The sequence below is a fragment of the Leptospira barantonii genome (assembly GCF_002811925.1).
In the GTDB taxonomy this organism is placed as follows: domain Bacteria; phylum Spirochaetota; class Leptospiria; order Leptospirales; family Leptospiraceae; genus Leptospira; species Leptospira barantonii.
This window is the reverse complement of record NZ_NPDS01000004.1, coordinates 288,358-346,028: the sequence shown is the minus strand read 5'-3', so window position 1 is coordinate 346,028 and position 57,671 is coordinate 288,358. Positions and strand designations below refer to the sequence as shown.

The following is a 57,671-nucleotide window of genomic DNA, read 5'->3' as shown; positions in this document are numbered from 1 at the left end:
CAAAAGCTTTCTTTCGTCAGAAAGGCCGAACTTAAGGATTTGGAAGAACGTCTTCTGGAATGTTTGGACGAACTGGAAGAAGACGAGAAGTATGCTTTGATTCTTCGGTTTATGGAAGACTACAATCTGACGACGATTGCGGAAATTATGAGTATATCGGTTTCGACCGCTTCTCGTTTGATCGTAAAAGCGACCGCGAAAGTGACCGAAATTGCTGAAAAAAAGAATTTGAAACCCTGATTAAGAGTATAGATAAAAATGGAAGAATCGGGAATGGAAAGGGAAGAGAAGATTCAAGAAATTCTGCTGGAAGGGAAGCGGAACGATCTAAGTCCTTCTGTGGAATGGCTGGCCAAAGGCTTAGGCGATTCCTGGGTTGAATATTCGGCTAAGGCTTCAGACTTCGAGGCTCTTTATGCCCGCGCGCTTTCATCCGACGATCAAAACCAATTCTCCGGCAAAAAAGAATCCTCCAAAGTTTCCAAGGTCATTTCCTTTTCCGATTTTAGAAAGAATCGATTTGCAATCGGTCTTTCCGCCGCGGCGATCTTTCTACTCGCGGTAACATTAGGATATTATTCTATTCTTAAGAACCAATCTTCCATCGACGTCGAAAAGGGCGGAGTGGAGATTTCTCAAGTGGAAGGGGAAGCGTATCTTACGTCCTCCGATCCGAAGGACAAAATACTTTTAAAACCAGGGGTTCGCATCCAAGAAGGCCAAAGAGTAGTCACCGGTCCGAACGCGATTCTCAACTTGAAAGTTTCCGACGGGATCGCAGTACGAATTCTCTCCGATTCGGAAGTTTCTTTCCGATGGATCGATCTTTCCACACACTATAAAATCGGAATCGATCTTGAAAAAGGCGAACTGCTCGCGCACATTCATAAGAATCTTAAAAAAGAAGAATTTATCGTTCGCTCCGAAAACGTAAGCGCCGAAGTTCGAGGCACTAGTTTCAGTTTTCAAAACGTTCCGGGCGAGGGAACTCGGGTTCGAGTTTTGGAAGGTCGAGTGGCGATCAGCGCCCGAGAAGAATCCAAAAAAACCGCTCCCGAAGGAGAACAGATCCTCGAACCGAACCAGGGAATTTTCGTAAATCAAAAGGGTTTTGTTCGGAGTCGTTTGAACGATTCCGAGAAGGATCACCTCGGTCTTGAGTTCGAAAAACTCCCGATCGAAAGCATTCCTAGAGATAAAAACCGGGCTTATTCCAGCAAACAAGAACTCCTAACGGAGTTTCAACGAATGGAAAGAATTGTTCTGACGGACGGAAAGACGATCGAAGGTGTCATCGTGGATATGGACGAAAACGCGATGTATGTCCAAACCCTTGAAAAGGAAATCACCATTCAAAGGGGACTCGTCTCCGAAGTGATTCAACTCCACTGAGGGCAAATTCTCTTTGACAGTCGGCCGGTAAATCGGGAAATTATGCTCTCGAGGACCCTGCATGACACACGATGACCCCGGTAAAAAAAGAATCTTCAGCAACTACATCATCGACCGGGACTTTCAACTCAAGTTTTTATTGAATTATTCCTTGCTCATCGTTTTCGGCCTACTGCTCACGGTCGGATTTCTCTATTGGTTGAACTACACGAAGTTCGATAAGGGAGTCGTTTTCCGTTTGAGAAACGATCCGGTCAAAGTTTATCAAAAAGGATTTGAAGATCAGAACGGAGTCGAAAAGGAAAAGTTCGTGGAAAGGGAAATCTTTCTTCCGGATTACGATCATAGACTCGATATGTTCTCGATTCAGGTAAACGGAATTCTTCTTTTATCCGGTTTATTCTTAGGAATGACCGCGATCTTTACCGTGATCTATTCTCATAAGATGGCCGGTCCGGTTTATAACATCAAAAATCATCTTAGAAAATTGGCGAACGGCGACGAGCCCGTTAAAAAGATCAAAATTCGAAAGGGAGACGAGTTTCAAGAACTCGCGGATCTTTTGAATCAAGTCATCGAAAAAAGAATCAACAACCATAAGAGCTGAATTCTTTCAGTCTCGTTTTGGAAATTAATTGTGGATTTTTTTTCAAAGCGCGATAAGTTTCTTCGGTATGGTTCGTAAGGTTTTACTTTTTAGTTCTTTCATTTTGTTTTTTCCCCAATTCGTATTCGCGGACGAAGAAGTTGCGATCGCTCTTTTTGTTACGGGGAAGGTGCAATATTCTCAAGCCGGTAAAACGGAAACTCTCAAAAAGAATATAGTTCTTACGAAGTCCGCTAAGGTTGAAACCGCAGATGGAAAAGCGGATCTTCAGTTGGGTGCAAACGCTGTGATCCGACTCGCACCTTATACAAAGATTGAAATCGCCGAACTTTTCTCGGACGGATCCAAAAATACTACGAAGGTGACCTTGGTTTCCGGTAAACTTTTTGCCAACGTTCAAAAATCGAATAAGAAAGAAGATCTAGAAGTAAGTTCCATCTCTTATACCGCGGGTGTTCGAGGAACTCAGTTTGTTGTGAGCGAGGAAAAAACAAAAGCTCCGAGAAACGAGGATTCGGATGTTCCAGACGGAGTTTTTGTAAACGAGGGAGAGGTTGCAGTTCAATCTTCTTCCGGCGGAGAGTTGGACGTGAAGGCCGGCGAACAGGCTTCTTGGAACGGAAAAGAACTTCTGATGGAACCTCTGAAAGAATTCATGAAAGAAAAGATGAAGATCATCCAAAACTTCAAGACGATCAAAGCCGAAAACTATCAGATGCTCAAGGATCAGAAGTTGAAAAACAAGGAGCTTCTGGAGAACTTTCCGAAATCATAATATAGATTCGCAGGCCGACCAAGCCAAGCAGGCCGATCCGATCCGGGAGCCTGCGCTGGCGATATGCCGTTCCTTTTTACAACGGATTGGCCTTGATGAAATTTTTCACTACCTCGGCCAATTCTTCCCCTTTGTCCTCTTGCAAGAAATGACCGCCTTCGGCAATCGTTACGTGTTTTTGACCTTTTGCACCCGGGATCAATCTTCTAAAGAAAATATCTCCGCCTTTTGTGATCGGATCCTGATCGCTGAACGCGGTGAGAAACGGTTTTTTCCAGGTCTTTAAAATTTCCCAAGCCTTTCGATTCGGTTCCGAAGCGGGATCGTCCGGTGAAATCGGAACCAAGGCCGGAAATTTTTTCGCGGCGGCTTTGTATGTTTCATCGGGATACGGAGAATCATAGGCCGCGACGATTTCTTTGGAAAGCTCGGAGACACATCCGTTTTTAACGATGGTTCCGATCGCAAGACGTTTTACGTTCTGTGAGAAATGTCTCCACTTGAGAAAGTCTTCCTTGGGTGGAATATCTCCGGTCGGCAAAAACGTGTTGGCCGCTACGATTCTTGAAAAACGTTCCGGATGTTCCGCCGCAACTCGAAGACCTAAAAGTCCGCCCCAATCCTGACAGAAAAGGGTAACGTTTTTTAAATCTAAATTCTCCACAAAACCGGTTAACCAATCCACATGCGTTTGATAGGTAAAGAACGCGGGATCATTCGGTTTGTCGGACTTCCCAAAACCGATCAGATCGGGCGCGATCGTACGATAGCCCGCGTTCGCCAACGGTGGAATCATCTTTCGATACAAATAAGACCAGGAAGGTTCTCCATGCAACAGCAGAATGGTTTCCGAAGCGTCTTTCGGGCCTTCGTCTACGTAGTGCATTCTTAGGTTTTGGATCTGCAAATAGTTTGGTGTAAAACTATAGCCGGGTAGGTTTTCAAAGGAAGAATCCGGGGTTCTCAAGATTTCCATAGGGGCTATAGATTGCCCGGGTTTGCGATTCGGGAAAGCGTTTTTCGAGAATTTATTCCGGCCCCGATTGAACCGCATGGATTTTAGAATGTTCGAAAATGGGCATTTTCTATCGCTGATTCAAAAGGATTTACCAAATTATAGAAAAGAATGGGAAATATTTTCTGTTGCTTAATTCATAGAAGGTATTTTAACTTTCAAAATAAGCGGAAGTCCCGGCAACGAGGTGATTTTCGCGTTGAAAAAGAACTTGAAATTACTCGGATTCTCCCGAATCCAAAATCGAAAAGAACTGATCCTATAAAACTCGATTCTGTGGAATGGAACAATTCCTCGGATGTTCATCATTCATGGGGATATTCAATTCGCTTATGGCTTGGATCCGGAACTTCTTTCTTTTCAACGACAACGTTCAATTTCTACCGAGCACTTACGATCCGATTCTGATCGTCTTATCCATTCTCGTTTCCATTTTTTCCTCCTTTATCGCGTTGCAGATGGTAGGGCAGAGTTCCCCCGAATCTTCTCGTGCGGGAAGCAGATTTCTGATACTCTTTGCGGCCAGTCTCGCTTTGGGTTGCGGCGTTTGGGCCATGCACTTTATCGGGATGTTGTCGTTTCAGTTGTGTGTTTCCGTTTCCTACGACAAAACGTTGACGATCGTTTCCATGTTTCCGAGCTTTATCGCTTCGATGATCGCTCTTGCATACGTCGGACGACCTAAGATTCATTGGGTGGAATTGGTAGTCGGCGGAGTGTTGGTCGGTTCCGGAATCGGAGCCATGCACTATACGGGTATGGCCGCCATGAGAACGGACGTATTGCTTCGTTACGATCCGATCTTCTTCGCTCTTTCCATTTTGGTCGCGGTCGTTCTTTCCATTCTTTCTCTTTGGGTTCGATTCGGTTTGTCCGATTTGAAATTGAGTAAAAACGTTTCCACTCTCATCGCGGGATCCGTGATGGGAATCGCGATTTCCGGAATGCACTATACGGGTATGTTCGCCGCGAGATTCATCGGACTTCCCGAGACTTCGTACAACAGCGCTCCGTCCAATCCCACCTTTTTGGCGTTAGCCGTTTCGATCACTACGATCACATTCACGATATTTACGTTTGCGGTGAACGCGTTCATTCGTTATCGCAAACTTGTGAACAATCTTCGTGCGAGCGAAACTCGGATGAGAGCGATCGTCACAACCGCGGTAGACGGAGTTTTTACGTTGAACATGGGCGGTACAATTCTCGACTTCAACGATTCCGCCGAAAAGATTTTCGGTTATCAAAGCTCGGAAGTGATCGGTAAGCATATCGGTCTTCTTCTTCCCGAGGCAAACGTTAACCGAAACGGAAATGCTAATTCGACGGAATCCCGTCTTTTAGGAAAGTTTATCGGCACGGGACAAGAATCCTTCGGTCTGCGAAAAAACGCGGGTCGATTTCCGATTCGACTTGCGGTCGGTTACGCGCAACTTCCGAACGAAGGTATTCTTGTCGGTTTCGTAACCGATATCAGCGAAGAAAAGATGATCGAGAACGCTTTGAAACAAAGCGAACTTCAGAAACGTTCCCTAATCGAAAACATTCCCGGCGTTACGTATCGTTGTCTTTTCAACGATAAATGGACGATCGTGTTCTTGAGCGAAGCGATGGAGAAGTTAACCGGTTATCCCGTTTCCGATTTTATGGAACCGGATCCAAAACGATATTTCGTGGACTTGATCCTTCCCGAAGACAGGGAAAAAATCGGAAAGGTCGTTTCCGATGCGGTTCAGGTAAGAAAGGCCTTCGTTTTAGAATATAGGATTCTCGATAAACACGGCGAGATCAAATGGTGTTGGGGCCACGGAAGTGCGATTTTCGGCGGTAACGGAGAAGTTCTTTTTTTGGACGGTGTCATTCTAGACATCACCGAACGAAGAAACATGGAAGAAGAATTGAGAAGGTCGATGGAAAAAGCGGAGCTCGCTGCGTTGACCAAAACTTCCTTTCTTGCGAATATGAGTCACGAGATTCGAACTCCTATGAATTCTATCATCGGTTTTACCGAGGTTCTTCTTTCCGCCGAACCCAAAAAAGAACAGATCGGTCATTTGGAAATCATCAAGGGCTCCGCCAAATCTCTGTTAAGACTTTTGAACGATATTCTCAACACCGCTAAACTCGAAAAGGGCGCGGTGGAACTCGAAATCAACACGTTCTCTCTTTTTAAATTGATAAGCGAATTGAAATCCATCTTCGGTTTGAACGCGCGTAAGAAAAATCTGGAATTCGAGGTGATCCGAGATCCGAATCTGAACGAGTTTTTTATCGGAGATTCTTTAAGGGTGCGTCAGATTCTTACCAATCTGATCGGGAATGCGATTAAGTTCACGGATCGAGGAAAGGTCACGTTCGAAATCAAATTCGAAAATCCTTATATTCATTTTTCGATTCGGGATACCGGGATTGGAATCCGCGCGGACCGAATGGAGAAAATTTTCGAACCATTCACACAAGCAGACATTTCCACTACAAGACGTTACGGTGGAACCGGGCTTGGCACCACCATCTGTAAACAACTCACGGATTTGATGAAGGGCGAAATCTGGGCGGAAAGCGATCTCGGAAAAGGAAGCGTGTTTCACGTTAGACTTCCATTGAGTCCGAATACGAGTTTGGATTCTCATAAGGAAAGATCGATCGACTTTCAATATCCGAAACTGAAAATTCTGATCGTGGACGATATGGAAAAGAACACAGAACTTCTGAAACTTCTTCTTTCCAAAGAAGGCCATACGGTTACCTCGGTTTTGAGCGGAGAAGAAGCCGTTCAAATATACGGTGAAGAATCGTTCGATCTGATCTTTATGGACGTTCAAATGCCGGGAATCGACGGACATGAAACCGCGAGAATTATCCGTTTTCACGAAGTGCAGGAGAACGTAAAAAGAACTCCGATCATCGCTCTGACGGCGAGCGTTTTTCAAGAGGATCGAGACGCCGCGAAAGAATCGGGTATGGACGGATTCGTTGCGAAGCCGATTGATCTTCCGGAATTGTTAAGCGAAATGGCCGCGGTGTTACACTTGAACGGAATTTCTCCCGTTCCCAAATTGCAAAAGACTTCGGTGCTCGAGACTCCGAGCGATTCGGAGAGGGAACGTATGAAAATTCTTTTTGTCGAAATTCTCGACAACTTCCAAAGAGGAACCATCGAAGACGAACACCTCAACGAATTTCTACGTCTGATTTCCGGAAAAGTGGAAGAGGAACAGGTCGAAAGATTTCTTTCCAACGTGAATCAGTTCGAATTGGAAGAAGCACGTTCCAGATTGTATGAGTTTTCATCATTTTTGAATATTCCAGGAATTTAAAATAAATGAGTATAAATACGAAAGCACAAGCTAAGATTCTTATCGTAGACGACGAGGCCGCGAATCTTCAAGTTTTGAAGCAAATTTTGAGTTCCGATTATCAGCTATTCTTCGCCAAAGACGGTTACAAAGGAATCGAACTCGCGAAGTCAGAAAAACCGAATATCATTCTTTTGGATGTGATGATGCCCGGGATCACGGGCCATGAAACTTGTAAGATACTTCGAGCCGAACCTTCCACCTCGAGAATCCCGGTGATCTTCGTTACGGCGATGACCGAAGAAGAAGACGAGGCGGAAGGTTTCGACGCGGGCGCCGTGGATTACATCACCAAACCGATCAGTTCCGCGATTGTAAAGGCCAGAGTAAAAACTCATCTTTCCTTAGTCCGTAACGAGGAACTGAGAGAAACAAGACTTCAAATCATTCAGAGGCTCGGTCTTGCGGCAGAATATAAGGATAACGAAACCGGTCTTCACGTGATTCGAATGAGTCATTATTCTCGCATCATCGCTCTTGCTTCGGGTTTTTCTCCCGATTGTGCGGAGGATCTTCTGCACGCTTCGCCGATGCATGATATCGGTAAGATCGGTATTCCCGATCATATATTACAAAAACAAGGTAAACTGACTCCGGAAGAATGGGCCGTGATGCAAAAACATCCCGCGATCGGAGCGGAGATTATAGGCGATCACGATTCCAGGCTTTTGCAGTTGGCCAAGACGATCGCGCAGAGCCATCACGAAAAATGGAACGGTTCCGGTTATCCCAACGCGCTCCGAGAGGACGAGATTCCGGTCGAAGCCCGCATCGTTGCGTTAGCCGACGTCTTCGACGCGCTGACTACAAAACGTCCTTATAAAAAAGCTTGGGAAATTTCCGATGCGATCGAATACATTCGAAACGAATCTGGCAAACATTTCGACCCGAATCTGATTCCTGTTTTTCTCGACGTGATGCCGAAACTTCTCGAAGTGAAAGAACGTTGGGCGGAGAGCTGAAACGAATCCGTCCTTAATTTAAAAATGCGAAATAAATACTAAATACCGCATCTACAAGTAACTTTCTCAAAGACTCTCGTCAGAAATTTATTTCCTAATTGATCTTTTCGGATCTTAATTGGCAATCATTCTTGAATCGGACATGATATTGATCACAAAGAGACCGTACTTATAATAAAAGTCGATGGTATCTTTATTTTCAATATTTTATTATTCAGTGGTTAACCGTTATATAATCCAATATCCCTTTTCAATCGGCATCTGAGAAAAATAAAGACGCAACGGCTTATTGTATTTAGAGAAAAGTTCAATGATGTTTCCTATCGTTCGTGCGTTGAAAGCGCGTGCACGTGCGGTTCCGAAGTTGAGTTTATCTCAAAATCAATAAGGAAGATCAATATGATTAAAAGGATATTTTTTAAGATTACTACTATGAGTTTAGTATTCTTAGTTTCATTGAATTGCGCAAAAAAGGGCGACAACAACGAAGACTTACTTGATTTGATCGTTGCCACGAACTTAAAACTGACAAATGCAAACTCTTTTACATCTTGTCAGAACTCGACATTTTGTAGGACCTTTATCGCAAAAAATAACGGCGTCGGATTTTTAGGGGACCTTGGAGGGGTTGTAGGAGCGGATGCAAAATGTGCGTCGGAACGACCATCGGGATTTACCGGAGCATATAAAGCTCTTCTAGTCTCCAATGGAACAAGAACGATTTCACCGACAAAGGTAGATTGGGTTCTTTTTGCGAATAAGGAATATAGAAGACAGGATGGAACGACGGTAACGTTCACGACAAACGCTCAAGCAATTGTGACTGCTAACTTTACGAATGGAATCGACGGTGGCGCCCAAACTTTTTTCTGGGACGGACTTTCCGATGCGGCTTGGAATGTAGGAAGTACATGCCAAGGCTGGACATCCGTAAACGCTGGTGACATAGGAAATGCAGGAAACACGACGGACACTTCCGCATTTGGCGCGGGTACAGGTGGAGCATTTGCGATAGACAGCTGGAACTGCAACGCAAGACAAAATTTACTTTGTATAGAGCAGTAAATCGCTCTGCAAATCTAACTCGGCATCCTGAACTTTTGGGTTGCCGAGTTATTTCAATCGATGACCAATTATCGGCAGATCACTTTCCGGTAAAATTATCGAATTCATAGAACCCGATTCCGACAGGCCAACTTCATGGAGTACGAGTTACAGAGTTCGTTTCATTTTGTAAAGTTTGTATTGAGCATGAAGAGTGCTAAAGGATGTATGGAGATGAATGAAGACACTAAACGTACAGAATTAATATGCGACATAATCTACATTATCGGAAGTTCTCCCTTATGTCTAGAATATCGAAAATTCTCCCCTCGAAGCATTGTACGTAAGGATAAAATTCCCCCGAATTTTTAAACCCCTCTCGGAATCGGCTGATTTTCCGATTGCCTAGATTTAAGCAGTGGCTTTTGGAGAGAATGTTTTTCGACGTTTTGCGCTTTCACACATTCGTGTCCACATTCTCCGTAAATCAAAAAAAAGCGGTGAACGAACGGAACACAAAAAGGAAAAATCATTCGTTCACCGCCCAAGCGTTAAGAAGAAAAAAATGTTAGAATGTACCTCGGATCGCCAATCGAATCGACCGAGGCGCGGACGGTCTCGTATGAATGTCGTTGGTTCCGCCTTCGTCGGGACCTTCGGACTCGTGTTTCAGACGGGACGCGTAGTAATAATCGATATCGCTGACCTTTGCGTTTTGGATGTTGAACATTTCAAAAACGGCGCTCCAGGTCTCGTTGATCTTCCGACCGAACTGCAAGTTGAACAAAGTCGTCGGCGGAGAACGAACCGAATTGTCTTCGATCAAAGAACGCGGTCCGAAATAACGGGCGCGGATCGAACCGAAAAACCCTTCGGTTTCTTTGAGAGTGATCCCGCCCGTATAAACGCTTTCGATGGATCCGGGAATAAAATTTCCGGCTTCCTCCTCGCTGGAACGGAAGCGGGATCTGGATACGGAAACGTCTGCGTCGAAAACGAGATTTCGAATCGGCTCGAAAGAATTGGACCATTCCACACCCCGGCGCGTGCTGGAGCGACTCGGCTCCGTGGTAGCCGCGTCTCCGACGAAAATCAATTCGGAGTCAAGATCCAACTGCCAAAAACTCGCGGTTGTTTTCCATCGATCCATGACGACGCTTCTTACTCCGAATTCTCCTCCACGCGACATGACGATCGGAATGAACGGATGCGATTTGTCGGTCAGCCCCCGTGCGTCGTTCGTATGAAAACCATGCCCCCCGTTGAGATAGATCTCCGTGTGCATCCAAGGTCCGAATACGATTCCGGCTTTCGGGCTTCCTACGGAGGCCCTTTTACGATCGCTGAGTTCCGGATTTTTGTCGTCCACATGGAATTGAAACTGATCGGCACGGATCCCTAAGACGGTTCTTATTTTAGGAGTCCATTGTATTCGATTCTCATAATATGCGGAAAGATTGGTTTCTATGATCTGATTCGATTTTAGGTTATCGAGCTGTGCTCTCGCTTCGGTGTGATAGAGGGAATTCTGAATAAAATCCCTTCGGATCTGGAGACCGATTTGATTTTCGAATTTGATTCCGGCCACTTCCGAAAAAATCTTATAACTCGTTTTCAGACCTGATACGGTTCTTCGATCCGTTTGTTCGATCTGATCCCCTCTTTCGTGATCGAGCATATAATACGTCGTGTTTGAAAAAAGAGAAAGATCGTTGTACAATCCGTATATAAGAAATCTTGCATCTGAATTCTTGTTTCTATGATGCGCTTCCCAAGAAAGACTCGCCCGATTGGTACGTCCTCCGTCGGTCGGATCGACTGCGTCGTATCTTCCGATTCCGTCGTTGTCCGGTTCGAGCCAAGACTTTCCCTTTTCGATCGCTCTTTTCGGAATTTGATGTGTCGTATGCCAGTTGCCTCGATAGCCCATTCCTAAAAGACGATGACCGCTCTTTTCGTCGCCTACGCTGTAACTTACGATTCCGTTTACTTTTCTATAATTCTCCTTAACGGTCCAAGGTCCGTCGGAATGAGAAGCTTCGAACGCATACAACAAGGTTCCCGGTCCGATCGAATGTGATTTTGCGACTAAGGTTCTTGCGTATCCGAAGGTTCCACCTTCTATCGTTGCGATTCCTTTTTTTAAGGAACGAAAGTAAGAAACGTTCATCGCACCCGCAGATGAAAAGTTTCCTTCGTCCGCGAAATAAACTCCTTTTTTAAACTTAATCTCTTCGATCAGTTCGGGAATGATAAAACTGATATCGGAGTAACCTTGTCCGTGTCCGTGAGAAGGATTGTTCACGGGCATGCCGTTTACGCTCGCCGCAAAATCGGTTCCATGATCGAGATTGAATCCTCGAAGATAATATTGGTTCGCTTTACCCGAGCCGCTGTGTTGTGTGACGATCATTCCCGGTATGAATTCCGCGATCTCGCCCGCTCTTGAAATCGGTCTGGATCGAATTTGTTCGGAACGTATGGTTCCTTCGCTTGCGGAACCGGCGATGCCGAGTCCGAAATTCGCCTTTCCGTTCACCACGATTCCGTTGTTATTGTCCTGATTTTTTTTCGGATCCGGTTCCTGAGAATTCACCGAAGCCGACACCACGATCAAAAGAAAAGGAAGAATCCTTTTGATCCCTCTGAATACGTCCTGAAACATGTTTCCACCTGAATTGATCGGGGAAATCCTAAAAGAATACGCTTAGCGCATGATAAGAATAGAATATTCGTATATCAACAAATTCTAATTTGTATCCTTTTGAAAAGCCCCAAATAGTCTTTCGGGGCCCTTCGTTCTGTACGGACGTACATAGGCGAGAATGCAAAACTACCTAACCTCGAGGTAAAAATATTGCGGGAGATCTGGCTCGTTTCGTTCGTTTTAAACAAACGAAACACACAGTTGCGGGTCAGCGCGGGAATTTCACCCAACTTCATCCCTGAAAGCTAACGTCAGTAAAACGAAAGTCGTCACAGCTTACAATAAAAATTATTAAAGCTACGTATTATTTTTTTCTAATGATCTTTTTCTTCTTAAAAATTCTTCCGTTTGAAATCGTATACATTCCCCGTTTTGAATATGAGGAATTCGTTGTATTTCCGGTTTGAACATTTTATACATTCGTGTCATAACGTAGCCATGTGTACACAATGCGACCGTCCGATCCGAGAACATTTCGATCCGTTTCAACAGTGTAGAATGAATTCGTTCGTCCGTTTCGAGTTTAGACTCTCCGCCCGGAAAACGAAAAGAATCGTAAATCGGATTGTGATCGTTCCAATGTTTCCAAAACGATTCTCCGAATAGGGAATCCACTTCGTTTATCAATTTGCCCTGCCCTTCTCCTAAGTCTACTTCCCGTAACCCGGAGTCGAAAAGGATTGGAACACCGAGCGCGTCCGCTACGATTTCGCTTGTCTCTTTGGCTCTTCGAAGATCACTGCTTAGTAAAAGATTTACGTTCGCGTTTTTTAGAATCGGGATCAAAGCCTTCGCTTGTTCGATCCCGTTCTTAGTTATCGAATTTTCCAGATGACCTTGTAGTTTTCCCTGAAGATTCCATTCCGTTTCACCGTGTCTAAAAACATAAACGACGTTTGTATAATTGAATGTTTCGTCTGCGATTTTGTTTTTCATTCTTTCCAAATCATCGCGACAAGCACGTACAATAGAACGTAAAACCCGGCGGTCAATAAGGACGACAATAGGATGAGTCTGTTCGTTTGAAGGATTTGTTCGATTTTTAATTCTTGGTCCGGATTCCCCAATGTCGGTTTAACGTTTTCCTTTCCTCCGTAGAAGTTGGTTCCTCCGAGTTGAATCTCCAAGGCGCCCGCTACCGCGGCTTCGGCAAAGCCGGAATTCGGACTCGGGTGTTTTTGCCCGTCCCTTCTAAGAATATAAAACGAATTTCTAAAATTATATCCGAGTAAAAAGGACGCAAAAACAAGAACGTAAGAAGTGATTCTCGCGGGTAAAAAATTGGCGATGTCGTCCATTCTCGCGGGAAAGTTTCCGAATTTTCGATAAAGTTCCGTCTTGTATCCGAAAAGAGAGTCTAACGTGTTGATCGAACGATAAAACATCGCCCAGGCCGGACCTCCTAACACCGCGTAAAAAAGAGGAGCCGTGATCCCATCCACGAGACTTTCCGCGGTACTTTCTATACATGCACGGATGATTTCGGATCGGTTCAAGTGTTCGGTATCTCTTGCGACGATCCTGGAAACTTTTTCGCGAGCCGATACAAGATCGTTTTGTATGAGTGCTTCGTACACATCCTTGCTATGATCGATCATGTCTCGAATTGCAATCGTCGTATAGATCGTAACTGCGGATAAGAATGCGCCGAGAACCCAGTGGATTTTGTCCGCGTAAAAAATCATCCAATAAGGAATCCAAAACGAAACCGAATATATGGAAACGGATGTAAGAATTCCGGCGATTCGTTCGGAACTGCATAGGTTTCTAAAAATTCTTTCCGAACTCCTTGCGAGTTTGCCGATCGCCCGTACCGGATGGGGAAGATTTCTAGGATCTCCGAAAATTAAATCGAAGACGATGGAAGTTGCGATGATCCAAGGCACTTCAGCCGAGTCCCAATGCGTCGTAGATCAGATTCATATCGAGAGATTGCCTAACGTGGAACGCGAGACGATCCAAAGATGTTTCCAAGTTGTAAGAAACCTGAACGTCGATCAAAGGTTGTTTACCGTTTCGAATACGAATCCGATCCAAAAAGTTTCTTCGAAAATCGTCGCGATCGAACACTCCATGGATGTAGGTTCCCCAGATTCTATCGGAAGGATCGCTATGCCCCAACGTTTCGTCTGTTCCGTTCAAAAAGACCGTCTTCGTTTCTCCGATCGCCGTTGTTTTACCGTGATGGATTTCGTATCCTTCGACTTCGCATCCACTCGGAAGATGAATTGCTTTGACCTGTTTTAGAGATTTATTCTTTTCTAATATGGTTTCCAGAGGCAAAAGAGAAAGTCCTTCCGCGCTTCCTCGATCGGTTTCGATTCGATGAGGATCGAATATATCTTTACCGAGCATCTGGTATCCGCCGCAGATCCCCACTACCTCTGTTCTTCCGGATTTGGCTAAGGTAAGAATCCTATCCGCCAAGCCGACGTTGCGAAGGTGATCCAAATCCGTGACCACGTTTTTACTTCCCGGAAGAATCAACACATCGGGTTCTCCCAGGTCTTGTAACTTTCTCACGATTCGAACGCGAACGTCCGGTTCGGCTTTGAGCGCGTCTATGTCGGTATGATTTGAAATTCTCGGGTAATCGATCAATGCGACGTCGATTCGATCTCCGAGTGGAGATATGTCGTCTAACGCGCCTGATTTGAATTCGAGAGAATCTTCCTCGGGTAAATCCAAATTTTGTAAATGGGGGACGATTCCTAAAACGGGTTTGCCCGTGTATTCCTCTATGTATTCCGTTCCGTTTTTTAGAAGTTCCTTAACTCCGCGAAAACGGTTGATGATGAATCCGAAAACGAGTTTTCTTTCCCACTCCGTAAGAGTTTCCATCGTTCCTAAAATGGAACCGAAAATCCCTCCGTGATCGATATTGCCGATCAGGAATACTTTAGATTTTGCATATTCAGCCATTCTCATATTGACGATATCATTTTTTTTGAGATTCACTTCGGATGCGCTTCCGGCCCCTTCGATTATGATGGCTTGGTATTCATCGGCGAGCGAATCATAGGATTTTTTTACTTCCGCAAACGCGCTCGATTTGTACTTCGTGTAATCTCTAAAGTCCATCGCGGCCACCGGTTTGCCGTTGATGATCACCTGCGAATCCTTTTCGCTCGAAGGTTTGAGAAGAATCGGATTCATCCGGATGTCGGGAAGAATTTTCGCGGCTTGTGCCTGCAACGCTTGCGCTCTTCCGATTTCTCCGCCGTCCCAGGTTACGAAAGAATTGAGCGCCATGTTTTGGGATTTAAAGGGAGCCACTTTCAATCCGTCTTGCACGAGGATTCTACAGAACGCGGCGGTTAGGATGCTCTTGCCAACGTTAGACGCCGTTCCCTGAAACATAATCGCCGGAGTTTTTCGAACGGATCGTTTTCGAGTTTGGACTTGAGTTTCTCCTAGGACGATTCGAAACGCATCTACGATTTTTTCGTTTTCTTCCGGCGTACGGACCGCAATCCGAATGAATTTATCGGAAAGTCCGTTGAAGTTTCCGCAATCACGAATCGCGATTCTATGTTTTTCGAGCAATTCTCGGGTCAGTTCGGAGGCGGACCATCGATTGAGAATTTTGATCAAAATGAAATTCGTTTCGCTCTTAAATCCATGCAAAGATTCTATATTAGAAAGATCGCATACGAGTTCGTTTTTCCATTCGTTTAGAGTTTGTCTGGAACGATCGAAAAAATCCGGATCGTCCAAAGACTTTTCATACACCGAGACGGCCAAAGTATTTACGTTCCAAGTCGGCAATCGTTTTGAAAGTTTTGAACAAATTTCCGAAGACGCAAAACAAACTCCGATTCTCAAGCCGGGGATCGCTAAAATTTTCGTCATCGATTGGATGAGAATCGTGTTTTCGGGAAAATCGGAGCGAAACGAAAATTCTTCGTTACAAAAGTCGATAAAAGATTCGTCGATGACGAAGGTTGAATTCGGAAAGTCGACCGCGAGTTTGAGAATTTTCTTTTTATCGAGTAGGTTGCCCGTCGGATTGTTCGGATGCCCGAAAAAAAGGAGCGCTTTGGACTCCGCGTTCGATCTAAGAATGTTGGCGATTTCATCGTAGTCGAGTTGAAACAAGTCTTCTTCTTTTAAAACGACTTCGATACAAGGAAGTCCTCGGAGTAAAATCGCTTCCTTGTATCCGCTGTAACAAGGGACCGGAATCAATGCAAAATCGGCTTCGATCGCAAACGGAATTTGTAATATGAGTTCCGAAGCCCCGTTTCCGATAACGATTTGATCGGGATGTATTCTATATTTAGAATGTAGTTTTTTCTTAAGAGATGAATACTCCGGATCTGGATACGACGACAATTTAGAAATTTTGGAATGAATGAATGGACGAAGCCATTCCGGAAAACCGATCGGATTTATATTGGCGGAAAAATCCAGAATTTCTTCCGGTTTGAGCCCGGTTGTCCGCGCGAGTTTCTCTAAATTTCCGCCGTGCCCCATGTCCGACATCCTATGCCGTCCCGACCTTGTTTGATTGGTCTCCTTTTATCTGTAACGGAATTCCGCTTACCATAAAATACGTTTCGTTTGCGTTATGCGCAATTGCTTGGTTGCAGGTTCCCAAGAGATCCCTGTAAATTCTTCCTGTTTTGTTTTCGGGAACGAGCCCTAACCCGACCTCGCAACTCACGAAGATCACTTTTTTCAAGGAAGAATTTAAAATTGTTCGAGTCAAGGTTGAACACAGTTCTCGAATATTCGTTTCGTTGAGTACTGTATTTTCCTTTGTCGATCGATAGAGTAGATTGTTGACCCAAAGGCTGAGGCAATCGACGAGAACGACGGAATTTTCGGGGAAACGACCCGAAGTAAACACATTCAATAGATTGAATTCTTCTTCGATCGTTTCCCAAGAAAGTCCTCGTCTTTCATTTTTGTGTTTGAGGATTCTTTGGTTCATTTCCTCGTCCAAATTCGGGCAAGTGGCTATGAAAAATTTTCGACCCTCGAATTTATCCGCAAAATTTAATGCGAACTTACTTTTGCCGCTTCTACATCCGCCCGTGATTAGGATTATATCGGCCATTCGCATCTCCTCTTTACGGAATATTGATTCAGACTTGTAAGAAGCGCGGAACCGTTTGAAAAAACTTCTACGGAAGAAACGGAAGAACTTTTTACCTGAAAGTGAATGTATGAAGACGGATGAATCCCGAGTAGAAGACAGATCAAGGTGGAAATCACTCCTCCGTGAGTGACGAGAATGATTTTTTGTGCGGGCGATTCTTTTAAAAAGGATGCTATGAAGTCGATTCGATCCACGAAGGACTTGAAAGATTCTCCGCTCGGAAATGAAAAAAGCGAAGGCGCCGCGGCCCATCTCAAAAGTTCCTCCGGATGAGTTTGCTCCAGTTCCGTGAAACTTTTTCCTTCCCAGTTCCCGAAATCGATTTCTTGCAGGACCGGAAGACAAATAGGCTCCGAAGTGGAATCGAGTCCCATTTCTTTCCAAGTTTGAATGCTTCTTTTCGAAGGACTCAGATAGATTCGTTCATTAGAAAAATAGAATGTATCCTTGCAGTAATTCCCGAGCGCTTTTGCGTCTTCGATTCCTTGGAGAGAAAGTGCCGGGTCCAAACGACCCACATACTTAAAACGATAGTTTAAACCGATGTCGGAATTCCGTATGAGATATAACGTTTTTTTCAAAGTTTTTCTCCCGTTTTCGTTCTGCTTTCTTTCCAATTTAGAATTCCCTGATGTACGGATTCATAAACCGCCTTGCCTATGAGATGGCCGGTCAAGGTATGTTTGCCCGTATAACGGGTTTGGGGAATTCGAGAAGGAGAAGCAAAGGCGATACAATCGGTTCCGGTTCCGGTCGCGATGTTGCGGCTAACGCGACTTTGAACTTTCGAATCCAACACGGCGAGGGTTCTCGCTTCCGCGATTAAGGAAACCGCTTCCAGAGACGCGCTCAAATCCAAGGATGAGGAGCATTGTACAAAAATATTGATCGTTCCGTAAGAGCCGAAGAAAAACGGATCGTCGCCGATACAAACCGCGTTTCCGAGTCCCGCAGTGACAACGGATCTGATTCTGGTTCCTTCTTTTTCTAAAACGATTTCGGAATAATTCTCAAGGGCCGCGCTTGTGAGAAATCCGACGGAGTTTTTGGATTCTCCTCTTTGTAGCAATCGACTGCGGTAGTAATCGATCGGATCTACGTCCGGTGTTAAGTCTTCGTTGCGAACTCGGTGCCACAAAACGTTGTCTACTTGTTCTTTCCAGCCGCTTCCGATCACCGCCCAACTCAGAACGTTATGCGGTTCTTCAAATGCGATTTCAAGCCAGTTCGGAGATTCAAGTAAACTTTTTTGACTTAGGTAAGAATTTGCGATCATCTTCGCGCCTCTGAACAACTTTGAACGAAACCTTGAGGCAATGTCGGATTGGAAGCCCAATGTACGTGAACATAAGAAGCGAGAATCGAACGAGTTTGATAACCTTCTTCGGTGACTTCGTTGCCCCTTCTTCTTCGGAGTTTATACGCGAATTCAAATCCTTGCGACGCGGATGTTTTCGGTTCAAAGTCGGAATAACGAAATTGATGACCTCTGAATCTAAGCCCGGCTTCTCCAAAGATCGTCTTTGTTTCCGTGACTACTTCCACGTATCCGAGCGCTTTGAGTTTTTCTCCCATCTTTACCTTTCCCGGAATCAGACCGAGCATGGAAAATATTTCTCCGTTCACCCGTTCGATCTCGTCGGAAAGATACATTAGACCCCCACATTCAGCGTATATGGGTTTATTGTTATATGCGAATTTACGAATGTCGCTTAACATCGGACTGTTTGAGCAAAGGGACTCCGCGAACAGCTCGGGATAACCTCCCCCAAAATAGAGTCCGTCCACATCGGGAATTTTGGAGTCGGCGATCGGTGAAAAAAAGATCAGTTCCGCTCCGGCTTCCTTCAGTCGCATTAAATTCTCTTCATAATAAAAATGAAATGCGTTATCCAAGGCGACTCCGATCCTGCATCGGGTAGCGTCCGATTTTCGCGATGGCGCAGGAACATTGATCTTGGGAGCGGAATCTGCGATTTTTAGTACGGAATCGATCTCCAACCATTCTTCCCCTAAGTTTCCCCAAAAATGAAAACGATCCTCGGACAGGTTTTCTTCGGATGCGGAATACAATCCCAAATGTCTTTCCGGAAATGATTGTTCCGGATGTTTTGAAAATCCGCCGAGTATCGGGACCTCGTTCGAAGCGTCTTTTAAAAGTTGAATGTGAGATTTACTTCCGATAAAATTCGTAAAGGCTCCCGCGATACGAAGTTCGGGATCAAACGCATTCAAACCTTTTAATATTGCAGAAACCGTTCTCGCCATCCCGCCCGCGTCCACGACCGCGATCACCGGAGCGTTCAACCACTTTGCGATCTCCGCGGTCGAACCGGCTTCCGAATTCGGCGAGTGACCGTCGAACAAACCCATCACCCCTTCGATGATCGCGATGTCTGCGTTATGACACGCTTGATGGAATGTGTTGAGGACGGATTCTTTTCCCATCAACCAGCCGTCCAAGTTGTGACAGGTTTTACCGGTGGCGCGGGCGTGATAGGTCGGATCTAAGTAATCGGGCCCACATTTGAACGTTGCGACTGCAAGTCCCCTTTTTTGAAGCGCTTGAGTGATCGCCAGAACGATCGTCGTTTTTCCGACACCGCTTCCCGTACCGGCAACAACGATCCTTGGAATATCGATGGAGACGTCGGAATCGTTCAATACATTCATTAAAAGTCGATTCCTTTCTGAGCGGGAATTCCGCTTTGATACGGATGTTTTTTGACCTCGATCACGCTGACTAGATCCGCGTACTCGGTAATGAGTTCGGGGCAGTTTCTTCCGGTGATTACGACGTGTACGTGTGCGGGTCTTTGTTTGAGCGTTTGTAGAATTTCTTCCGGGCTCAACCATCCGTAATGGAAGGCATACGTGATCTCATCGAGTATTATAATATTATGATCTCCTGTTAGGATCATTTCAGAGGAACGAACCCAAGCCTCCTTTGCGGCTTGTTTATCCTTATCCAAATCGTCGGAGTCCCAGGTGAATCCCAAACCCATGACGTAAAAATCAAGTTCCGGAATCGTCTTTGCAAATTTCCGTTCACCCGTTTCCCATTTTCCTTTTAAGAATTGAACCACTCCACATTTCATTCCTCTTCCCAGAGCACGAAACACGATTCCGAGTGCGGCGGTGGTTTTTCCTTTGCCGTTTCCCGTGTTTACGATCACGAGACCTCTTGTTTCTTTATTCGGAGACGAGCTCATCGGTTTCGCTTTGCCTTTCTGAATCCGTGGGAAAAATCGGCCGAGTAAAGTCTTGAATCCGCAAAATCGTGACAATCCAAAACCGGTCCGACGAATATGATCGCGGTCGATGAAATTTTTTCGGCCTTTACCCTTTCCGCGATATCACCTAACGTTCCAGTTAGAATTTTTTGTTCCGGCCAAGTTGCACGTTGCACCACGGCGACCGGGCATCGTTCTCCGTAAAAAGGGGTCAGTTGTTCCACGATCTTTCGGATATGAAGTACGCTTAAGAACAAGGTCAAAGTCGCGCCGGATTGGGCGAGAATTTCGAGTTTTTCCTTTTCAGGCATGGGTGTCCTTCCTTCGGCGCGGGTGATGATGACCGTTTGTGAAACTTCGGGCAAGGTTAATTCTTTCCCTAAGGCCGCAGCCGCGGCGGTAAACGAACTGACTCCGGGAACGATCTCGTAATCTATATTCAAAGAATCGAATCTTCTCATCTGTTCCGCGGTCGACCCGAAGATGGATGGATCGCCCGTATGAACCCGAGCTACGTCCTGATCGTTTTCTTTTGCGCGGAGTATCACTTCCAAAATTCCATCCAAGGTCATATTCGAAGAATCTAATACGATCGCGTCCTTTCTCGCTCTTTCAATGACCGCGATCGGAACCAATGAACCCGTGTAAAGAACGACCGGACAGGTTTCTACGAGTTTAGCCCCTTTGACCGTGATCAATTCCGGATCTCCCGGTCCGGCGCCGATGATATATACTTTCATATCGCATTTCTCATTAACATTTTAAGATTACACCTCTTACAAGAGTCCAAACGTCCGAGGGCATTGCGCCCAACCAGGAAATATCCGAATACTCGGTTCGATTTAGAACGAATTTTCCGCTTTCGGTTTTTGCATACGCGAGAAGCCTTTCGCTCACGGAAGAATTTCTATGGATTAAGAATTTATCATATATTTCACGAGGATGAATTTCGTTTTGCAGGATCATTCCGAATTCGAAATCGAGTTTTTGAACACGGTTCGAATCGATCACTTTCAATTCGGAATATCTTCCGCCGTAATCTCCGGGGTCCGCAAATCCGTAGTCTTCAAAACGCGTCGGAATCTTGAGTCTTCCCACGATATAAAATTTATCGGAACTCTTAAAAAGAATTCCTCCGCCAAGCCGACCGATGTACGCTAACGTGGAATTTTCCGGATTCACGGATTTAAAAGATCTCGCGGAATCTTGTTCTCGTATCTGAGAAAGTGTTTCTAACGCCTGAATCGCCGTCCGCGCGGAAGAATCAACGTTCTGTGTAAGGAACGTCTGGGAATCGATTTCATTTTCTGTTTGAGTTACAACGCCGTTCGGATTCTCTTCCGATTCGATGATGGAAGTGGAGGTCCGCACAAAGGCGCCTTGAATTTTGGTGATGTTCAACTGAATCGGAGTTTCCGAAGAATCGATTCTACTCTGAAGATCCCCCTCCGATCGAAGGGAAAATCCCCTTCTCTGCCCTTCTTTGACGCTTGCGTCATCCAGAGAATACTTGTTCGTGTATCCTCTTGGCGTAATCATAAAACCCTCGTATACGAACGTGTTTGTGGAACCTACGATTACCGTTGTGTTCATTCCAATTTCGTAATCTAAAAAATTATCCAAATCGGAAAGTTGGACGTTTTGTTGTCTTCGATACGCGCTTTTTACGAGTGCGACCGGAGTTGTCCCCGGACGATGTCGCTTAATAATCTTGGAAGCCTCGACGATTTGTCTTTGTCTTCTTCCCGATGCGGGATTGTAAAGAGTGATGACGAAGTCCCCTTTGGCCGCGCATTCCAAACGATTTTCGATCACGGACCAGGGAGTCAAAAGATCGGAAAGAGAAATTCTCGCCATGTCATGAACGAGAGGCGCGCCTACGAGAGAAGCACAGGAACTGTCCGCGGTCACGCCGGGAATCATCTTAACTTCGGGAGAATCGTTTCTCTTCCATCCGCTTTTTCTCAATACTTCGAAAACCAATCCGGCCATTCCGTAAACTCCGGCGTCTCCCGAAGAAATTAAAGTAACGATCTTTCCTTCTTTCGCGGATTCGACCGCGGCTTGAGCGCGGCCTACTTCTTCGGTCATTCCTGTCCTTGTCACTTGCTTCCCGACTAAGTGGTGTTTGACGAGACCTATGTAAGTCGCATAACCGATCACGAGATCGGCCTCTTGAATCGCATGTAATACTGCGGGGGTAATGTGCGCGTCGTTTCCCGGACCGATTCCGACGATGTTGAGTTTGCCTTTTTTCATTCTTCCTCCGTTACGGAGTTTTGAGAGTTTGAGGAAAATCTTGAAGGAAAGGGAATTCTTGAAATTGCGACGGTAAGATTTTTTCCGTCGACGCCTTCTTTGTATTTTTGTTTTGGAAGAAGTAAGGAGCCCGCTCCCGAAGCGAGAATGCTCGACGCTTCGCTTACGGACCTGGTTCCTACGAAATTTTTTACGACTTCGGACGGGGATTCGATTTCGGAAACACGATCCAATTCATCGGCGGTAAAAGTTTTGAATTCCCAGCCGTATTTTTTTGAGATTTGTAAAAAGGCTTCTTCGTGGCGTTTGAGATCCGCGCTTGCGATCGTTTTGACGCTTTGAACGGCCAACGCGTTGTCGCTTAATATTTTTAAAATTCCATTCTCCACCGTTTCAAAAGATACGTTTCGGTCGCATCCCAACCCCAAAACCAAAGATTTAGGACGGTATAATATTGAATTATTATAATGTTCTTGATTGTTTCGATTCAGATCCGTTCGATCCGTGGCGATCAGAAGAATTTCGTACTCGTTCGGATTTACATCCATTAAGGAAACAGAATATTCCACACCCTTCGGAAGGGATTTTTCCAAAGGCCACCAATTCGGTTCCCCGGTTTCCTGAACGAAGAGCACCTTGGTTTCGTTGACTACCGCCGCGCAACCTCTTGTAACGTTTCGATCCGGATGTTCCAAGGTCCAGCCGAGTTCTCGTCCGAGAATATCCACGGTTAAAGTTCCCGAAACGTCCGATGCGGTCGTGATCACCGCGGTGTTGGAAAGAGTTTTTGAGAGCCTTTCCGTAAAAAAGTTTCCCCGTCCTACGTGGCCCGATAAAACGCAGATCGAAAAGTTGGCTCGATCGTCCACGCAGACGACTGCGGGATCGACTTTTTTGTTCTTCAATAAGGGGGCGATCATTCGAACAACCGCGCCCACACTGATGATGAAGATATGACAGTCGTAATTCTGAAACGTTTCGTCTAACGTTTTATCCATCGGAAGAGAAAGAAGTTTCGAACCCGGCGGAGCCGAATCGATGAACTTAGGAGAAACAAAAAGGTCCACGTCTTCCCAGGCCTCGTGAATCTTTTTTGCGATCTCTAAGCCGTGTTTGGTGATTACAAAAACCGAATATGATTTCCTATTCTGCATCGATATTCTGTCCTCGAAGTACACCCTTACGTTTTCGAATGGAAAGAATCACCATCGAAAAGTAATCGCAGTTTTCGTTTTGAATCGTCTCTAAGTCTCTGACGATTCTTTGCCGATCCGTGGTTCCGTACGAAACATAACTCGCATTTGCAAGCAGGTCCAATTCTTTCAGCATGTCGACGAGTTGTGGAACGACCTGCCCGACCTTTGTAAGAACGATCGTATCGAAATTTTTTACGAGCTCCGGAAGGTCTTCGATTCCGTAGGTTCCGGGCACGACGCAGAAACGTTCTCTTCCGTCCGCGAGCGGGGTTTGTAACGCCGCCGGTATCGCCGTGATTGAAGATACTGCGGGAACGATTTCGACTTCGATTCCGGGCCAACGATCCTCGGCTTCTTCCAAAAGATAACTCCAAGAACTGTATACCGAAGGATCTCCTTGTGTTATGAATGCAACGTTATGCCCCTCTTCTAAACGTTTTCCGATTTCAAGAAATGCCTTATCCCAAGCGGGAATCAAAACCTCGGGGTCTTTGGTCATCGGGAAATGAAGAAACAATTTTTCTTGGGAAGAATTCTCCTTCACAACGGGAGAACAAACTCTCCAAGCGAAGGGTTCCAAGTGTTCGCTACTTTTAGGAATCGCCAACACATCGACGGAGTTTAAAACGTGAACCGCTCTAAGCGTGATTAAATCGGTAGCCCCCGGGCCGACTCCGACCCCGTAGAGTTTTCCGTAACGGTTTTTTTTCATGCGGAATAACCCTCCGGTTTTGTGACCTTAAAGATATGAATCGGATTCAAAGCTTCATAACGTAGATAATCCGCAAGAGGTTGTCCTCTCGATACGTTTAACAGAGTGACTTCCGGAACAAGAGCTAATTTTTTAAAACTGTGATAGGCTTCCGTGACGTTGTCCAAAGTGACCGCGTTGACGACCAAAGATCCTAAAGGAGAAAGTCTATTTAAGGATATTCGAATGATCTCATATAGATTTCCTTTGGAGCCTCCCACGAAAACACAATCCGGATCGGGAAGATTTTCCAAAACCTCGGGGGCCTTCCCCGGAACGACGTGCACGTTATCCGTTCTTTGTGAAAGGACGTTTTGTTTGCAGATTTCGATTCCTTCCGGATCGATTTCGATCGCATAAGACTTTCCATTTTTAGCGAGTTGTGCGGCCTCGATCGCGATCGATCCCGAACCGGCTCCTATGTCCCAGACGACGCTGTCGTCCCGAATTTCCAAAAACGCAATGGAAAGAATTCTAACTTCCTTTTTGGTGATCAGTCCTTTTTTCGGGATTCGTTTCGCGTAATTTTCTTCCGGAACGTTAGGCACAATCGGAGGCGCCTTTCTGTTTTGGGCGTTTCGGATCAGAATCAAAACGTTCAGAGGACTGATTTCCTGTTCTTCGCTTAACAAATTCAGTTCGAACTTACGGATTCTTTCGTTTCTTCCGCCTAAATTTTCGCAAACGAACGCGGTCCAATCCGTTTCCTCGTACGCTTTCATGTAGGATGCGATCGCCTGAGGATGGTTGATCTCGTCCGTAAACAAGGCGACCTTATTCAAAGATTGTAATTTAGTGATAAACCCCTCGATCGGTCTTCCGTGTAGGGATAAAATCTCTGCATCGTCCCATTTGATCCCCACTCTGGCGAACGCTTGTTGGATCGCGCTCGGGGCCGGAATAAAATCCACGTGTTCCAATCCGACCTTTTTACCGATTAGATTTCCGATTCCGAAAAATAAAGGATCTCCGGAAGCGAGAACACAAATCGTATGTTCCGCCGCGAGCTCGGCAATTCTTTCGGTGGCTTGTATTAGATTTCCCTTAAATACTATTTTTTCTCCGGCGAACTGCGGAAAAAAATCCAGATGTCTTTCTCCCCCCGCGAGGACCTGCGCTTTAGCGACCGCGTTCACCGCGATGCTCGACAACCCGGGACAACCTTCGTCGCCCATTCCGATTACGGTGACCGCCTTCATCGTTCTCCTCGTTTCGAGGACAAAAGAAGAAGAGCGTGTATGATCGCGACCGCGATCGTGCTGCCGCCTTTTCTTCCTCTGGTGAGAATGTAGGGCGTCGAGAATATATCAGAAGATTCTAATGTTAAAACCACTTCTTTGGATTCGATTGCGGAAACGAAACCGACCGGAACTCCGATGATTAAGGCGGGTTTGATTCCCTCTTCCCGGATCAATCTTTCGATTTCGAGAAGTGCGGTGGGCGCGTTTCCGACGGCGAGAATCGATCCATTCAGATATCCTAATGTTTTTGCTTTCTGAATCGATTCGATCGCTCTCGTGGAATTTTTTTCCTTAGCCCGTTCGATCACATCGGCGTCCGAAATAAAACCGTATGTTTTGCATCCGTAAGCTCCGAGTCTTTCCTGATTGAGTCCCGCGATGATCATATGAACGTCGCAGACGATCGGACATCCGTTGCGCAAGGCTTCTATACCCGAGTCGATTGCCTTGGGATGTATCTTTGTAATGTCCTTATACTCGAAGTCCGCGGTTGCGTGGATGATTCTTCGAACCACTTCCCATTCTTCTTTGGAAAAAGAATGCGGACCCGCTTCTTCGTCGATGATCGAAAAGGATTTGTCTTCGATTTCCCTTCCGAGGGTAGTCATCTGTCTCATGTCATTCATGTTCGGAGTTCTCTTCCTTTGTTTCTAATTCCTGCGAAAAATTTTCGCACTTGCCCAAAAGCGCTCCGTCGAAGTCGACCATATAACAGGAAATTCTCATATTCGTTCCCGCGTGTTTGGAGCAGTTTTTAGCCACGATCTCGCAAATGCGAGTGGTGATGATCTCGTATCCATTCGCTTTACAGACTTCTAATACGTGTCTCGCTGTGTTTGCGTTTTGGATTTCTTCCGCGATCGGTTCGGGAACGCCGATGGATCTCGCGATTTCGGATAACATTTTCGTATTAACGGAAGATCCGCCTCTGTGTGTCATCATCACACCGTCGGCCATCTTTGATAACTTACCGATCATCCCGACCACGATCACGTGACGAATCGATTCCTTTACGCTCGTTTTGATTCCGGTTCCGATAAAGTCCCCGACTTGTATAAAGGAAAGTTCATTCAAATTCGGTAATAGATCCATCGCGAACTTTTCGGATTTTCCTCCGGTGGTAAGAACGGTCGTATCGAGTCCGTATTCTTTCGCCATTTGGATCGCTTGAATCACGCTCGCCTTAAAAGCCGCCGTCGAATACGGTTTTACGATTCCGGTTGTACCTAAGATCGAAATACCGCCGATCAAACCGAGCCGTTCGTTCATCGTCTTTTTCGCCATTTCTTGGCCGCCTGGAACGCTGATTTCCACCTCGGCGCCGTTATACGAACTTCCTTCGAGTTCTTCCAAAATCATTTCACTGATGTTTTTACGCGGGACCGGATTGATCGCGGGTTCTCCCACATCCAAACCGAGCCCGGCCTTGGTGACGGTCGCGACTCCGTCTCCGCCTTTTAATATAATTTTACTTTCTTTTGTTAAGCGAACTCGGGCGGTTAACTCAGCTCCGTGTGTACAATCCGGATCGTCTCCCGCATCCTTGACGACGCTACAGATGGCCACCTCTCCTTCCAGTTCGCATCGTTTGACGGAAAACAAAACCTGTCTTTTGTTCGGAAGAGTGGTTTCGATTTCCAAAACGGGTTGTCTTTTTAAGAGAAGACGTGTGGCCGCCTTGGCCGCGGCCGCGGAACAAGCTCCCGTGGTGAATCCTTCTCTTAATTCCTTGGTAGCCATCGATGTCGCCTAACGTTTTACGGACTCCAACTGTCTGGGAGAATTGAAGAAGATTTCTGCGCCTATGTTTTCTTCGAGAACTCCTTTTGCTAAAAGGACATCCTTTACAATTCGGATTAATTTTCCGTCTCCCGCCAAAAAAGCGTTCGTTGGAAGAGCGGATGCATTCAATTCGTCCGTGAAAGAACAAAGACATTCCGCTTCCCTTTTTGGATCGTTGACCTTGGAGATCGGAATCACATTCAAAGAATTGAATCCTATCGGAAGTCCTTCCATGACGTCGCGAACCGGAAGAAATTCGGTTTCGCGGGAAACATACCAGATCACGCTCGTGTCTTTCAGTTTTTCGTTCCATCTCTGAGAATGGAGAATCGAAAATATCGCCGTGATTCCGGTGTCCGTCGCGACGAGAAGGGTCTTTCCTTCCCGGGGCCATTGTAAATTTCCGATAAATTTTCCCCAAGGACCCGAGAATTCGAGCTCGGAACCGATTGCAAGATTAGGAATATGCAAAGACGCTAATCCTTCTTTTACGGGCTGGACACAAATCTGAAATTCTCCCTGATATCGATCGGAGGAAAGAATGGAATATGCCCTTTTGATTTCCTTTCCGTCGTTCGTTTTAACGCCGGAATTGAAGATGACATACTGTCCTCCTAAAAAATCCAAAGGTCCGTCTAACGAAACAAAGGTGATCGTGGCCGAACCGTTGGTTCGAGTTACGTTTTTGATTCGCGCTTTTTTGGGAGGATTCGCCATATCGTTACGCCGGATAAATTTCGTGTACGAAATCGTGCATCTCTTCCAAATCTCGAAAAAGATTCTGAAAACCGAGAAGAGAATTCTTCAGTTCGAGTTCCACTTTTTTGGTGAGAATCAAAAGAGAACGATAGTAAGCCATCTTCGGATCGTCCTTCTTCGTTTTGGAAATCATCTCTTCGAGGTCGGTTAAGGAAGCCTCGTAGAACTTGATCAAGGATTCGAAATCCTTCGCTTCGGCTAAAGAACGAATCGGTCCCGGCGATTGTAACGCGTCTCCGATCTCCGCGCGTTCGTGTTGGATCGTCGTTTCGTCCTTGATTCCGATTACGTTCATCATTCCCAGTCTAAGTGCGGCCACTTCGTGACATGCCATCGTATTCTCCTAAAATTATTGCATGATGTTATCGACCAGTCTTGAAACAAGACGATCGTTAAACAGGTGTTCGGCGACGAGTTCTTCCGCGTCGCTTTCGTTGACTCTTTGATACCAGATTCCGTCCGGGTATACCACGACGGTCGGCCCCTCTCCGCATCTTCCCAAACAGGAACTTCTGGAAACTCGGAAGTCTGTTTGTCTTCCGTGTTTTTTGATCGAAGATCGGATCTTATTGATAAGCGAAATGCTTCCCTTGCTCGCGCAGTCCACGTTTTCGCATACGTAGATATGTTTTTTTAGATTTCTATGAGGGAATTCGTGGGGAGCCGCTTGTGTATGAGTTTCCAAATGTCTCATACTCCAAAGAAGAGAATCGAGTCCGCCCACTTTGTTTTTGAGTCCGGGAATGGAAACTCGATACTCGCAGTTGTCGCAAGGAAGTCTTTCTTTGCCGGACAATGCGGAAGAAATTCTTTCGTCCAAAATCGGAAACAAAATCGGATCGGGTCCGAAATGTCCCGCGGTGGTAATTTTAATCCAAGGATATTTTTCGGAATAGTCCTCGGCTATATGAGAAATCTTTTGTATTAGCTTTCCATCAAATAGGAAATAAGGAAGAATCAAGATCCGTTCCGGTCTGAGTTTTGCGGACATTTCCAGACTTTCGGGGAGCAGAGGTTTTGTGATTCCGATAAAACTCGGTTTTACGAAAAGGAAAGAATTCGCTTCCTCGAAAAAACGGACCGCTTTGTAGAATTCCCCGTTGGAATCGACGTCCGATGCGCCTCGCCCGACTACGATCACTCCGGTTTTGGATTGGGATTCCGCTCCGATTCTTTCGCCCGCTCGAATATTTAAAAGTTTTATGATATTCTCATGTACGTTCAAAGGCAGAGCCGATACGAATTCGTGATTCGGAAACTCCGCTTTTAAATCCGAAAGAATCAATGGGATGTCGTTTTTTACATGCCCGGACGCGAACAAAAACAAAGGAAAAATTAGAATTCTGGAATGTGTTTTCGCGAAATTTCGGAGAGATGTTTTTAGATCTGGCTCCGCAAGTTCCACGTAAGCGATTCTGATTTCGAATTCGGGTCTGGTCCGCGCGTATTCTTGAACAAAGGTTTCAAATTCAACGCCGGAGGAAACTTCTCTGCTTCCATGTCCTACGATGAGAATTCCGAAATCCTTCATTCTTTCTAAACCTTCCGTGTTTCCAGGGGAAACGGAACTTCTCGATTTTTTGCAATCGAATTCGAAATCAAAAAACCGATCGTAGACCAAAGAAAAAAATTTGCGATCGCACTTTTGATTCTAAATTCAACGAGCAGATCGTTCGGCACCGAAGTGGTTGTGGAATGTTTCGGAACACCCGGAATCCAAAATAAGAATGCGAAAAGAATTCCGAGAAGAAAAACGAATGCGATCGCGCTCGAAATTCTTCCCTTAAAAAAACGGTTTCGAATCCAAAACCAAAACGTCAAAGCCGCAGAAGACAAGAAGATGGATTGTAACCACCAGGCTTGTCGGAGTTCGAAATCCTCTTCGGAACCCGCCACTCCCGGAAGTTGGAGCGGAAGACCCAAAGAAGGAATCGCATAAAATACGATAAACCCGATTCCCGAAATCAAAAGCGACGGTTTCCAAACGGATTCAATCCATTCGAAAGTTAGAATATTCGTAAACTCTAACGAGCTATATCCGATCGCGCTCAGAACGCCGAATGCAAGACCTAAAAGAAGACAGCCGATCCAGGTCCAAACGTTTCGTTTTAGAGTTTCGAAATTTTCGTCTTGGATGTTCTGACTTGAATCGGAACCTTCGTTGGAAACAACGGCAGAATGGTGATGGTGTTTTTTTCCATCTACATGGGAATGCGAATGTGTTTTGGCTGAAGTTGTCGTGTTCGCGGACGCGGAAGAAACGTTCGCGTTTGTTTCGAAAACCTCCGCCTTTAAGATCATCGGAGTCACAAGGAATTGAAGTAGGATTCCATAAGCGACACCTGCGATCAAACCCGCCTTAGAACCTAAAACGAGTCGCTTGAAAAGATTCTCCCTCATTTTTAGTGACAGGGAAAACCGGTGGCGTGTCGTATATCGTGAAACGACGCGTGAAGTTCAGGCATCGGTTCCAAACCGACGATGTAAATTACGAACAAAGAAACAAAAACCAAGGAAACGGTAAGGATCGGATCCAAAGATATGGAAAGGCCCTTGCTCGTTTGCGAAGACGTGGAAACGGTACGCATAAGAATACTCCTCCTTTCAGAGTAAACTCCAAGACAAACAGACTATAAGCGTATCAATCCCTTAAGGATCTAACGCGTGTTATACGGTAATGTTCTATTTAAGCTACGGATCGCCTTACTTCCGAGGTCGAAACGTATCTTCAGGATTTTCATAGGGTCGTATTCTGACTTGAGATCTTCCTACTCGGCATGCCTTCCCAGGTTTATCACCCAGTGACTTAATATGCCTTTCGTCCCTCTTACAGCGGCGGATACCGTGACGGATTCTAACCGTCTTCCCACCGATGCGAAGCATCGATGAATCCCATGAAAATGGACTGTAAGTCCAGTCGCATTCTTAACGATTCTTTTGAAAAGAAGTTTTTTTAACCGAATTGCAAAATCTTTTAAAGCGAAGTTAAATCGAATCTACTTTAAGAAACGATGATTCTTCCCTTTTTCGAGTTGAAACGGAGTTCGTTCGGATCTATGATAAGAACGGTTCGAAGTTTTGGAATTTGTTTGCAGAGTTTTTACGGCGCTTTCCAAAGTACAAGTTCTTACAATCGAAACGCTTCTAAGAATCCTGCTTGACCCCTGAAAAAAAGAAACTTATACATTTCGCATGTTTTTTTTAGCGCAAGCCCGCCCGATTTTGGTATGGCCGGAATTTTCTTGGATACCGGTCATCAACGGAACCATATTCGTTGCGCTTCTGCTCGTTGCGGGATATTATCTCGAAAGACGTTTTCGGAATTCGATCGAACACCGCGCGAGTCTGAGAGCGAAAATTCTCAAGAAGCTACCGCTAACGTATATGAACGGAAGGGACGTGATTCAGATTCACGCCTTTTTGGATCACGTCGCGGTTTCGATTCTTCAAAAGATCGCGGATTCTCATTCCTGGTTTCAAGAAGTGTTTCTTCCGGAACTCGCGCTTTATCTCGCGCACCAAGGCGAACTCCCCGCTTGGAGAGACGCACTTATATTCAAAAGATTGCAACATCTTGTGCACGATCTCGGGCCTCATCCGAGGAAAATTCTTCCCGCTGTGTTTCTTACGGACGGAGACGAGGCCTTTCCGGGATTTTTGTATTCCGGTCCGCCTGGCCCGGACTTTGTTTCTAAAAGTCTTCATACGAAGGTGTTCACAAAAAAACTCTATCATTCGTTTCCGGTTGCAACGGGGGATAAGATTCACGTTTTATTTTCGGGAGACGACAAGGAATGGATTCGTTTCGACGCGAAGATTCTCAGTTTAAACGGAAATGATATGGGAATTCAAGTCGAGACCGTTCCCGAGAAGGACGCTGAAAAAACGAGGACTTGGGGCGGAATCCAAATGGGCGGGGTCGGAGGCGCGCAGGAAGACGTTTCGCTTCCCGATGAGTTTCAAGGAAGCCTTTCTCAAATTCTAAACTACGCCGCGATGGGCACTTCCGTTACTTCGGAGATACAAAAAAGGGTTCACGCGTTTAAGGAACATCCGGGTCTCGTACGCAAGGAACACAAACCCGAAGAGATACAAACCTTTATCGAACTTTACTCCGCTTGTTACGCGAGATACAGATCGGATATATCACCGATTCCTAAAGCGGTTCTTTTATTCTTATACTTTTTTTATATGGATGAGAATCTTCTTTCTCCCGCGAGAATCGTTCAGCTCTACGGAACCTTGGAGAAAATTCGAAGTTACTCACAGGATCCGTATCCGACCAATCACAAACTCGCGGTATATTTTTTACCGGAGTGGTTGGGTTTGATTCTTTCCGGAAAAAAAACTCCGTCTCGAAATCATCTCGCACAATCCTACGAACAAGTCAGAGCGTCTATGGTTCGTAAAACCGGAACGGACGATTACGCGGGCGACAGCGGGATCGAAGACTTACTTCATCTTCTCGATTGGGAATTGAGCAATCTTTTATACAACGGACTCATCGGAGTTTCGGCGAATCCGAATCTTGCGTATCCGATTCTTTCCGAGGATCAGATGTACGGAGAGACGGACGCGTTTCTCGTAACACCCGAAAAATTAAACGCGGTCGTGGATCACGTACATAAAATCGATAAACATCTTTTTTACAGACAGATCTCCTTCGAACCGGAACAAACTCCGGGCAAACCGGACCTTGCGATGAAGGAGATGGCTCCCGATTGTATCATTCTTCCCGTGTTCGGAAGCAGAGGGGTTCTTTGGCAAGAGATCACGTCGGGTCTGATGTCGAGAGGACGTCTTGTGTTTCCGCAGGTATTGAACGAAAACATGACTCTTGCGATCACAAGAACGTTAGGCGAATTCCGATGGGAAATCGAAAGAACCGTTCGAGGAAGAAAGTGGAAGGATTCTTCCCCGCCTTCTCTGACCTCGGAATATTATCTGTATCTGGAGAATTTTCGCAAGTCCCCCGCGCTCACACCGGACGCGAAAAAAAACATAGATCAACAACTTGTGAAGTATAGAAAAAATCTGAAGGACATGTTCGCGTCCGATTATTCGTATTGGATTCTTTTCGAATCGTCCGGGAAACTCAGACTCAATCGTGTTTCTAGGGATATTCTGAACCGTTATGTGCCTTTTTCTCCTCAGTTGCGCACCGAGTTGCAGAAGAATCCGATCCTTAAGGAATCCATGGATTCATTCGAAGCGAGAAAACGAAGATTGGTTTCGGGAATCAAAAAAAGATACAATCCTTACTTCCAAGCGGGAAACGTTCCGGTGGAAGTTTTGGAGACGATCCAGTTTTTCGAAGAAATGTAAGAATATTATAATAATCTTTCGAACGTGGAGATACGCCAATCCTTGGTTACGAAAAACTTGGAATGGCAGGCCGGACAACCGTAGTTCCCGGAACCTTGCACTTTTAAAAGATGAAAACAAATCGGACAATTGACGAGCACCGGAGAATTCTCCCCAAAGGAAGAAGTCTGGTTCGATTCGGTCGAGATTAAGTGGGATTTGGCGGAATCCCGATCGGAGAAAACCGGAATTTCATGAGCGCCCTGCGCGGAGATTTCGATTCCGTTCGGCACGGAACAAATCGCGAATTTGGATTGTGGAAAACGTTCCGGAAGTCGGTTTAATATCGAAGCGCCTTCTAACGTGGCGGATTCGAGCCCGCTCGCATCCAAAAGAATTTTGCGGGGAGAATCCGGAAGTTCCTCCAACTTGGAAAGAAGCGCCTCTCCCAATTTAAAGTCCAGATCTCCTTGGAGGTTGATGATAATTTCTTTCAAGGTGTCCCGATGATAGAACCGATTTATTCTCCTATTGGAGTGGGGCAAGAAAAGAATTTCTGCAACACATTTTTCGGTTCGTTTAAAAATCGGGCCGATTCGTTTCAAAAAGATTGGACTTTTAGGAACAAGCGGATTTTATTTCCTACATGCTCGGTCAGTGGAATAGAAGAATGTGGATCTTCCCTTTGGATCTACTCTTCATGGGAATTTCTTTCTTTTTGGCGCATTGGATCCGTTTTGAGTCCTTCGTTTTTTTAGCGTCTCCGGAAAGATTTTTCACCTCTTTGATCATCGTAATCACCGTAAGGGCCGGGGTGTTTATTCTTTCCGACATCTATCGATCGATTTGGGCCTATGCGTCGATTCATGATCTCGTGGAAATCATCAAGGTTACCCTTCTTTCTTCCCTGATCTCGACTACCGCACTTTTATTTTACAATCGTTTCGAACAGCTCTCGAGAATGGTTCCCGTGTTGGATACCCTTCTTCTCTTAAGCTTTCTTTGTATCCGCAGTTTTTCCTGGAGAGTATTTCGGGATCAGTACATTCTGAAAAAGTCGAGAGAGGAAGGACTTCCTACCTTGATTCTCGGAGCGGGAAAAGTAGGAGCTACTCTACTTTCGGAAATTCGTAGACACAACGAACTAAAACTGAACCCAGTCGGATTCTTGGATGATAACGTTCAAAAGATCGGCGCACATATCCAAGGGGTTCCGATTCTCGCGAAGATCGAACAAGCAGAACAGATGATCCATCAGTTCGGGGTAAAACAAGTCATCATTGCGATCACGAATCCTGATGGAAAACTGATCAGCCGTTTGATCCGTTCGTTTGAAAGTACGGATGTGAAGTTTAAAATTCTTCCTTCCTTGGGTTCCTTGTTTTTCGATTCTCCAAAGTTGAATCAACTCCGGGAAGTTCAGGTGGAAGACCTTTTGGGTCGTCCGGTTGTGGACTTGGAAATCGAATCGATTCGTTCTTATCTAAAAGGCAAATCCATTCTTGTTACCGGCGCGGGCGGATCGATCGGAAGCGAACTCTGCAGACAAGTCGCTGTGTTCGAACCTTCTCGGATTCTTTTGTTGGATTCTTCCGAAACTCCGTTATACGAAATCGAATACGAACTGAAGAAAAAATTACAAGGTCAGAATGTGGAACTCATTCCGATCGTCGCGGACATCAAAAATCTTTCCAGAGTCAGTTCGATCTTTGAAAAACATTCTCCGCAGGTCGTGTTTCATTCGGCGGCTTACAAACACGTTCCGATGATGGAAGTAAATCCCACCGAAGCGGTGATGAATAACATTCTCGGCACGAAGAACATCGCGGACATTTCCAGGCTTTCCGGCGTCGAACGTTTTGTTTTGATCTCCACGGACAAGGCGGTCAATCCCGTGAACATCATGGGAGCTTCCAAACGTGCGGCCGAATTGTATCTGCAACACATTTCCAGAGAAACCAGAACCAAGTTCATCACGGTTCGATTCGGAAACGTTCTCGGTTCGAACGGTTCCGTAATTCCTCGTTTTCGAGAACAGATTGCAAACGGCGGACCGGTTACCGTTACACATCCCGACGTGATCCGCTACTTCATGACGATTCCCGAAGCGACACAACTCGTGTTGCAGGCCGGAAGTATGGGAGAACGCGGAGAAATTTTTATTCTCGAGATGGGAGAACCCGTCAAGATTCTAAATCTCGCCGAAGAAATGATCCGTCTCTGCGGACTCAGACCTCACGTCGATATTCCGATTCAATTCACCGGACTGAGACCGGGAGAAAAGTTGTTCGAAGAACTTCTTCTCGATTTGGAAGGAATCAAAAAAACGCATCATCCAAAGATCAAAATCGCCGCTCCTCTGGAAAATCAGGAACCGACCACCTTCGTCGCGAGGTTCAACGAACTTCTAAATGCGGGAAGAGCCAACAAGGACAAGGACATCTTTCTTGCGTTTAGGGCTCTGGTTCCGGAATACAAGATTCACGGAGATTATCTCAACGAAGCCAACGCGGGCGTCACCGATCAGCAAAACCTGAAGAATGGATAAACAAAATCTGAAAGAGGAAATCCTGGCCCTCAGAAAGTTCAAACGTTCTTTGTTCGATCTTTACTGGGACCGGTTCGGAACCTTCTATTTACACGCACTTCCCCATCCTCAACTGGTCATCGGCAAACGCGGGTTAGTCGGCGACGAAAAAGAATCCGGAATCGTTCTCGTATTCAGCCCCAAAGGCGGTGTTCGCAATTTGGACGCCGGGGAAGAATGGATCTACGCGGAACTGCAGTTCGGTTACACCTGGGAGGAGATCTTTATTCCCTGGGATTGTATATTACGTTATTTTGATAAAACACAACAAACATTGACGAACATGAAGGTTTTTACTACGGAGCCGGAGATCTTAAAAAAGGATTCTCCTTCCGCTGAGAAGACGGTTTCAACAGAGAAAAAAGAGGGTGATACGAAGGACGATAAGTCCAACGTAATTCAAGTGGATTTTGGGAGTAAATCGAAACAATGAGCCAAAATAAATTCAAATGGTTTGTACTTGGGGATTTGGACGGATTTTTCGGTCTGATGATCGACAATCTGATTCAGATTCTTGTTCTTTCTTTTTTGCTGACCACACTTTGTGGTGTTCCGGGTGACTTCGTTTATAAAGTCATTCTTCCGGGTACGGCAATTTCTCTTCTACTCGGGAACCTGTTTTATTCCTGGCAGGCGCATCGTCTTGCCGAAAAGGAAAATCGAAACGACGTCACCGCTCTTCCTTACGGGATCAATACGGTTTCGTTGTTCGCGTTCGTTTTCTTTATTATACTTCCCGTATATAAGAAAACCGGCGATTACAAAATCGCTTGGCAGGTAGGACTTGTCGCAAGTTTTCTTTCCGGTTTGATCGAGATGGGCGGTTCCTTTATCGCGGAAAAAATCCGTAAGGTGACTCCTCGTGCGGCTCTTCTTTCCTCTCTTGCGGGGATCGCGATTACGTTTATCTCGATGGACTTTTTAGTTCGTACGTTTCAGAATCCTTTGATCGCATTCTTGCCGTTCGGCGTGATTCTTCTTCAGTATTTTGCTCGGGTCGTGTTTCCGTTCCGTTTGCCGGGCGGACTTGTTTCCGTAGTGTTGGGAACCATTCTCGCTTGGTCGCAAGGAGTTTGGGGAAATCCTATGATGGACGGAGCCTTACTCAAAGGTTCCACGAGTCAGATCGGTTTTTATCTTCCCGTACTTTCAATCGGGGATTTATTTTCCGCGTTTCAATTTGCGGACATCCGCGAATATCTCGCGGTTTTGATTCCTATGGGAATTTTCAACGTGATCGGATCTTTGCAGAACATAGAATCCGCCGAGGCTTCCGGAGATTCGTTTAACACAAGAGATTCTCTTATGGCGAACGGGATCGGAACCGTTGTCGGTTCTTTTTTTGGTTCTCCGTTTCCTACTACGATTTACATAGGTCATCCGGGTTGGAAGGCTCTGGGTGCGAGAGCGGGTTATTCCACTTTGAATGGCGTCTTTATGACGATCGTCGCGCTCTTCGGTCTTCTTGCATTCATTCAGGCGTTGATCCCCGTGGAAGCGGGAATGGCGATCGTTCTTTGGATCGGAATCGTAATCGGTTCTCAAGCGTTTGAAGCGACTCCTTCCAGACACGCACCCGCCGTTGTTGTCGGAATTCTACCCGCGCTTGCAGGTTGGGGAATTTTACTCGTTCAATCCACGTTCAACTACGCGGATCGTTCGATCGCGGGAGTTCTGGAGAATGCGGGTGTAAAAGAAACCGCACACCTCTGGTTGTCCGACGTTCCTCTGGGTCTTCCATTCTTACCGTATCCTCTCGGAGGATTGTTGAGTTTGTCGCAAGGGTTTTTGATCTCGTCCATGATCTGGGCTTCGATCGCGGTGTTCGCAATCGATCGTGATTTTAAAAAGGCTTTGATCACTTGTTTGATCGCGGCGGTTCTCGCGGGCACCGGATTTATTCACGGATTTTCTTTGAGAGGAAACGATATTCTCAATCAGTTCGAAGTCGGTTTAAATTCTTTCGTAGTGGCCTATGTATTGCTTGGAATTTTATTCCTGCTCGCTTCGTTTTTTAGAAAGGAACCGAGAAAAGTTTAAAAAAACTCAGCGCAAAATGGATTCCTGGGTCAAAAAAACTCAACGCAAATGCTCCCTATGGGTCGCATTTGCGGGTCTAAATCCGTGAAATAGATAGATCGACTCTTGATTTCAGTAGTAGTATATATAGAGAAGTTATAGGAGAAACCAAAATGTGGTTTAAACGAATTGGGTTGTTTTTGCTGACCAATATTCTCGTGGTCGTTACGATTTCCATCATCACGAGCGTATTTGGAATCGGTCCTTATCTGGACGCAAACGGAATCAATCTGAGTTCCCTACTCGTGTTCTGTTTCCTTTGGGGAATGGGCGGCGCTTTCGTATCTTTGCTTTTATCCAAGTTCATGGCAAAGATGATGATGGGAGTAAAGATCATCGATCCTAGATCCGCATCCGGAGTCGAAAGAGAATTGTATTCCAGAGTGGAAAGACTCGCAAGAGCCGCAAATCTTCCGATTCCCGAAGTGGGAATCTATCATTCTCCAGAAGTCAACGCGTTTGCAACTGGACCTTCCAAATCGAGTTCTCTTGTCGCGGTTTCCAGCGGCTTGTTGCAAGTAATGGACAACGCGGAAGTGGAAGGAGTTCTCGCGCACGAGTTGGCCCACGTCGCCAACGGAGACATGGTGACGATGACTCTTGTTCAGGGTGTTGTTAACGCTTTTGTAATGTTCTTTTCGAGAATCATCAGTTACGCGCTCAGTACAATGGTGAAGGAAGATCTTCAATACACCGTTCGTCTTGTGGCTAATATCGTTCTCAGTATTCTGTTCAGCATTCTCGGATCGATCGTGGTTGCGTATTTCTCCAGAACCAGAGAATATCGCGCGGACGCGGGCGGCGCAAAACTTGCGGGACGTCAGAATATGATCGCGGCTCTTGAAAAATTGAGACGCACATTCGACGCACCCGAAGACGAAAGAGGCGGAGAAGCTCTTGCGACTATGAAAATTTCAGGTCATAGTAAATGGATGGCCTTGTTTTCGACGCACCCACCTTTGGAAGCGAGAATTGCCGCTCTGAAGAATTCCGGTTACTAAGAATCGTTTAACGGAACTTTCAAAATAAGCCCGGTTTTGCCGGGCTTTTCTTCGTTCGGAACAAAAAAGAATTGTTTGAAATGTCTCGGATTTTTTGAATAGAACCCGTAAATTAAAAATCCTGGGACGTAAAACCTAGATGTCTATTGTTAAATCCAAAATCAGAACCATTCCCGATTACCCGAAACCGGGAATTTTGTTTCGCGATATTACTTCACTCTTACTCGATCCCGAAGGACTTGCTCTTACGATCGGAACCTTCGTAAACCGCTACCAAGGTAAGGGAATCACAAAGGTTGCCGGAATCGAAGCCAGAGGTTTTCTTACCGGAGCTCCGCTCGCTTTCCAACTCGGCGTGGGTTTTATTCCCATCCGTAAAAAAGGAAAACTTCCTTCCGAAACCGTGTCGGAAGAATATGATTTGGAATACGGAAAAGACGTGATCGAAATTCACAAAGACGCGGTCCAACCGGGAGATAGAATTCTCGTGATGGACGATTTGATCGCGACCGGCGGAACGATGATCGCCGCGGTGAAACTGCTGAGAAAACTCGGAGCCGAAGTCTACGAAGCCGGAGTTATCATCGATCTTCCGGATCTGGGCGGCGGTAAAAAACTTCAGGAAGAATTGAAGGTTCCGATTTTCGCTATCTGCGAGTTTGAAGGACATTAGAAAATTCTAAAATTAGAATATTCTTTTTGGAGGGCCCATTGACGGCTAAACTATCCGGTTTTTTTGGAATTTGGATTCAAAGAAGTTTGAAACGTGTTACTCCGGTTGTTTCGATCGCGCTGATTTTGATGGCGCGTTTCGAAATTCAGGCCGTCGAAAGCCCTCTTCCATTCGACGAACTCCGTAAGGGAGTCGTTCAAATCAGGGTTTATTCCCAAGCGGTGAACCCATTTTCCCCCTGGACCACCGACACCGTGCGTGCCAGTTCGGGAACCGGTTTTTTAATCGGAAATAAAAGAATTCTCACCAACGCACACGTCGTTTCCAACGCGAAGTTTGTTCAGGTGCAACGTTACAATCAAACGGAATGGTACAGCGTTAAAATTCTTCACTTAGCGCATGACTGCGATTTGGCGGTGCTCGAAGCCGAAAGCGCGGACTTCTATAAGGACTCGAGAGATCTTCAACTCGGTGAAATTCCGGAACTCAATTCTCCTTTGATCGTGGTCGGTTATCCGATCGGAGGAAACAAGGTTTCCGTTACGAGAGGGATCGTGTCGAGAAAGGATCAATCGGTTTATTCTCATTCGGCGGTGGACAGCCATTTGGTTTTGCAAGTGGACGCCGCGATCAATCCGGGTAACTCGGGCGGTCCCGCGATTCAGGACGACAAAGTGGTCGGAGTCGCGTTTCAAGTCGCAACCAAAGGCGAGAATATCGGTTATCTGATTCCCACCAACGTTATACGTCATTTCCTTACGGATATAGAGGACGGAAAATACGACGGTTACGTCGAACTCGGTGTGAGAACCCTCAATTCGTTTAACGTTTCTTTGAGAAAGGCCAAAGGAATTCCGGATCATCTCGAAGGTGTTTTTGTTTCTAGAATCCTGAAAAACGGTTCGGCTGAAAAGTTTTTGAAGGAAGGTGATTTTCTTACGGAGATCGACGGATTTCCGATCGGAAAAAACGGAACCGTGATGCAGGACAAGGACGCTAGAGTGGACTTTGTCGAGATCGTGGACAACAAACACGCGGGAGATAAGATTTCCTTTAAGTTGTATCGAAACGGAAAAGAGATCTCGGTTTCTTTTCCCGCGCGTCGTATGCCCGACTTTGACTTTATGAGAAATCAATACGACAAACCTTATGCGTTTGAAATGATCGGCGGACTTCTTTTTCAGGAAATGTCCCGAGATCTCATCACGAGTTGGAGTCGAGGCGGAAACACTTCGGGTGGAAGCCAACTTTTATACAGGTTTTTTTATTTCATAGAAGACGGTCTCAATCGAAACAAAAGAACGGACGTCGTCTTATATCGCAAACTTTCTCATCCGGTGAATTCTTCCTCGGACTATTTCGTGAATCTCGTTTTGGAATCGGTGAACGGAATCCCGGTTTCCGAGTTGAGCGATCTTCAGAAAATTCTGAAGGAATCCAAGGATAAGTATCTGCGTCTGAAGTTTTTGGACGTTCAGGTTCCACTCGTTTTAAACCGCGAAGAGGCCGAAAAGGCGGACGAAAAAATCCGCAAAACATACGGCCTGGAATAGTTAAGGAAAATCTAATGTTTAAATCCCGGATCATACTCGTATTCTTACTCGTTTTCATTTTGCCGACGTTTGCGGTTTCTGCCGAAGTTACCCCCAAGGGAGAATCGGACCTTCTTCTCATTAAAAAAAAATCCTCTAAAACGAAGGAGCCCAAGGGCAAAAAAGAATCTCAGAAAAACGAAACTTCCGGTTCGGAAAAGACGGAAGCTCCCGCTCGATCGAAAACGAGTCACGATCTTTATCACAAAAGTATCGTACAGATCAAGGTTACGTTTCAAGAACCCGAGTATCATCAACCTTGGAAGAAAAAAAATCCTAGGGTTCGAAGAGGTGTCGGAGTCGTAACCGAAGGCAATCGGATTCTGATCCCCTATTCTCTTTTACCCGATGCCACATTGGTCGAGGTGAAAAAATATTCCTCTTATTCGGAAATGAAAGCGGTCGTGTTTCGTTACGATCCAGAATCCAATCTTGCCCTTCTTCGAGTTGAAAAGAAAAATTTCTTCGACGATCTTGTTCCTCTCGAGTTTTCACCGATCTCCGTTTTCCCGAAACAAGCAAACGTTTATCAGCTGGATAACTCCGGTTCGATTCAAGCGACGGCGATTTCTCTTTTGAGTATGGACATGGATCAAATGCCGCTCGGACAAGTGGAACTTCCGGTTGTGGATGTAAGCTCAAGCGAGGGTCTGAACGGATTCGGCGAGGTCGTAATCGAAAACGGAAAAGTATCCGGTCTTCTTTACGATTTTACTTCCGGAAAAAATTCCGGAAGAATCATTCCGTCCTTTATCATTCAAAAATTCTTAAATACTCCGGGGACGAACGTATTCGGTTATAAGGGATTTCGTTTTCGCCCGATCACGGACGGTTCCGTTAAAAGATATTACGGAATGGAAGAATCGGATTCGGGCATTCTGGTTGCGGATTTGATTCCTGGTTCATCCGCGAGCGGAGTTCTGAAATTGGAAGACGTCATTCTCGAGTTCGGCGGAAAGAACGTGGACTCGAAGGGTTATATCGATCATCCGCTTTATGGTAAACAAGTTCTTTCCTTCTTGGCGCACGCGGGGGACGCGTTCGGTTATTCTTTGGGAAAAGAAATTCCGATTCTTGTTTTGAGAGATAAGAAGAAGATCAACCTCAGCATGAAGTTGAAACCCTTCCCTCATTCTGCGGTTCGAATTCCGTTTAAAAACATTCCCGCTTCGAACGACTTCGCCGTGGAAGGCGGTTTTGTTTTCCTTGAACTATCCGAACCTTTATTGGAAGAATGGGGAAAGGATTGGAGATCCAGAGTCGATCGTAAACTTCTGTATCTTTACGACTATTATAAGTTTCATGAGAAGGAAGGAGACGTAGGTAAGATCGTTCTTCTATCTCAGGTGCTTCCGGACGAATCGAACAACGGGTTTCACGATTTGAGTTTTAAGATCGTCGAAAAAATCGACGGACAAGAAGTGAAATCGGTTCAGGATCTACGAAAGAATATTCGGGAAGGAAAATCTGGTTTTGCATTGATTTCTTTGGACGACGGAACGGAAATCGCTTTGGATAGGGGCAAACTCGGAGAGATCAACGATCGAATCTATAAAAGTTATAAGATTCGATTTTCCGAAAACGGAAACTAATCAGAAGCGAAGCTATTTCGATTTTGTCGAAACCAGCGGAAACTATCTAGAAATTTCCTGAAAACCCACAAGTCAGTAAACTCGAAGGCTGTCGTGGATCGCGTGACTTACGGCTTATTTCCAAATTTCAAAAGGTAACGTCGTCGAGATAAACGCCAGCTTAAACAAGAATAAGAAAAATATACTTCCTACTACGATCCAAAACGTCCCGTCGCGGATCGAATCATCTTCCAATTTCCAAAAGATCAAAAACGCGATCGACACGGTGAACATCCTGGATACGTTTTCATAAGACGACCAATACAGAACGTAACCCGCGGAAAAGATCGAAAACAATACCATAAAAAACGAAAGTCTTTCCGCGATTCCCCGTTTCCAATCTCCGCTTCCGAAAACGAACAATCCTGTGACAAATAAAAGAAAAATCGGAACTCTCGAAAACTTCTTCGCAAAAAGGGTAAGTCCGGTTTCAAAATCAGGAACATTCAAAAAGGAGAATATTCCAAGTTCCTTGATCTCTTTCCAATAGCCGATAAAGCCGTCCAGCGGAGCGAAAAAATCCGTAAACCTCGCCGGAGACCAGTTCGGGAATTGGATTTTTAGGAAAAGCCCCCAGCAAAAGGGCAACAACAACGTGGAGAGAATCCAGATCGAATGTTTGAAGTTACGATTGATGAGCGATCCGATTCCCAACGGAAAAAGAAGAAAGAGAGCCTGTTCCTTAATGAGGATGGAAAATCCGCCGAATAGGAAAAACCAAATCCACTTTTCCTTCTTATAAAACCAAAACGTGAGGACCAAAAATCCGGTAAGAACCGCGTCGCTCACCAAAAGCGCATAACTTCCCAGAAAGAACGGAGAGAAAAGATAAAAACTCGAATAGATTCTATACTTTTCACCGCAAAGATCTCGGAGCAAAAACCAAGAGATCAAGATCACCGCAAAATTTAGGAGATACGTTCCGAAAACGGTCCCCCAGGTTCCGAATATTCCAAAAATTGAAACTAAAAGAGGATAACCGATTCTGGGAGCCCGTATGTTTTCTTCGAATCCCTTCGGCCAGTTTAAATGGAATTCGCTTAACATTCTCGAGTAATAATAAAAGATTTGTCCGTCGTAACCCGCTCCCAGATCCCCGGGCCGGCCTAAAAATACGACCGCACCTTTCGGAGTTTGTTCCGGGTTTTGTATCACGAATTGCATTCCGAAGTTGATTTGGGAACTGGGATTCCAGTCGTATTTTTTCCAAATCAAAATCGAAGCAAGAGCGTATAACGTGAAAAATAAAGGAAGGATCAGTAGAGGATTTTCGAATGTAGATCGAATTTTTGAAATGAACAAACTCGATCTTTCCGGTTTCATTCTTTCCGTTCCGAATTCCGTTGAGGATCGTTTAAAAATTCCAAGATGAGTTCCGTATAAAGGGACGAACCGCGTTTGGCCGCGTTGTATGTTAGGTGGTGCGGATCCAAGAAGGATTTTTTATCGGGGATCGCGTCCTTGAGATCGTAAAAACCGAAATTCTTCCCCTGATGAGAATTCAAAAAGTTCAGATAACCCTTATACCAGTTTCCATTTTTATAATATTTACTTTCGATCGGATTTTCGGGAGAATTGACGATGATCAATTTTGTCCCATTTGTTTTGAACTTTTCGATCGTTTGATTCAGAAAATCGATTTCGGACCAAGTGAAGTAAGAAGAATTTCCGAGGATCTCCTTGTTCTTCTGAACTTTTTTCAATCGATTGAGGGCGCCTTCGTTTTCCGGATTGTAGTAAAGACGTTTTTCATAATCCTTCAAATAATCTTCGTCGGACATGGTTTCGATTCGATCGTCGTCCAAGCCGTGAATCCTTTCGTAAGAAATGTTCGTTCTGATTTCGTTACGACAAAAATTCTGTGTTAGGCGAATTCCGTATGTGGCGGGGATTCCGAAAATTCTCGCGTCGACTTCGTCGGAACTTGTGGTTGGAGAAACAGTGAAACGCAGGTTTACGAATTTCGTTTTAACTCCGGGAACGTCTTCGAATTCTATCTCCAGAGGTTTCCAGCCCGGTTTAGAATACGTTTCCTCGTGTAAAGGATCCGTCGGTTTATAGTATTTGTCGCTCGGGACGGTCGACGAGAGTTCTTCGATTACAACCTTGATTCCGGGCTTTTGTACGAAAATTTCTTCCGACAACTTGCCGTCTTTGAGTTCGCATTCGATCGTAAATTGCGGAGGTGTCCATCCTCTGAGAAAGATTCCCTCTTTCGGCATCGAACCCGTATAATAATGATAGGAACGCATAGTTCTCGTATGATGTTCCATGTATTCGGTCCAAGGATCGTATAAGAAACTTCTAAAACGATTGAGAAGAATCGACGCCTTCGCGAGTTGCGAGAAAAATTCTCCCTTGGTGTATTGTTTCCAGTGGTCCGCGAGAAAATCCCCCGGAAAAATAAAACGATTCTGATGACGGATCTTGTAGTCCTTCATTCTCGCGGCTTCGTCGAAACTTGCGCCGGAAGAATATTCTGTTTTTTGAATATAATCCAATTGTAAATCGGCTGGATTCAATACGTAGACGACCAGTTCCGGCTTTTTTGAAAGAATGTCGTCCGAGTAATAATAAAAATCCGTGGGCGATAACGCGGGATGAGAATAGAATTCCGTTCTGAATTTTTCCGCGTCCTTTGTTTTGGATTCGCGGATCTCTTTTTCGATTTGTTCGGGATAAGCGGAATAAAGCGCGACGCTACTTCCGGTTACGAGAATTCCTTTTTCGTCGGTTTCGAATTTTATGTTTCTGCGTTTGTGAAGAAAGTTATACCAAGGAGAAGTATCCCATTCGAGTTCGTTCGGAAATTCGAACAACACGATCGGAAACAGAATTCGATCGATAAAGACAAATCCGAGTAGTAGAAGAAGAGAAATCCAGATTGTTTTGATTTTGAGTTTAGATTCGGAATTCATTTTGCCTTGGAATTACAGTCGGAACAAGTTCCATAGAGAATGATCTCATGGGTGTCCACGGTAAATCCTTTCGGACTTTTGTCCAGAGGAAACGGACAGATCTCTATGTCATAGACTCGGTCGCATTGTTTGCAGTGAAAGTGATGATGGTGGTGTAAATGGCTCGCTTCGAATCGAGAGGATTCTCCGGGTAAATGGATCTCGTTGATCGCTCCGGTTTCCATGAGATGATTGACCGCTCTGTAGACGGTTGCGATTCCCAGGTTGTCCAAGTTCTTTCGAGACAGTTCGTAGATTTCCTTGATCGATAAAGGACCTTTGGCGGCCTCAAGGACTTTTAAGATTTCCCCCTTTTGTTTTGTGTTTCGGAGGGCTGATTTTTTATCTTCCACTTTCATTCGAAGAATGGCTACAGAGAGCCCTCTTAATTCTCAATTCCCTCGCTTGTCCATGTCAATTCAATAAACGTTGTGTGGGAACTCCCACAAATCGAGTTGTATGAGTTCCCACATTTTTACAGAACACGACCTTTTTAGAAAAATAAGTTTGATTCTCAGTATCAACTTGAAAGAATTGTCACAGTATTGTCAGGAGATACGCAATGAGTTTAGCAACCATCCTTCGAGAAGGAACATCCGAAGAACACAAAGCGGCAGAAAGTTCCGCTTTCATTCGTTGTTTTATGAAGGGAGTTTTAGAAAAAGGAACCTACGCAAGACATCTGGAAGCCTTCTACTTTGTTTACGAAGCTATGGAAGAAGAAATCGAACGCAACGCGGACAACGCAGTTTTGAAATCGATTCACTTCCCGGGCCTTTATCGTAAAAACGCACTTTTAGAAGACCTACAATTCTTTTACGGAAGTTGGAAAGCGGCCGATCACAAACCGACGCCTGCGACACAAACCTACGTGGAAAGAATTCGTAAAATTTCAAAATCGAATCCGGAACTTTTAGCGGCTCATTCTTACGTTCGTTATCTGGGAGATCTTTCCGGCGGACAAATTTTGAAAAAGGTCGCGGCAAGAGCTCTTGCTTTACCGGAAGGAAAAGGAATTTCCTTTTACGAATTTCCGGCCATCGAAGACATCAACGGATTCAAACAAAACTATCGCGCGGCTCTGGATTCTCTTCCGGTAAACGAAGAACAAAAACAGGCCATCCTCGCGGAATCCAAACAGGTCTTTCTATTGAATCAGGGAATTTTTTCCGAACTGGAACAGGACTTAATCTCCGCGATCGGTAAGGAAGCCTATGATGCGGTTCTCGGAAAAGGCTGATTCCAAAAAATCCCCATACTTCTTACCGGCGGCCGTCTTTTTGGCGATGCTTCCGGTAACGATGATCGTACCGGTATTTAAGGAAATCGTAAAAGACAGATTCCAATCAGGCAATGGTGAAGTTGCCTGGTTCTTGAGCGTTGCGATGCTCGGCTCTTTTTTCTTTTCACCGGTCGCCGGTTTTCTTTCGGACTATTTTGGAACTCGCAGAAAAATCATCATACTTTTCTGCGGGTTTGACGCGTTACTTTTGAGTCTTCTTCCTTACGCGGAGAATCTTTCCACATTATTGTTTATTAGATTTTTGGAAGGTGGTGCTCACGTATTCGTCATCGGTTTGCTTTTGGCTTCGGTTGCGGACGTTGAACACGGAGAATCCAAACGTAAATTCGGAAACGGAGCCTTGATGGGTTTGTCGGGAATGCTTCTTTCCTTGGGAGGAGCCGTCGGAGTTTCTCTGGGCTTTTTAGGAAAATACGATCCCACTCTTCCGTTTAAAATCGGTTCGGGAATTCTTCTCTTTCTCGCGTTTGTCGTTTATCAATTCGTACCGGAAGAAAAATTCACGAGAACCAAAAAACATTCTTGGAAAGAATCCGGAATTCTATTCTTAACACATCCTCTTCTTTTATTCCCGCTTGCGTTTCAGTTTTTGGATCGTTTCACATCGGGATACTTTATGAGTTCTCTCAATCTTCGTCTCAGGGAAGAATTCTCCCTCAATCCTTCCGAAACGGGAAGAATGTTGTCTCTTGTCTTTTTACCGATGGCTCTTTTGTCTTATCCGGCGATTCGTCTTTCTAAAAAAACGGGGAAGTATTTTCCGGTTGCGATCGGTTCTTTGATCTACGGAATTTCCTTGAGTCTTTCCGGTTTGTTTCAATCGATCGCTTGGATCAGCGTTTCCCTTTTGTTCTGCGGATTGGGCGCGGGTTTGATGTTTGCGACGTCTTTGAGACTTGCCTCTTCTCTTTGCACAAGGGAGAATAACGGACTTGTGATGGCGGGTTTGACCGGTTTCGGTTCTTTGGGATTTTTCTTAGGTCCGATATCTTCGGTTGGGCTGGATCGAATCGCGACTTCGACAACCTCGATTTTCGGTTCCTCTCTCACTTCCGTTTTATTCGGACTCGCTCAGATTTTGATCGTGCTCGTAAGCATTCCCTTTTACAAAACCTTAAACAAAAAAGAAACGTGATATCGTAGGAGCTCCCACGGTATTTTGAAGTAAAAAAAGAATGGATACGATTCCAGCTTCAAAACTGTGCGGAGAATCCGCCGTAATAGAATCTCGGTCTCGTAGGATTGTAGGCAAGTTCGTATTGATTCAGGATATTGTCCACACCTACGAACAAACCGAAATGTTTATCAAAGAATTTCTGTTCCATTCTTATGTTGATGATCGTAAACGGTTTTCCGTATGTTACCGGAGGATTCTCGTTTAATTTCACTTCGGTGGGAATATAATCCTGCCCCGCCGCCGAAAGACTGTTCGTCGAACTGTAAAACGGCCTTTTGTCCAAATGTTTTCCCCGAAGGTTGAACTGAAACCCCGATGGAGAATTGTAGATGAAGTTCGCGGAGGCTTGGTGAAGGGCTCTTCCTTCCAAAGGACGATTGGTGGTTTCGTCCCTCGTATCGGTGTGATTGTAACCGAGTTCCAATGTGAAATGTTTTAAGAATCGATACTGAACTCCGAATTCCCCGCCTCGCGTATAAGCCTTTGCGATGTTTTGAAGTTGGAACTCCGCGAATTCTCTTCCCTTGTTCGAATCGAACTTATACTGAATGAGATTGATAATGTCGTTTCTGTATAAACTGAAGGAGAACGTCAAAAAACTAAAAGGACTGTACTCCAAATCGGAGTTGATCGTGATGGATTTTTCCGGTCTTAGATTCGGATTTCCTTCCACGACGTAACCGACGGCGGGATTTTCAAAACGAAGATACAATTCTTGAAAACTCGGAGGACGAAATCCTCTTCCGTAACTCGCTCTCCAAACCAGGTTCTGAAGGATGTCATAACGTGCCGCGAGTTTGGGAGTGGTCTGATTTCCGAACTGAGAATCGTCGTCGTATCGTACGCCCGGAATCACTCGAATCCGAGGAGAACGGGAAATCGTCCATTCGTCCTGAAAGAACGCGGCCTTGCGAGTTCTATAAACATAACGATTTTGTAATCTGTCCGATTCGAGTTCGTTCGCAAAAGATTCCGCACCCATCGTGATGAAATGTTTGTCCGAGGCTTCCATGTCCAACTGAACGGTTCCCTGAGAAGTGAGTTCCGCGTTCAATTGTTTTACGTCTAGTTCGTCCGAACCTCTTTGGTTGTTGTAATATTTGTTTTCCCATTTGGAAATATTTCCGCGAAAGGAAACCAGGTTTCTTTTTCCGAAACCGTATTCCAAAGAACCGGTCGCAAGAAAGTCGTGCGTTTTGTTGTTTCGATCGAACACAGCCTTCGACTGAGTCACGTCGACCCCGTTTTGATCCCTGTGTTGGTAGAGAATTCTCGTCTTACCCTTGAACTTACCGTCGGGGTTGAAGGTTAGATTCATTCCAGCGTTCAAATCCTGATACGCGTTTCCAGTCGTCGCTTGAGAATCGGGAACGAGTCTATAACCGGGATTTTTATTGTAACCCGCGGAAACCGCGCCGCTCACCATTTCGTTTCGAAATCCCATGTTGGCGGTGGTGTTGAATTCTCCCTCGGTGTTGAAGTTCTTTCTGCTTCCGTTTCCGTAAGTCGTTCTCATCTCGTAGCTGAGTTTTTTATCCGCTTCTCTTGTGATGAGGTTGATCACGCCGCCGATCGCATCGGCGCCGTATAACGCCGATGAGGCGCCTTTTACGATTTCGATTCTTTCCAGGTTCTGAACCTTAAAACGGCTGAGATCCACCGCGTTGTTCAGACGACCTGAAATTCTTTCCCCGTCGATGAGAATCAAAACGTACTGGGAATCAAGTCCCAACATACGAACCCGAGATCCTCCGAAAAAAGGAACCACGTCGATTCCGAGTTGGGTTTCCAAAACTTCTGCGGCGTTTCTCGCGCCGCTCGCTTCGATTTTTTTTCGGGAGATTACTTCGGTGGCGACGGTGGAATCCTTGAGTCTTCTTTCTCCTCTGGAACCTGTGACTACGATTTGAGAATCTTCGGGAGGTTGTCCGTTTTGTCCGTTGGAACCGTTCTGGTTCTGGTTTTGATTTTGGATCTGGCCGTTTCCGTTTTCTTTTTTGGGAGGATCGGTAATTCCGTTGGCGTCTTTCGTAGTATTCGTGTTAGGCGATTCGTTTCCGCCCGTTTTAATTTCCGGCTTCGTCTTTTCCTCTTGGGCTTGGATCGGAATACAGAAAAGGATCAGAAATAAAATCTGAACCGTCTTGAGTTGAAAGGATCGATAGAATGAAAAATACATCGGATTAGTAAGGGATTTGTTTCCATTTTACGGTGGGATATGCGGATGTTCCTTCCGTGCTGTAATAACCCGTAACCTGAAAAAGATAGTATTCGTTTCCGGTATTGGAACGTATTACGAAAATCTTATTGTTGGGTTGAAGAAACGCCAACGTATAATTAAACCATTTGTTGAGAACGTCGCTCCCCACGTAATTCGTTTGAACTCCGCCCGCCGCAACTTCGGAAACGTTCGTGTCCGGTAAAAAGAAAGCGTTTGTACAACCCAACGCCGAGGAAGTACTCGCAGACGCGGCATTAAAATCGGTAAGGACAGGGTTCGTCATACAAGCCCCGCCGTTTCCTCCGGGATGTGTCAAACCGCCGTTTGTCTGTAATTTGAATCTTTGAAAACCTACGTCCCAACCGCCCGCGTTATCGGCCGCGAAAACCTGAGCTTTATTCGCAAAGCTGTATTTGATCCACACGTCATACGAAACCGCTCGGATTTTTGTAGTAAAGGAACCGTCCCCGTTCGGGTCCGTGGAAAGAATTTTGGAGTTATTCGCTTCTTCGATTTGTTTTTGAATTGCAAGGATGGATTGTCGAAACGCCAATTCTCCCTCGTCGATCGCGGGATGTTGTCTCGCACAGGATATTAAGCAGGATAAGAAGAACAAAATCCCGAACCCAATACACGTTCGTTTCCAAAGCGGTTTGAAGTTCGGGATGGAATCCATTTTAAATCGAATCAACTCTGAATGTTATTGGAGTTGGAACGTAGTAGTTGGAGGTTCCGCGGTTCTGCTAGCAAGATAAAACACGAAGTAATAATCTCCGCCCTTAGTCGCGTTCAGAGTGTAAGTGTAAGGACCGTCGCCCGCAACCGAACCGTATTGACCTTCGCTTGTAGTCGTGTAAGTCGCACGAGTCGTATCATAAGCCGAATCCAAAAGTGGACAAGCTGATGTATTGTAAACCAGAGGAGCGTTTACGTTTCCTGCGGTTCCTTCGTCAAAATCCGCAACGTTACGTCCCGTAAAAACGATCTTTTTTCCGTTGGTCGCGCCGGTGACTTTTACGGCCGCGATCGAGTGATTCACGAACGGAACCTTTCCATAAACAAGAGTTTGAACGGAAGTGGTCGCGGTCATCGCAGGAAGTCCCGCCACTCTTCCGCCTACGGTTGCGGAACAGTTATAGTTGGAAACCAGACCTGCCAAAAGCAAGATCGGATCGATATCGTCCTTCTCGTCTTTTTTACAGGTTAAAAATAAACCAAGGATAAGGCTCAGAATTACTGCCGTTTTTGCATACTTTCGGATGTTTCTCATAATTACTCCTTTCGATAGATAGGGTCATCTTGAAAATGTGAAGATGAGAGTCAAACTCAAAATCAGAAATATAAAAAATGAAACCGGAAATTTATATCCAATTTTTGGAACGTTATTCTCCTTTGAAGTCGTTTTTTATTTTAGAAATTGGTTTCTATTTCTTGAGTCTTGGCTCTAAATCGTTCTTAGAATGAATCTGAATCGATCGTTTCCGTTTCAAGTTTGGATCTTAAGCGTAATACTTTGGATTCTTTCTTGTTCTTATTTGGAAAAAGAACCGGTCTCGGGCGGAATCCCCGTTTATTCCAAAGAAGGAAAAATTCTCAGATACTATCCGTATCAAATTCGTTGGATCGGTTTTGACGAAAGCGAGTTTCCGGACACTGCGAGATTGATCGACTTTCGAAACTTGGTTTCATTAGAAATTCTGCATCCAGAGTTTGAGAATTTAGAGGAACTCAGTTCTCTCAAGACGATCGGTTTTTTAAACGTAAACGGAACCAAGGTGAAGAATCTTTCCGCGTTAAACCAACTCCCCGCGTTACACAGTCTTTATCTAAACGAAACATCGGTGGACGAAAAGGATCTGAAACAATATTCCAATGTGGAGAATCTCACGAAACTCGGTTTGTATAAAACTAAAATCAAGGATCTTTCCTTTATCGGATTCGAATGTAAACTCAGACAACTCGATATACGAAACACCGAGGTTTCCACCTTGGAACCGATTTCGATCTGTAAGAATCTTTTGGAACTACGGATCGGACACACGAACATCAAGGAAATCCGTCATATCTACGAACTGAAGGATCTGCGTTATCTGGAATGGTCCGGTTTAAAACTTTCCAAGGAAGAATTGAATTGGATCCGCGAACGATTGCCTTATCTCAAACTCGTTCCGATGCACACAAGTTCTTTGTAATATTCTAAATAATTAATATGTAAGGGGACCCGATTCTCCGGGATTGCTGTATAAAAGAATATCCCCTTTCTCCACGGGAATTCCTTCCGCGGTCACCTGCCCCGTCGTTTCGATCGTTTCCAAGGCTCGAACCGGATATCGTTTTCCATTCTCCTTTTCCAAAACGATGGAAGCGTTTTTTCGAACTCTGGAAAGTCTGAGCCCCCAGACTTCCAGGATCGTACCTCCGCTTTCCAATACAAGCGCGCTGATTCTACTTGGTTCCGAAGACGCGGCCTTGCGATACGTTCCGATCGGATCGCCAGGAAAAAAGTCGGGCGCAATCGAGACCCGGTTCGGTTCGTTGGATTCTATTTCGAAGGAAAGATGATCACAATCGTATGCTCGGACCAAGGCCCAGCGGTTTCCGGATTCTCGGTTTGTAAAAACACGGCAAGACTCGGGGAACAAACGAAATCCTCTGCTTGTGGGTTTTACGATTCCTTCGATTCTGGTTTCTTCCCGATTCTTACTCAAGGTAACGCTCAACTGTGTGAACAGAAATTTGGTCTGTTTGCGGGTCGTATCCAGAAACAATTGTCTTACGAAATAACCCTCTTCCAGTTTTTGAATCTTAGAATAGTATTCGCCGGACAACACGGGCAGAAAGGGCTTTGAGGAAAGATTCTCCGTTCGTTCGTTTCCTAAGGAACAGAACTGGAAGGAGATCGTCGAAATCGATAAAATGCAAAACGTAAAAAATGAGGGAAGAAAACGGGTTTTACGGTTGAACTTAGGAAAGTTTTTATTCAATGTTGATTGCTCCTGATTTACGGGGCAAAGATCCTGACAACATACGGGAGCAAGAAAGAATCTCAATCACGTTTCTTTCGTCTAACACTTTTAATGAGAACGAATTTCGGAAAAAAAATTTCCATCGGATTCTGGATTCTTTTTTTCGTTTGTTCTTTGAGCGCCTGTTCCGTGGAAAGTGTGTTCCCGTCCTTCTTCCCATCCGATAAACCGAAACTCGGATCTCAATACGTTCAGACCTTGATCTTAACCGCGATCGGTTGCGCCGGTCCCGGAAAATTCTGGGTCCGCGATATCACCAAAAATTCTTCCTATTGTTTACAAGCGAGTCTTGTCGGAGACGGAAACTCCGTTTCCGTTTACGCGGAATACGGTCAGGAGACGGCTTTAAATTATTCGAATATCGTCCGTGAGTTCGATCAGAAAATTTTTCCGAAGGTCACCGCGGCGTTCGGAACTCCCTCCGATATGGATCAAAGCGGAAAGGTAAGTCTTTTGTTTTTGGACATCCGAGACGGAAGTAAACCGGGAGGATCGTTTGTTGCGGGCTTTTTCGATCCCTTCGATTTTCTTACGGACGATCCCCGATCGAGCGTACGTTCCAACTCCAAGGAAATTTTATACATCGACGTGGTTCAGTTGAAGGAACTCGCCGAAAAGGACGTGGCCTCGGGTAAATCGGATACTTTGTTGTCCACGATCGCACACGAGTTCCAACATCTCATTCGATTTCAATACGAACTTCCCGATTATCTATCCCAGAAAGTCAGAGATGAAACCTGGTTGAACGAAGGAACGAGCGAGGTCGCGAGCGATATCGCCGGTTATTCTCCCCAGACAAATCGAATTCAGTGTTATCGAGGAAACGTCGCCGGCGCTTGTGCAAGAGGAGTCAACGGTTCCACGTTATTCGGTTCTTCGGGATTTTCTTCAGTAGTCGATTACGCGTTCGCGTACGCGTTTATGAAATATCTTTATACGGTTTCGGGTTCCAGTCTTCAGGAAAGAAATTCTTTCTTTAAAAAAACGGTGACCGGTCCTTCCGTTCGCGCGAAGGACGCGCAGACGTTAACCGAAATCTTTTTGACGTCTCCTGCCGTTGCGGCTTTGAGTCCGGCGCAGAAAAACGATCTGGGCGTTGGCGGAGAAACCGCCTTTATCCGTTTGTTTGCGGCTTTTCTTTGGATGTCCACGGGAGAATCCGCCGTCTCCGAAGCGCAACTTGGAATCGATTCGGCGGGAGCATCCGGTTTTAAGACGGGCATAGAATCGGTGTTAGGCGCCCTCCCCTTTCCTCCCGCCAATCAGGACGGAGGCGAACTGAGAAAGTTATACGAAACACAACCTCTTCCGTTTATCATTCCTCTGAGTAATTTAAAACCGGGACAGTTTCATTTTATCGATCAAACAAGAAGCAACACGGGAACACAACCCGCAGTTGTTCTTTTGAAAAAGACCGCGCCTAGTTTAAAGATTTTGCAAGTGAATGCGGACCCGTATCGATTGGGACAGGTTTCTCAATCGGTGGTTCGTACGGAGGATGACGGAGAACCGGTTCTTTTACCGGCAACGGACGGACCGGAGATCGTCTGTCCGTTGGATTACTTTCATTCTGTGGATGCGAAGAGCAGATAACGGAGTTACGTCGAAGTCGCGCCGATCGGCGCATAAAGTTCACCGCGCCGATTTCGGAGAAATATCCGAGGGTCTTATTCCATTCCCATCATACCGCGGAATTCTCCCATTCTTTCTTCGGCCGCCGCTTGCGCGAGTTCCAAGGAACGGGTCACGGCTTGTTTGATACTTTTTTGAAGAAGTTTTTTGTCGTTCTTCGCAAGAAGTTCGTCTTCGATGAGAATGTCTTTGATGTTCAGTTTTCCGTCGGAGATACAAGTTACGAGGTCGTTTTTGGATTTCGCTTCGAAAGAAAGAGCCATTAGGTCTTTTTCGAGCTTCTTCATCTTAACCCGCATTTGATTCATTTGTTTCATCGATTCTAACTTGTTGCCGAACATTCTTTGATTCCCTTTGAAGATGTATTTTAATTTCTAAAAAACTCCGCGACAAAAACGTAACGGAGTTCGGAGCCTTCTCTCATCAAATTTCTAAAACGATAAAAACGGGCAACCAGAAAAGAGAAAAAGAATTTAAAAGGAAAGTTCCATTCCTAAAGAAGTGAAGTATTCGGAATAATACTGGGAATATGCGGGAAGTCTAAACGGACCCACGTCCGTATAAATCACACCTTTGGAAAGATTGTTTCTGAAGTTCATGAAAAAGATCGCGTTTTGAAAACTGGTCTTACCTCGAAAACTCGCCGAGAAAGAGCGTAACGGTTCGTCCACCTGCGTGTTGACTCCGGTGTTTCTCTGAGAAAGAAGATTGTAATAGTTGTTTCCGAAGAACAAAGAATATCTTCCCGCCGGATCCAAAAGCATCGTAAATCCCAAAGTAGTCGCGTCGGATTCGGGAGTGATATAAAGACCGTTGGCTCTTGTGTTCGGGTCCGCAGAATAACTGTATCGAACATTGAGAATGATTTTCGTGAAGTCGATGAACATGGAAAAACGCGCGGCCTCCGGACTGTAAAGACCCTTATCCTTTTCCTTGTTCAAGACCGAGGTTTGAAACGAAAGACGTTGGATCGGTTGGATGTTGGCCTGCCACTCGATCACTCTTCCTCCGTTGTTTCCCATCGCTTGATTTCTAAGAACCGGATTGCTTCCCACGTTTGGGTCCACGTTCATCGCTTGCGCGTTGGAAGAATGCGGAGAATACGAAAGTCTGTTTGTGGTAAGACTGGAATTGCCAAAGGAACTTCCCGAAACAATTTTCGTGCTCACGTATTCGTTCGGTTTGAAGGAGAATCCCGCCATGGAATAACCCTGATCTTTTTGATCGGCGGTATAAGGAAGAGAATTCCCCGTTTTGAGAATCGCGTCCACACCGGGAAGAACGGTATAACTGAGTTCAAAGTTGTCTAACGTGGCTTGGTTGACGCCTGTCTTATCCGAGGTTCCGAACGGATCGGACTTTCTTCCCCTTGCCACCGGCGCGAGTTCGGAGAAAGGATTGAGAGGACGAATCGCGGAGCTCATTTGAATCTTTCCTTGTTTGCCCCCGAAAAAACGTGCTCCGGTCCAAGCGGTGTTCTGATCGTTGAACATGGAATCGGGTTGGCTTGCACCTAAAGAATTTCTAGAAGGGAACGGATTCCAACCGTTTCCGGTTTTCGCAAAGCTCGAACCCTTGTCGTCCTTCAACTCCAGATCTTTTTCATAACCTTCCCAAAGGGTCCCGCGTTTTGAACCGAGAATCCGAAACACCTGAATGTCTTTCGGTTCCTCATGTTTGCCTTTTAAGGTAGGACTGGATTTGGAAGGATCCGTTTTTTCTTCGAGAGGAAGGGATTCTATCTCCTGAAAGTTTTCGGGAGTTTTTACTTGAGCGACGGATATGAGTACCCCTAGTCCGAGTGCGGACAAACCGCTGACAAGCAGGGAGGATTGAATATTGATCGCCCCGATGAGTCTCATGTTCTATTTTTAATATCGGTAATCAGAGTCGAAGGACCAGAAGCAAACACAAGTCTGGTATTGGACGAAGAGTTTAGTGAGAATAGTTCAGATAGAAAATCTTTTCTCCGACCGTCGGACAGGTTTTGCTCATACAAATCTACGAAAGAATTTTGCGACAAAGACAATAAAGTGACAATAATTCAAAAAAAACGAGTTCTGATTTCCTTTCTTCCAAACTGGAATTGGCTATAAGCTTAGGAAACAAATTTTTTCTAAGATTCTGTCGCATCACTCGGTAAACTTGGGTTTCTATTCGTGTTCTTCCTCTTTTTTCCGGTCGATTCTTTCCTCTATCAAGTGAAACAGGCTTCCTTGGGGATATTTTCCGTTTTTGCCAAATTTTCCGGCCGGAATTCCAAAAACTTCAGGAATCAGTTCTTCCACGTGAGAACAGGTAAAAA

At 45.3% G+C, this 57,671-nt stretch carries 52 protein-coding genes and 1 riboswitch (2 of these 53 only partly in view); of the genes, 19 read left to right on the top strand and 33 right to left on the bottom strand.

Annotated features, from left to right (window positions below):
- The 4 genes from CH367_RS11760 to CH367_RS11745 form a co-directional block, all read left to right on the top strand.
- A protein-coding gene (locus CH367_RS11760) for an RNA polymerase sigma factor (RefSeq protein ID WP_165783276.1) crosses the window boundary here: on the top strand, positions 1–240 show its end. Its footprint begins 261 nt before the window's first position; only the last 240 of its 501 coding nucleotides appear in the window; its start codon lies beyond the left edge, outside the window; it ends in the stop codon at positions 238–240.
- 18 nt (positions 241–258) lie between these two features.
- Positions 259–1,392, top strand: a complete 1,134-nt coding sequence (locus tag CH367_RS11755) for a FecR family protein (protein WP_100762685.1) — start codon at positions 259–261, stop codon at positions 1,390–1,392.
- 61 nt (positions 1,393–1,453) lie between these two features.
- Positions 1,454–1,999 (top strand): HAMP domain-containing protein, encoded by a 546-nt coding sequence (locus CH367_RS11750; protein ID WP_100762684.1) that lies wholly within the window; start codon positions 1,454–1,456, stop codon positions 1,997–1,999.
- A 67-nt stretch (positions 2,000–2,066) separates the two neighbouring features.
- Positions 2,067–2,774, top strand: a complete 708-nt coding sequence (locus tag CH367_RS11745) for a FecR family protein (protein ID WP_100762716.1) — start codon at positions 2,067–2,069, stop codon at positions 2,772–2,774.
- Between the two features lie 76 nt (positions 2,775–2,850).
- Here CH367_RS11745 and CH367_RS11740 read toward each other — a convergent pair whose 3' ends face one another.
- A complete protein-coding gene (locus CH367_RS11740; protein ID WP_100762683.1) occupies positions 2,851–3,750 on the bottom strand; it encodes a haloalkane dehalogenase in 900 nt (299 codons plus the stop codon).
- Positions 3,751–4,121: 371 nt separating this feature from the next.
- On the opposite strand from CH367_RS11740, the gene CH367_RS11735 reads away from it, so the two are divergent.
- The 3 genes from CH367_RS11735 to CH367_RS11725 all read left to right on the top strand — a co-directional run bounded on the left by CH367_RS11735 (position 4,122) and on the right by CH367_RS11725 (position 9,172).
- Complete coding sequence (locus CH367_RS11735) at positions 4,122–7,106, top strand: MHYT domain-containing protein (protein WP_100762715.1); 2,985 nt, start codon at positions 4,122–4,124, stop codon at positions 7,104–7,106.
- 5 nt (positions 7,107–7,111) lie between these two features.
- Positions 7,112–8,107, top strand: a complete 996-nt coding sequence (locus CH367_RS11730; RefSeq protein WP_100762682.1) for a response regulator — start codon at positions 7,112–7,114, stop codon at positions 8,105–8,107.
- Between the two features lie 432 nt (positions 8,108–8,539).
- Positions 8,540–9,172 (top strand): DUF1554 domain-containing protein, encoded by a 633-nt coding sequence (locus CH367_RS11725; protein ID WP_244284559.1) that lies wholly within the window; start codon positions 8,540–8,542, stop codon positions 9,170–9,172.
- Between the two features lie 547 nt (positions 9,173–9,719).
- On the opposite strand, the gene CH367_RS11720 is transcribed toward CH367_RS11725, so the two are convergent.
- The 21 genes from CH367_RS11720 to CH367_RS11620 all read right to left on the bottom strand — a co-directional run bounded on the left by CH367_RS11720 (position 9,720) and on the right by CH367_RS11620 (position 30,771).
- Positions 9,720–11,816 carry a TonB-dependent receptor gene (locus CH367_RS11720; protein ID WP_100762680.1) on the bottom strand — a complete coding sequence of 699 codons (2,097 nt, stop codon included), beginning with the start codon at positions 11,814–11,816 and terminating at the stop codon, positions 9,720–9,722.
- Positions 11,817–12,155: 339 nt separating this feature from the next.
- Entirely contained in the window at positions 12,156–12,794 is a 639-nt protein-coding gene (locus tag CH367_RS11715; RefSeq protein WP_100762679.1) for a histidine phosphatase family protein, read from the bottom strand.
- Positions 12,791–13,744 carry an adenosylcobinamide-phosphate synthase CbiB gene (gene cbiB, locus CH367_RS11710; RefSeq protein WP_100762678.1) on the bottom strand — a complete coding sequence of 318 codons (954 nt, stop codon included), beginning with the start codon at positions 13,742–13,744 and terminating at the stop codon, positions 12,791–12,793. The genes CH367_RS11715 and cbiB overlap by 4 nt, the downstream gene beginning before the upstream one ends.
- Before the next feature lies 1 nt (position 13,745).
- Positions 13,746–16,343 (bottom strand): cobyric acid synthase, encoded by a 2,598-nt coding sequence (locus CH367_RS11705; protein ID WP_100762677.1) that lies wholly within the window; start codon positions 16,341–16,343, stop codon positions 13,746–13,748.
- A 1-nt stretch (position 16,344) separates the two neighbouring features.
- Positions 16,345–16,920, bottom strand: a complete 576-nt coding sequence (gene cobU, locus CH367_RS11700) for a bifunctional adenosylcobinamide kinase/adenosylcobinamide-phosphate guanylyltransferase (RefSeq protein WP_100762676.1) — start codon at positions 16,918–16,920, stop codon at positions 16,345–16,347.
- Positions 16,908–17,543, bottom strand: a complete 636-nt coding sequence (locus CH367_RS11695) for a histidine phosphatase family protein (RefSeq protein WP_165783274.1) — start codon at positions 17,541–17,543, stop codon at positions 16,908–16,910. Before CH367_RS11695 ends, cobU begins: the two co-directional genes overlap by 13 nt.
- Positions 17,540–18,238, bottom strand: coding sequence for an adenosylcobinamide amidohydrolase (locus tag CH367_RS11690; protein ID WP_100762674.1), 699 nt, complete (start codon positions 18,236–18,238; stop codon positions 17,540–17,542). Before CH367_RS11690 ends, CH367_RS11695 begins: the two co-directional genes overlap by 4 nt.
- Entirely contained in the window at positions 18,235–19,635 is a 1,401-nt protein-coding gene (locus CH367_RS11685; protein WP_100762673.1) for a cobyrinic acid a,c-diamide synthase CobB, read from the bottom strand. The genes CH367_RS11690 and CH367_RS11685 overlap by 4 nt, the downstream gene beginning before the upstream one ends.
- The gene (gene cobO, locus CH367_RS11680; protein WP_100762672.1) at positions 19,635–20,174 is read right to left on the bottom strand and encodes a cob(I)yrinic acid a,c-diamide adenosyltransferase; all 540 of its coding nucleotides are present in this window, start codon (positions 20,172–20,174) and stop codon (positions 19,635–19,637) included. Before cobO ends, CH367_RS11685 begins: the two co-directional genes overlap by 1 nt.
- Positions 20,171–20,935, bottom strand: coding sequence for a precorrin-4 C(11)-methyltransferase (gene cobM / locus CH367_RS11675; RefSeq protein WP_100762671.1), 765 nt, complete (start codon positions 20,933–20,935; stop codon positions 20,171–20,173). Before cobM ends, cobO begins: the two co-directional genes overlap by 4 nt.
- A 13-nt stretch (positions 20,936–20,948) precedes the next feature.
- Positions 20,949–22,454 carry a precorrin-3B C(17)-methyltransferase gene (gene cobJ, locus CH367_RS11670; RefSeq protein WP_100762670.1) on the bottom strand — a complete coding sequence of 502 codons (1,506 nt, stop codon included), beginning with the start codon at positions 22,452–22,454 and terminating at the stop codon, positions 20,949–20,951.
- The gene (locus CH367_RS11665) at positions 22,451–23,608 is read right to left on the bottom strand and encodes a cobalt-precorrin 5A hydrolase (protein WP_100762669.1); all 1,158 of its coding nucleotides are present in this window, start codon (positions 23,606–23,608) and stop codon (positions 22,451–22,453) included. The genes cobJ and CH367_RS11665 overlap by 4 nt, the downstream gene beginning before the upstream one ends.
- Complete coding sequence (gene cobI, locus CH367_RS11660; protein WP_100762668.1) at positions 23,598–24,362, bottom strand: precorrin-2 C(20)-methyltransferase; 765 nt, start codon at positions 24,360–24,362, stop codon at positions 23,598–23,600. Before cobI ends, CH367_RS11665 begins: the two co-directional genes overlap by 11 nt.
- Positions 24,359–25,600 (bottom strand): precorrin-6y C5,15-methyltransferase (decarboxylating) subunit CbiE, encoded by a 1,242-nt coding sequence (gene cbiE / locus CH367_RS11655; protein ID WP_100762667.1) that lies wholly within the window; start codon positions 25,598–25,600, stop codon positions 24,359–24,361. Before cbiE ends, cobI begins: the two co-directional genes overlap by 4 nt.
- On the bottom strand, positions 25,597–26,268 hold the full coding sequence (locus CH367_RS11650; RefSeq protein ID WP_100762666.1) for a precorrin-8X methylmutase: 672 nt from the start codon (positions 26,266–26,268) through the stop codon (positions 25,597–25,599). The genes cbiE and CH367_RS11650 overlap by 4 nt, the downstream gene beginning before the upstream one ends.
- Complete coding sequence (locus CH367_RS11645) at positions 26,261–27,382, bottom strand: cobalt-precorrin-5B (C(1))-methyltransferase (protein WP_100762665.1); 1,122 nt, start codon at positions 27,380–27,382, stop codon at positions 26,261–26,263. The genes CH367_RS11650 and CH367_RS11645 overlap by 8 nt, the downstream gene beginning before the upstream one ends.
- A 9-nt stretch (positions 27,383–27,391) precedes the next feature.
- The gene (locus CH367_RS11640) at positions 27,392–28,141 is read right to left on the bottom strand and encodes an FAD-dependent oxidoreductase (RefSeq protein ID WP_100762664.1); all 750 of its coding nucleotides are present in this window, start codon (positions 28,139–28,141) and stop codon (positions 27,392–27,394) included.
- Between the two features lie 4 nt (positions 28,142–28,145).
- On the bottom strand, positions 28,146–28,517 hold the full coding sequence (locus CH367_RS11635; RefSeq protein WP_100762663.1) for a DUF3209 family protein: 372 nt from the start codon (positions 28,515–28,517) through the stop codon (positions 28,146–28,148).
- A 15-nt stretch (positions 28,518–28,532) separates the two neighbouring features.
- Positions 28,533–29,714, bottom strand: coding sequence for a CbiX/SirB N-terminal domain-containing protein (locus CH367_RS11630; protein WP_100762662.1), 1,182 nt, complete (start codon positions 29,712–29,714; stop codon positions 28,533–28,535).
- Positions 29,715–29,719: 5 nt separating this feature from the next.
- Positions 29,720–30,583: a CbtA family protein gene (locus CH367_RS11625; protein ID WP_100762661.1), complete on the bottom strand. Its 864-nt coding sequence runs from the start codon at positions 30,581–30,583 to the stop codon at positions 29,720–29,722.
- 2 nt (positions 30,584–30,585) lie between these two features.
- Positions 30,586–30,771, bottom strand: coding sequence for a CbtB domain-containing protein (locus tag CH367_RS11620; protein WP_100762660.1), 186 nt, complete (start codon positions 30,769–30,771; stop codon positions 30,586–30,588).
- 137 nt (positions 30,772–30,908) lie between these two features.
- Positions 30,909–31,094: riboswitch (cobalamin riboswitch) on the bottom strand.
- Between the two features lie 281 nt (positions 31,095–31,375).
- Between CH367_RS11620 and CH367_RS11615 the strand changes: the two genes are divergently transcribed.
- Positions 31,376–33,508, top strand: coding sequence for a hypothetical protein (locus tag CH367_RS11615; protein ID WP_100762659.1), 2,133 nt, complete (start codon positions 31,376–31,378; stop codon positions 33,506–33,508).
- A 5-nt stretch (positions 33,509–33,513) separates the two neighbouring features.
- On the opposite strand, the gene CH367_RS11610 is transcribed toward CH367_RS11615, so the two are convergent.
- On the bottom strand, positions 33,514–33,984 hold the full coding sequence (locus CH367_RS11610; RefSeq protein ID WP_165783273.1) for an STAS domain-containing protein: 471 nt from the start codon (positions 33,982–33,984) through the stop codon (positions 33,514–33,516).
- 149 nt (positions 33,985–34,133) lie between these two features.
- On the opposite strand from CH367_RS11610, the gene CH367_RS11605 reads away from it, so the two are divergent.
- The 7 genes from CH367_RS11605 (at position 34,134) to CH367_RS11575 (ending at position 43,011) form a co-directional block, all read left to right on the top strand.
- Positions 34,134–36,035, top strand: coding sequence for a polysaccharide biosynthesis protein (locus CH367_RS11605; RefSeq protein ID WP_100762657.1), 1,902 nt, complete (start codon positions 34,134–34,136; stop codon positions 36,033–36,035).
- Positions 36,028–36,507, top strand: a complete 480-nt coding sequence (locus tag CH367_RS11600; RefSeq protein WP_100762656.1) for a ClpXP protease specificity-enhancing factor SspB — start codon at positions 36,028–36,030, stop codon at positions 36,505–36,507. Before CH367_RS11605 ends, CH367_RS11600 begins: the two co-directional genes overlap by 8 nt.
- Positions 36,504–38,114, top strand: coding sequence for a permease (locus tag CH367_RS11595; RefSeq protein ID WP_100762655.1), 1,611 nt, complete (start codon positions 36,504–36,506; stop codon positions 38,112–38,114). Before CH367_RS11600 ends, CH367_RS11595 begins: the two co-directional genes overlap by 4 nt.
- Positions 38,115–38,266: 152 nt before the next feature.
- On the top strand, positions 38,267–39,154 hold the full coding sequence (htpX, locus tag CH367_RS11590; protein ID WP_100762654.1) for a protease HtpX: 888 nt from the start codon (positions 38,267–38,269) through the stop codon (positions 39,152–39,154).
- Positions 39,155–39,293: 139 nt separating this feature from the next.
- Complete coding sequence (locus CH367_RS11585) at positions 39,294–39,827, top strand: adenine phosphoribosyltransferase (protein ID WP_100762653.1); 534 nt, start codon at positions 39,294–39,296, stop codon at positions 39,825–39,827.
- 128 nt (positions 39,828–39,955) lie between these two features.
- Positions 39,956–41,380: a S1C family serine protease gene (locus tag CH367_RS11580; RefSeq protein ID WP_425268839.1), complete on the top strand. Its 1,425-nt coding sequence runs from the start codon at positions 39,956–39,958 to the stop codon at positions 41,378–41,380.
- Between the two features lie 14 nt (positions 41,381–41,394).
- Positions 41,395–43,011 (top strand): PDZ domain-containing protein, encoded by a 1,617-nt coding sequence (locus tag CH367_RS11575; RefSeq protein WP_100762651.1) that lies wholly within the window; start codon positions 41,395–41,397, stop codon positions 43,009–43,011.
- Positions 43,012–43,125: 114 nt separating this feature from the next.
- Here the strand turns inward: CH367_RS11575 and CH367_RS11570 are convergent, their stop codons facing one another.
- From CH367_RS11570 to CH367_RS11560, 3 genes are read right to left on the bottom strand one after another with little or no spacing between them, the layout of a single operon-like run.
- Positions 43,126–44,373: an AZOBR_p60025 family cell surface glycopolymer formation protein gene (locus CH367_RS11570; RefSeq protein WP_100762650.1), complete on the bottom strand. Its 1,248-nt coding sequence runs from the start codon at positions 44,371–44,373 to the stop codon at positions 43,126–43,128.
- Positions 44,370–45,968, bottom strand: a complete 1,599-nt coding sequence (locus CH367_RS11565; RefSeq protein WP_100762649.1) for a hypothetical protein — start codon at positions 45,966–45,968, stop codon at positions 44,370–44,372. The genes CH367_RS11570 and CH367_RS11565 overlap by 4 nt, the downstream gene beginning before the upstream one ends.
- The gene (locus tag CH367_RS11560; RefSeq protein WP_100762648.1) at positions 45,965–46,360 is read right to left on the bottom strand and encodes a Fur family transcriptional regulator; all 396 of its coding nucleotides are present in this window, start codon (positions 46,358–46,360) and stop codon (positions 45,965–45,967) included. The genes CH367_RS11565 and CH367_RS11560 overlap by 4 nt, the downstream gene beginning before the upstream one ends.
- Before the next feature lie 209 nt (positions 46,361–46,569).
- Here CH367_RS11560 and CH367_RS11555 point away from each other — a divergent pair, with 209 nt between their 5' ends.
- Complete coding sequence (locus CH367_RS11555; RefSeq protein ID WP_100762647.1) at positions 46,570–47,247, top strand: biliverdin-producing heme oxygenase; 678 nt, start codon at positions 46,570–46,572, stop codon at positions 47,245–47,247.
- Positions 47,222–48,445 (top strand): MFS transporter, encoded by a 1,224-nt coding sequence (locus tag CH367_RS11550; RefSeq protein ID WP_100762646.1) that lies wholly within the window; start codon positions 47,222–47,224, stop codon positions 48,443–48,445. Before CH367_RS11555 ends, CH367_RS11550 begins: the two co-directional genes overlap by 26 nt.
- Before the next feature lie 58 nt (positions 48,446–48,503).
- On the opposite strand, the gene CH367_RS11545 is transcribed toward CH367_RS11550, so the two are convergent.
- From CH367_RS11545 to CH367_RS11535, 3 genes are read right to left on the bottom strand one after another with little or no spacing between them, the layout of a single operon-like run.
- Positions 48,504–50,666, bottom strand: a complete 2,163-nt coding sequence (locus tag CH367_RS11545; protein ID WP_100762645.1) for a TonB-dependent receptor plug domain-containing protein — start codon at positions 50,664–50,666, stop codon at positions 48,504–48,506.
- 4 nt (positions 50,667–50,670) lie between these two features.
- A complete protein-coding gene (locus CH367_RS11540) occupies positions 50,671–51,384 on the bottom strand; it encodes an HmuY family protein (protein ID WP_100762644.1) in 714 nt (237 codons plus the stop codon).
- Positions 51,385–51,408: 24 nt separating this feature from the next.
- Positions 51,409–51,978, bottom strand: coding sequence for an LIC20153 family lipoprotein (locus CH367_RS11535; RefSeq protein ID WP_100762643.1), 570 nt, complete (start codon positions 51,976–51,978; stop codon positions 51,409–51,411).
- Positions 51,979–52,168: 190 nt separating this feature from the next.
- Here CH367_RS11535 and CH367_RS11530 point away from each other — a divergent pair, with 190 nt between their 5' ends.
- A complete protein-coding gene (locus CH367_RS11530; RefSeq protein ID WP_100762642.1) occupies positions 52,169–52,900 on the top strand; it encodes a leucine-rich repeat domain-containing protein in 732 nt (243 codons plus the stop codon).
- A 12-nt stretch (positions 52,901–52,912) separates the two neighbouring features.
- On the opposite strand, the gene CH367_RS11525 is transcribed toward CH367_RS11530, so the two are convergent.
- On the bottom strand, positions 52,913–53,692 hold the full coding sequence (locus CH367_RS11525; RefSeq protein ID WP_425268833.1) for a hypothetical protein: 780 nt from the start codon (positions 53,690–53,692) through the stop codon (positions 52,913–52,915).
- A gap of 93 nt (positions 53,693–53,785) precedes the next feature.
- Between CH367_RS11525 and CH367_RS11520 the strand changes: the two genes are divergently transcribed.
- Positions 53,786–55,327 carry a peptidase M30 gene (locus CH367_RS11520; protein WP_125226122.1) on the top strand — a complete coding sequence of 514 codons (1,542 nt, stop codon included), beginning with the start codon at positions 53,786–53,788 and terminating at the stop codon, positions 55,325–55,327.
- 74 nt (positions 55,328–55,401) lie between these two features.
- Here CH367_RS11520 and CH367_RS11515 read toward each other — a convergent pair whose 3' ends face one another.
- The 3 genes from CH367_RS11515 to CH367_RS11505 all read right to left on the bottom strand — a co-directional run.
- The gene (locus CH367_RS11515) at positions 55,402–55,707 is read right to left on the bottom strand and encodes a YbaB/EbfC family nucleoid-associated protein (protein WP_100762640.1); all 306 of its coding nucleotides are present in this window, start codon (positions 55,705–55,707) and stop codon (positions 55,402–55,404) included.
- A gap of 132 nt (positions 55,708–55,839) precedes the next feature.
- Complete coding sequence (locus tag CH367_RS11510) at positions 55,840–57,228, bottom strand: hypothetical protein (protein ID WP_100762639.1); 1,389 nt, start codon at positions 57,226–57,228, stop codon at positions 55,840–55,842.
- Positions 57,229–57,519: 291 nt separating this feature from the next.
- Positions 57,520–57,671, bottom strand: partial view of a S16 family serine protease gene (locus CH367_RS11505; RefSeq protein ID WP_100762638.1) — the 3' end only. The gene runs 1,471 nt beyond the window's last position; 152 of the gene's 1,623 nt are visible here — the last part of the coding sequence; the start codon falls outside the window, past its right edge; the stop codon is at positions 57,520–57,522.

Excerpts from the sequence above, each read along its gene's own strand:
- CH367_RS11745 (WP_100762716.1), top strand. The coding sequence starts at position 2,067 with ATGGTTCGTAAGGTTTTACTTTTTAGTTCTTTCATTTTGTTTTTTCCC.
- CH367_RS11630 (WP_100762662.1), bottom strand. The coding sequence starts at position 29,714 with ATGAAGGATTTCGGAATTCTCATCGTAGGACATGGAAGCAGAGAAGTT.
- CH367_RS11715 (WP_100762679.1), bottom strand. The coding sequence starts at position 12,794 with ATGAAAAACAAAATCGCAGACGAAACATTCAATTATACAAACGTCGTT.
- CH367_RS11725 (WP_244284559.1), top strand. The coding sequence starts at position 8,540 with ATGAGTTTAGTATTCTTAGTTTCATTGAATTGCGCAAAAAAGGGCGAC.
- CH367_RS11570 (WP_100762650.1), bottom strand. The coding sequence starts at position 44,373 with ATGAAACCGGAAAGATCGAGTTTGTTCATTTCAAAAATTCGATCTACA.
- cobO (WP_100762672.1), bottom strand. The coding sequence starts at position 20,174 with ATGAGCTCGTCTCCGAATAAAGAAACAAGAGGTCTCGTGATCGTAAAC.
- htpX (WP_100762654.1), top strand. The coding sequence starts at position 38,267 with ATGTGGTTTAAACGAATTGGGTTGTTTTTGCTGACCAATATTCTCGTG.
- CH367_RS11580 (WP_425268839.1), top strand. The coding sequence starts at position 39,956 with ATGGCGCGTTTCGAAATTCAGGCCGTCGAAAGCCCTCTTCCATTCGAC.
- CH367_RS11515 (WP_100762640.1), bottom strand. The coding sequence starts at position 55,707 with ATGTTCGGCAACAAGTTAGAATCGATGAAACAAATGAATCAAATGCGG.
- CH367_RS11520 (WP_125226122.1), top strand. The coding sequence starts at position 53,786 with ATGAGAACGAATTTCGGAAAAAAAATTTCCATCGGATTCTGGATTCTT.
- CH367_RS11640 (WP_100762664.1), bottom strand. The coding sequence starts at position 28,141 with ATGGCGAATCCTCCCAAAAAAGCGCGAATCAAAAACGTAACTCGAACC.
- CH367_RS11565 (WP_100762649.1), bottom strand. The coding sequence starts at position 45,968 with ATGAATTCCGAATCTAAACTCAAAATCAAAACAATCTGGATTTCTCTT.
- CH367_RS11510 (WP_100762639.1), bottom strand. The coding sequence starts at position 57,228 with ATGAGACTCATCGGGGCGATCAATATTCAATCCTCCCTGCTTGTCAGC.
- CH367_RS11750 (WP_100762684.1), top strand. The coding sequence starts at position 1,454 with ATGACACACGATGACCCCGGTAAAAAAAGAATCTTCAGCAACTACATC.
- CH367_RS11555 (WP_100762647.1), top strand. The coding sequence starts at position 46,570 with ATGAGTTTAGCAACCATCCTTCGAGAAGGAACATCCGAAGAACACAAA.
- CH367_RS11720 (WP_100762680.1), bottom strand. The coding sequence starts at position 11,816 with ATGTTTCAGGACGTATTCAGAGGGATCAAAAGGATTCTTCCTTTTCTT.
- CH367_RS11685 (WP_100762673.1), bottom strand. The coding sequence starts at position 19,635 with ATGAATGTATTGAACGATTCCGACGTCTCCATCGATATTCCAAGGATC.
- CH367_RS11625 (WP_100762661.1), bottom strand. The coding sequence starts at position 30,583 with ATGAGGGAGAATCTTTTCAAGCGACTCGTTTTAGGTTCTAAGGCGGGT.
- CH367_RS11690 (WP_100762674.1), bottom strand. The coding sequence starts at position 18,238 with ATGATCGCAAATTCTTACCTAAGTCAAAAAAGTTTACTTGAATCTCCG.
- CH367_RS11530 (WP_100762642.1), top strand. The coding sequence starts at position 52,169 with ATGAATCTGAATCGATCGTTTCCGTTTCAAGTTTGGATCTTAAGCGTA.
- CH367_RS11615 (WP_100762659.1), top strand. The coding sequence starts at position 31,376 with ATGTTTTTTTTAGCGCAAGCCCGCCCGATTTTGGTATGGCCGGAATTT.
- CH367_RS11600 (WP_100762656.1), top strand. The coding sequence starts at position 36,028 with ATGGATAAACAAAATCTGAAAGAGGAAATCCTGGCCCTCAGAAAGTTC.
- CH367_RS11740 (WP_100762683.1), bottom strand. The coding sequence starts at position 3,750 with ATGGAAATCTTGAGAACCCCGGATTCTTCCTTTGAAAACCTACCCGGC.
- cbiE (WP_100762667.1), bottom strand. The coding sequence starts at position 25,600 with ATGAAGGCGGTCACCGTAATCGGAATGGGCGACGAAGGTTGTCCCGGG.
- cobI (WP_100762668.1), bottom strand. The coding sequence starts at position 24,362 with ATGAAAAAAAACCGTTACGGAAAACTCTACGGGGTCGGAGTCGGCCCG.
- cobU (WP_100762676.1), bottom strand. The coding sequence starts at position 16,920 with ATGGCCGATATAATCCTAATCACGGGCGGATGTAGAAGCGGCAAAAGT.
- CH367_RS11705 (WP_100762677.1), bottom strand. The coding sequence starts at position 16,343 with ATGTCGGACATGGGGCACGGCGGAAATTTAGAGAAACTCGCGCGGACA.
- CH367_RS11645 (WP_100762665.1), bottom strand. The coding sequence starts at position 27,382 with ATGGCTACCAAGGAATTAAGAGAAGGATTCACCACGGGAGCTTGTTCC.
- CH367_RS11735 (WP_100762715.1), top strand. The coding sequence starts at position 4,122 with ATGGCTTGGATCCGGAACTTCTTTCTTTTCAACGACAACGTTCAATTT.
- CH367_RS11545 (WP_100762645.1), bottom strand. The coding sequence starts at position 50,666 with ATGTATTTTTCATTCTATCGATCCTTTCAACTCAAGACGGTTCAGATT.
- cobM (WP_100762671.1), bottom strand. The coding sequence starts at position 20,935 with ATGAAAGTATATATCATCGGCGCCGGACCGGGAGATCCGGAATTGATC.
- CH367_RS11575 (WP_100762651.1), top strand. The coding sequence starts at position 41,395 with ATGTTTAAATCCCGGATCATACTCGTATTCTTACTCGTTTTCATTTTG.
- cobJ (WP_100762670.1), bottom strand. The coding sequence starts at position 22,454 with ATGAAAAAAGGCAAACTCAACATCGTCGGAATCGGTCCGGGAAACGAC.
- CH367_RS11535 (WP_100762643.1), bottom strand. The coding sequence starts at position 51,978 with ATGAGAAACATCCGAAAGTATGCAAAAACGGCAGTAATTCTGAGCCTT.
- CH367_RS11585 (WP_100762653.1), top strand. The coding sequence starts at position 39,294 with ATGTCTATTGTTAAATCCAAAATCAGAACCATTCCCGATTACCCGAAA.
- CH367_RS11650 (WP_100762666.1), bottom strand. The coding sequence starts at position 26,268 with ATGAATGACATGAGACAGATGACTACCCTCGGAAGGGAAATCGAAGAC.
- CH367_RS11665 (WP_100762669.1), bottom strand. The coding sequence starts at position 23,608 with ATGCAGAATAGGAAATCATATTCGGTTTTTGTAATCACCAAACACGGC.
- CH367_RS11635 (WP_100762663.1), bottom strand. The coding sequence starts at position 28,517 with ATGGCATGTCACGAAGTGGCCGCACTTAGACTGGGAATGATGAACGTA.
- CH367_RS11620 (WP_100762660.1), bottom strand. The coding sequence starts at position 30,771 with ATGCGTACCGTTTCCACGTCTTCGCAAACGAGCAAGGGCCTTTCCATA.
- CH367_RS11550 (WP_100762646.1), top strand. The coding sequence starts at position 47,222 with ATGATGCGGTTCTCGGAAAAGGCTGATTCCAAAAAATCCCCATACTTC.
- CH367_RS11595 (WP_100762655.1), top strand. The coding sequence starts at position 36,504 with ATGAGCCAAAATAAATTCAAATGGTTTGTACTTGGGGATTTGGACGGA.
- CH367_RS11540 (WP_100762644.1), bottom strand. The coding sequence starts at position 51,384 with ATGGATTCCATCCCGAACTTCAAACCGCTTTGGAAACGAACGTGTATT.
- CH367_RS11605 (WP_100762657.1), top strand. The coding sequence starts at position 34,134 with ATGCTCGGTCAGTGGAATAGAAGAATGTGGATCTTCCCTTTGGATCTA.
- CH367_RS11755 (WP_100762685.1), top strand. The coding sequence starts at position 259 with ATGGAAGAATCGGGAATGGAAAGGGAAGAGAAGATTCAAGAAATTCTG.
- CH367_RS11730 (WP_100762682.1), top strand. The coding sequence starts at position 7,112 with ATGAGTATAAATACGAAAGCACAAGCTAAGATTCTTATCGTAGACGAC.